The organism is Streptomyces sp. NPDC059169, from assembly GCF_042755225.1.
Lineage (GTDB): Bacteria > Actinomycetota > Actinomycetes > Streptomycetales > Streptomycetaceae > Streptomyces.
Window position 1 is genome coordinate 1 of the sequence record NZ_JBHZCF010000007.1, and the last position, 57,213, is coordinate 57,213.

Below are 57,213 nucleotides of genomic sequence, written 5' to 3' on the forward strand. Positions count from 1 at the left end.
TCCGAAGGCAAACGACACCATCAGGCCCTGATCGCTCTGGCCCGCCGCAAGATCAACGTTCTCTACGCCATCCTGCGCGACCAACGCCCCTACGAAGCCCGGCCACCTCTTCGTCTCGTAGCTTGACAACAGCATTAGGCAGCGTCCACCGGGGCGGACTCACCGCGGTGGGCTGCGTGGTGGGCGCGGATGCGCTCGGTCTTGTCCGACACCTCAGCAGGGTCGACAGGGCCGTGCTCCGCTTCAGCGGCGGCGATGTACTCGTCGATGGCCTCGCGCTGGAGCTGTCGCTGCACGGCCTCCTCGATATAGGAGGAGACGCCTTGCTTGCCGGCGCACGCGGATGGCCTCCAGGGTCTCGGCTCGGTCCTCCGCGGTGATTACCGGCGACCGGCGGCGAGTCTGCAGAGGCGGTCGCCGATGACGGAAACGCCCGGACGGGGCTCGTTCTCGTAGTACCAGGGCTTGCGTCGGCGCATCAGTGCCTCACCGTGCTCGCTCCAGGTGAATCCGGGTTTCCGCAGGAGCCTCCGGAACACCTCGTCGACGGTCTCCGGGTGGGCGGCGGCCAGGCGTCGGATCGGCAACGGCGCGATCGTCTCCTCGCGCAGATACGAGCGCAGCAGATCCTGATGACGCCTGCGCCCCGTGAGGGTGGGGTCCGCGAAGAGGTGCAGCAACGTCCCGTAGTCCGCGTAGAAGTTGAGCCCGTCGACCTGGTCGTAGATGACACCGACGGTGTCCGAGTCCGCCAGTTCCCTCGGGAATTCGAAGACGGGCAGGTCCAGGCCAGGGAGCCGCCCGCGTCGGGCACGGCCGGGCTGTTCGGCGATGGCGACCTCCTGGCGGTGGCGGTAGTAGGCGTTGAGGAGGTCCTCAGCTTCAGCAGGCGGAAGGACCAACTCATCGCCGCCGCAGAACTCGACGAAGGCGGCCCGATCCTCCCTCATCCGCTGCCACCCCTGCTCGATCTTGTCTGGGTTGCGGAAAACCAGCTCGGGATGGCCGGTGGCCAGTTCGAGCGCCGCCTGAGCAATATCGGTGGCACTGGATCTGGGGTAGTACGACATCGCCCCGGTCACCAGCCACGCCCCGTCGGCCGAGTGGACGGGTACCAGGCAGGTATGAAGGAATCCTCCCTTGGCCACTCCGCGGAACGCCGCCCGCCCGACATTCGAGTGCGTGCGGTACTCCAGGTCATCGACCAGGTTCAGCAGGACGACGGCATCGCCGTCCTTGCGCTGGATCTCGAAAATGCCCTCGACCGGGTCACGCCAGCCGAGCACCATCTCCCGGTCGGACGGGGTCAAGTCCTTCCGTCCGGCAACGAACCGGTCCACCACGGTCGAACCGTCCGGCAGGCGGTACCGCAGGATGAAGTGGTCGGTGATCCGGATGGCCTCACCCTCGTCCAACTGCCGTGCAGGCCCCGCGGCCTCCAGCAGGAGAGGCGTCAACCACCGGTCAAAGCGAGCGCTCTGAGCGAAAGTGACCAGTTGCCCTTTCAACTCGGCGCTGCGCTCAATGAGGCCGGCCAGTGGTGGTCCACCCGCGCCCTGTACGGCGTCAGCCACGTTCAGCCCTTTCTTGCAAGCCAGTTCCGCATGAAGTGAGGGGTACCCGGCCTCAACCGGCCCAATGGCGGTACGCCTCGATCCACTCCGCGCCTTCGGGCGCGGGGGCGGGCAACGGCAGGTCAAGGATGCCGATCGACTGCCGGACGCGGCCACGCGAGCACAGGGCGACGACTCTGCCGTCCGGCGCGAGGGCGACGCCGCGCACCGTCACCTCGACGCCGAGAACCACGGTGACGAAGGGCAGGCCGAGGCGCTCCTCGAGCATGGTGAACAGACCGGTCCGCTGTTCGTCCTCGCCGTAGGCGTCCACCGTCGCCTCTTCGATCATGGCCTCGATTTCGGCCCTACCCAGTGTGCCCACGACGCCACGGTAGCGACCCCCATCGCGACGCCGACGTGGCTTCCCGAATCTGCTTCGTCGGTATACCCGTGATATCCGTGGCAGCGGAAAGCCCGCGTATCGTCGGGGTCATGCGTCTGAGCACGGTGATCCTCCCCATCCACCGATGGGCCGAAGGACAGAAGATCTGGCGGCGGGCCGAAGACCTCGGGTTCCATGCCGCGTACACGTACGACCACCTCTCCTGGCGGACCTTCCGGGACGGGCCGTGGTTCGGTGCCGTGCCCACCCTCACGGCCGCGGCGACGGCAACGCAGAGTATCCGCTTGGGTACCCTCGTGACCTCGCCGAACTTCCGGCACCCTGTCACCCTCGCCAAAGAGCTGATCACCCTCGACGACGTCTCCGGCGGACGCGTCACGCTCGGCATCGGCGCGGGCGGCAACGGTTTCGACGCGACCACCCTGCTGAAGAGCGGCGAGGAGCCGTGGTCCCCGCGCGAGCGCGCGGACCGGTTCGGCGAGTTCGTCACCCTGCTGGACGCGCTGCTGACCGAGCCTGCGGAGACGACGTACGAAGGCAGCTTCTACTCGGCCGGCGAGGCGCGCAACGTCCCCGGCTGCGTCCAACGGCCCCGGCTCCCCTTCGCCGTCGCCGCAACCGGCCCCCGCGGGCTGAAGCTCGCGGCGCAGTACGGGCAGGCGTGGGTGACGACGGGCAACCCCAAGCTGTACGAGACGGGCTCCGCCGAGCAGTCACGCGAAGCCATCGCCGGGCAGGTCACCAAGCTCGACAAGGCATGCGCGGAGTTCGGGCGGGACGCGGCCGATCTCGACAAGATCCTCCTCACGGGCTTCACACCGGACTTCCACCCGGCCGCCGCGCGGGGTACCCGTCCGCTGGACTCCGTGGATGCCTTCGTCGACTTCGCCGGCCGGCACGCCGACCTGGGTTTCACCGAGATCGTCGTCCACTGGCCGATCGCCGATTCGGTCTTCGCCGCGGACCAGGAGGTCTTCGAGAGGATCGCGACCGAAGGCCCGCGGCAGTTGCGCTGAGTATCCGTCCGCCCACTCATATGTGCGCCCGGCCGCACGGTCGTGCAGGCGGTACGGGAGAATGCCCGAGTGACCTCAGCTAACGCTCCACTGCCGCTCCCCGCCAACGTCCGGCTGATCGCCACCGACCTCGACGGCACCCTGCTGCGCGACGACAAGTCCGTCTCCGAGCGGACCGTCGCCGCGCTCGCCGCCGCCGAGGAGGCCGGGATCGAGGTCTTCTTCGTCACCGGCCGCCCGGCCCGTTGGATGAACGTCGTGAGCGACCACGTGCACGGTCACGGCCTGGCGATCTGTGCCAACGGGGCGGCCGTCGTCGACCTGCACGCCGGCGGTGCGCTGCTGCAGGTCCGCCCGCTGGCCCGCGGTACCGCGCTGGACGTCGTCACCAGGCTGCGCGACGCGGCACGCGGCGCCTCCTTCGCGGTCGAGACCTCGACCGGCATCCACTACGAGCCGCACTACCCGCCGTTCCACCTCGACCCGGGCGCCACGGTGGCCTCCGCCGAGAAACTGCTGCACGAAGGGGAGCCGGGTTCGGCGGTCCCGGTGCTCAAGCTGCTCGCCCAACACCCCGAGCTGACCCCCGACGGCTTCCTCACCCTGGCCCGCACCGTGGCGAGCGACATATCGACCGTCACCCGCTCCAGTCCGACGACCCTCCTGGAGATCAGCGGCCTGGGTGTCTCCAAGGCCTCCACGCTCGCGCTGTGCTGTGCCGAGCGGGGCATCTCGGCCGACGAGGTCGTCGCGTTCGGTGACATGCCCAACGACGTGGAAATGCTGAACTGGGCGGGTGTGTCGTACGCCATGGGCAACGCGCACCCGGACGTCATCGCCGCCGCCTCCGGCCGGACCGTCGCGAACAACGAGGACGGGGTCGCGGTCGTCATCGAGCGGATCTTGGCCGCTCAGGGCGCACCCCGACGGGCCTAGCCCAGCCGCCCAACGGACGCGCCGTCGACGCACCGCGCGTCCGGCGCTCCCCTCCCCCGGCCCCACGTCGGCGCACGGCTGTGACCGGGAGGCACCACATCGATCGCGGCCCTCGTCAGCTGCCGTGGGGTCCTCGCCGGCTGCCGCCCGGAGGGCCGGTCGGCCGCCGCGCCGCGGCGGCCGACGTCGCCCGGGCAGTTCGTCGCCGCTGCCCGGGCAGTACGTCACGCCGGACACCGCGGCGAGCCACCGCGTGCCGTCCGGTCACCCGGCCCGTGCACCACCGCAACAGGGCACCGCACCCTCACCGGAGCCGGACACCGCGGTCCCGCAGCCAGGCCACGGGGTCCACCCCCGAACCCAGGTAGGGGGTGAGCCGCGCCTCGAAGTGCACGTGCGGCCCCGTCGAGTTCCCCGTCGTACCGGCCTGGGCGATCCACTGGCCGGTACGGACGCGTTCCCCCTGGTCGACCATGACAGAAGCGAGGTGCGCGTACTGCGTGTACCAGCCGTCGGCGTGCTGGATGACGATCTCCATCCCGAAACCGCCGCCGCAGGAGACGGAGACGACGCGCCCCCCACCGACAGCGCGCACGGGCGTGCCGATGCCGACGGCGAAGTCCTGGCCGGTGTGCCGGTGTGCCCAGTGCGCCCCCGCACTGTCGAAGCCGGCGGACAGCGTGTAGTTCTGCACCGGCGTCACCCAGGCGGAGCCGCTGGGCAACTGCGGCTGCGTCAGCCGTACGGCGCCCGCGCAGGTGCCCGCGGCCGCGCTGCGATTGGCCTGGGCCTGCAGTTCCCACTGGGCGGACTCCAGTTTGGCCTCGACGCCCCGCTTGATGCGCGCCAGCTCCGCACGATGCGCATCCAGCCGTTCCCACGCCGCACGGGCCTTCTCCTCGACCCCGTACGCCGCCCGTTCGGCCTTCTTCACCTGGTCCAGCAACCGGTTCACCGCGTTGTCGGCCTGCCAGGACATCTGCCAGCCCCGCAGCAGCTCGTCGGGGTCATCGGCGAGCAGCAGCCGGGCGACCACCGCCAGGCTGCCGCCGCTGCGGTACTGGGCGCGGGCCACCGCCCCGATCTCGTCGCGTACGAACGTCAGCTCGCGCCGCCGGTCGGCCAGTTGGTCCTGGAGCTCGTTGACCTCCGCCAGCTCGGCCTCCGCCGCGCGCCTGCCCCGCTCGTACGTCTCGGTGGCCGCCGCTGCCTCCTCGAACAGCTCGGCCACCTGGGCGCTCACGGTCGGCCCGTCGTTGGCGGCGGCCGGCTGCGCGGGCGGCAACCACAAGGGGACGGCGGCCAGGAAGGCGCACAGCAGCTGCCCGAGGAGCAGCCGGCGGCGGTCGCGTCGTTGAAGGCCCATTCTCGGATCGTCACACCGGATGTGTCCGATCTGTGGCACATCGACGGTGTCGTACCGCCAACCGGAGTAGCGGGGCGCGCGGGGCGGGGAGGATCAGTGCTCCCGAGGCCCGTCCCCGGAGGCTGCGGTGACCGCCGCTGCTCGTCGTGGGTGATCGCAGAGGAGGTCTGCTGCCCTCTCGCGGTCCAGCATGCCGCGCAGCGGGCCGTCGGCTTCGGCGAGTTCGGCGAAGCTACCGCGCTGCACGGTTCGGCCCCCGTCCAGCACGATCACCTCGTCCACCGCCTCCAACCCGCGGAGCCGGTGCGTGATCAGCACTGTCGTGCGCCCCTCGGTCGCCGACAGCAGATCGGCGGTGAGGGCGTCCGCCGTGGCCAGGTCGAGGTGCTCCGCGGGTTCGTCGAGAAGGGTCACGGGGAAGTCGGCGAGGAGGACTCGGGCCAGCGCGAGCCGCTGTCGCTGGCCGCCGGAAAGGCGGGCACCGTGCTCGCCCACGAGGGTGTCGAGTCCGTCGGGGAGCCCGTCGGCCCATTCCAGCAGCCGGGCGCCGGCGAGGGCCGCCCGGAGGTCGTCCTCACTGGCCCCGGGACGGGCGAGCCGGAGGTTCTCGCGGACGGAGCTGTCGAAGAGGTGGGCGTCCTGCGCGCAGAGCCCGACGAACCGCCGGACGGTCTCCCCGGGCAGCGCGGCCGCCTCCGTCCCTCCGAGCGTGTACGTACCGGCCCGTGCGTCGAGGAAGCGGAGCAGCACCTGGGCCAGGGTCGTCTTGCCGGAACCGGACGCGCCGACGACGGCGACCCGCTTGCCCGCCGTCAGCGTCAGGTCGACGTCGGTGAGCGCGTCCCGTTGCTGTCCTGCGTGGCGGGCTGCGAGCCCGCGGACCTGAAGGGGGAACGCGCCGGCCGGTGCGGTGGCCGGCGCCACCGGTTCGTGCACCGGAGCAGGAGCGTCCAGCACCTCGAAGACCCGCTCCGCGCTCCGCTTCACCCGCTGGCGGTACTGAGCGGCGAGCGGCAGCCCGAGGACGGCCTCGAACGCGGCGAGCGGCGTGAGGACGACGACGGCGAGCTCGACACCCGCCAACCTGCCCGCGTGCACGGCCAGGACGCCCGCACAGGCGGCGGATGCGACGGTCAGCCCGCAGGCCACGGCGGTCAGCCCGCCGCCGAGGGCAGTGGCACCCGCAGTGCGCGAGGCGATGCCGGTGAGCTCCCGGTCCGCTTCCCGTACCCCCGCCATCCGGCCCCGCAGGGCGCCGGCGACCGTGAGCTCCGCCGTGCCGCGAAGCAGGTCGACGACCCGGGTGGTGAGCACCCCGCGTGCCGGAGAAAGCCGCCGTTCGGCATGCCGTGCACAGATGTCGCTGAGCACGGGCACCCCCGCGCCAGCGGCGAGCAGTCCGATCGCCAGTAGCGCGCCGGCTTCCGGCAGCAGCCACGTCGTGAACCCCACCGACGCGACCCCGACGACGGCCGCCGCCCCCACGGGCAGCATCCAGCGCAGCCAGTAGTCCTGCAGCGCATCGACGTCGGTGACGACCCGGGACAGCAGATCACCCCTGCGGATGCGCCCCAGTCCTGCGGGTGCGATCCGTTCCAGCCGCCGGTACACGCCGACCCGCAGGTCGGCGAGCATCCGCAGCACCGCATCGTGCGAGACGAGCCGCTCGGCGTATCGGAAGACGGCCCGTCCGAGGCCGAACGCCCGCGTCGCCGTCACCGCGACCATGAGGTACAACACCGGCGGCTGCTGGGAGGCACGGGAGATAAGCCAGCCGGACACGGCCATGAGTCCCACGGCCGATGCGAGCGCCAGGCTCCCGAGGACCAGTGCGAGCAGGAGGCGGCCGCGCTGCTCCCCGGCCATGGCACGCACCCGCGCCAGCACTCCGGTGGGACGGGCCGACGCTCCCCCGGAGCACGGGCCGCCGGTTCCGGGTGGGCGTGGTGCCGGCGCCGGTCTGTCGGCGGCGGCCACAGCGGCGGGAAAGGTCACACCGGCGGACCCGGTCTCGGGGTACGCCGCGGACGGCGGTCGGGGGATCGCCCGGGCAGCGCTCCGCCGGGGAGCCTCGGCGGTGGATGTCGCCGCACCGGGCGGATCGAGTTCCACCACCCGGTCGGCCACCGACAGCAGCGCAGGGCGGTGGACGACGAGCAGTACGGTGCGGCCCCTGGCCAGCCGTCGCACCGCGTCCACGACGCCCGCCTCGGTTTCGCCGTCCAGAGCAGCCGTCGGCTCGTCGAGCAGCAGTAGCGGGCGGTCCGCGAGGAAGGCACGGGCCAGCGCCAGACGTTGCCGCTGGCCCGCGGACAGCCCGGCTCCGTCCTCACCCAGCACGGTGTCCGCGCCCTGCGGTAGCCCGGCCACGAAGTCGTGCGCCCCTGCGTCCCGCAGCGCTGCACCGACCTCCGCTTCCGTCGCATCCGGCCGGGCAAGCCGCACGTTCTCGGCGACCGTGCCCGCGAAGAGGTACGGCCGCTGGGGTACCCAGGCGATCCGTTCGCGCCACGCATCGAGGTCGACGGAGGCCAGGTCCGACCAGTTGCCGTCAGAGCCGCTGATCCGCACCGTCCCCTCGTCGGGGGGGACGAAGCCCAGGACCACGTCCAGCAGCGTCGACTTCCCGGCCCCGCTCGGCCCGACCAAGGCGACGGTCTCACCCGCTTCGACCGTGAACGACGCGGCGGCCGGGGTTGGCACAGGCCGTCCCTCGTACCGGACGCTCACCGATTCCACTGCCAGCCGTATGCCCTGCCCGTCCGGCAGCGCTCCCGAACCGCCCGTGCGGACCGGCGTTTCCAGGACGGCGAAGATCTCTTCCGCGGCCGACAGCCCTTCCGCCGCAGCGTGGTACTGGGCGCCGACCTGCCGGAGGGGCAGATACGCCTCCGGGGCCAGGATCAGCACGACCAACCCGCTGTAGAGGTCGAGGTCGCCGTGGACGAGTCGCATCCCGATTCCGACCGCGACCAGTGCGACCGAGAGCGTCGACAGAAGCTCCAGGGCGAAGGAAGACAGGAAGGCGATCCGCAGTGTCCGCAACGTCGCACGGCGGTATTCCGAGGTGATGGACCGGATCGACTCGGCCTGTGCCTTCGCCCGGCCGAACACCTTCAGCGTGGGCAGTCCCGCGACCACGTCCAGGAAGTGGCCGGACAGCCGCGCCAGCAGAGTCCATTGACGGTTCATCCGCGACTCGGTCGCCCAGCCGATCAGCACCATGAAGAGCGGGATCAACGGCAGGGTGACCACGATGACCGCCGCCGACACCCAGTCCTCGGTGACGATACGGGCGAGGACCGCGGCCGGAACCACCACAGCGAGACCCAATTGGGGCAGGTAGCGCGAGAAGTAGTCGTCGAGCGCGTCCACACCGCGGGTCGCCAGAGCGGCCAGGGCACCGCTGCTCTGCGGAACCGTGGCGCTCGGACTGCGGCCGGTGGCGTCCTGGGCGGGCCGCCCCGCCCCGAGCGCGGCCGCCCGCTCGAGCAACCGCATCCGCAGCTCCGACTTGACGGCCGCACTCGCCCGGTGCGCGGCCAGCTCGGTCAGCCAGGCGACCGACCCGCGCCCGACCGCTACCGCGGCGAGCAGCACCAGCGGTGTCCCGAGACCCTCGAGGTCCAGTCCCTGCTGAAAGGCCCCCACGACCACCTCGGCGATCAGCATCGCCTGGGCGACGACCAGCGCCGCCCCGGCAAGACCGAGGGCCACCACGGCCGCCATGAACAGACGGGTGGCCCTGGCATACCGGAGCAGACGCGGGTCGACGGGTTTCACGTGAAACATCCAGTCATGGGTCTCGGGACGCGGTCATCCGGACGGGATCAGTGGTTCTGGGCGATGTGCTGCGTGCCGATCCGCTTCCGGAACACCCAGTACGTCCATCCCTGGTACAGCAGCACCACCGGAGTGGCGATCCCCGCGCACCAAGTCATGATCTTCAGCGTGTAGGGGCTCGACGAGGCATTGGTCACCGTCAGGCTCCATTCCTCATTGAGCGACGACGGCATGACGTTGGGGAAGAGCGTCAGGAAGAGCATCGCCATCGTGGCGGCGATCGTGAGGCCGGAGAGCGCGAACGACCACCCCTCGCGGCCCGCCCCGATCGCCACGACCGCCCCGATGAGTGCCACCGCCGCGACGATCATGGCAGCCAGGCTCGATCCGTCGCCCTTGTCCACCTGGGTCCAGCCGAGGAAGCCCAGCGCCAGGGCGGCCGTGACCAGCCCGAGCGCGCGTGCCAGCTTCCGGGCCCGCTGCCGTATGTCCCCGACGGTCTTCAGCGCCGCGAACACCGCGCCGTGGAACGTGAAGAGGAACAGGGTCACGAGCCCGCCGAGCAGGGCGTACGGGTTCAGCAGATCACCGAAGGTCCCGACATACTCCATCTCCGCGTCGATCTTCACTCCGCGCACGATGTTCCCGAAGGCCACGCCCCACAGCACGGCGGGCACCACGGAAGTCCAGAAGATCGCCTCCTCCCAGTTGCGCTGCCAGCGCTCCTCCGGCCGCTTCGCGCGGTACTCGAAGGCGACCCCGCGCACGATCAGGCAGACCAGGATGATCAGCAACGGCAGGTAGAAGCCGGAGAACAGCGTGGCGTACCACTCGGGGAACGCGGCGAACGTCGCACCGCCCGCCGTCAGCAGCCACACCTCGTTGCCGTCCCAGACCGGACCGATGGTGTTGATCAGTACCCGCTTCTCGACCCGGTTCCGGGCGAGCACTTTGGTCAGGACCCCGACCCCGAAGTCGAACCCCTCGAGGAAGAAGTAGCCGGTCCACAGGACGGCGATGAGTACGAACCAGACGTCGTGGAGTTCCATGACTCAGCTCCCAGTCCTCTGTCTCAGTACGAGAAGGCCATCGGCCGGTCGGCGTCACGGTCGTCGCCGCCGATCTTGGTGGGCGGATTGAGGTCGGAGTCGCTGAGCTCGGGCGGTCCCGCCTTGACGTACTTCACCAGCAGCTTGACCTCGATCACGGCGAGTACCGCGTAGAGCAGGGTGAAGACGATCATCGAGGTGAGCACCTCTCCCGTGGACGTGCCCGGGGAGACGGCGTCGCGGGTGCGCAGCACGCCGTAGACGACCCACGGCTGCCGACCCATCTCGGTGAAGATCCAGCCCCAGGAGTTGGCGATGAGGGGGAAGCCGAGCGTCCACACCCCGGCCAGCCAGTAGAGACGACTGAGCTTCGGACCGAGCGGTTTCGCGAAGAGCACCAGGTGGGGGACGTCGTCCTCGCCGACCCGCAAGGCCCGGGGCAGCAAGAACTTCTTGCGGGTCAGCCAGAGTCCGGCCAGACCGATCGCGAAGGAGGCCATGCCGAAGCCGATCATCCAGCGGAATCCCCAGTAGGTGACCGGGATGTTGGGCCGGTAGTCGCCGGGACCGTACTTCTCCTGCTCGGCCCTGTTGGTGTCGTTGATCCCGGGGACGTACGAGGTGAAGTCGTCGTTGGCGAGGAAGGACAGCAGGCCGGGGATCTCTATGGCGACCTTGTTGTGGCCCTTCTCCACGTCCCCGTACGCGAAGACGGAGAACGGCGCCGGCTGCTCGCCGTCCCACAGTGCCTCGGCCGCGGCCATCTTCATGGGCTGCTGCCTGAACATGACCTTTCCGAGGAAGTCACCGCTGATCGCCGTGAGCAGACCCGCGATCACGACGGTGACCAGACCGAGCCTCAGCGAGCTCTTCATCACCGGGACGTGCTTCCGGCGTGCCAGGTGGAAACAGGCGATCCCCACCATGAACGCACCACCGGTCAGGAAGGCGGCGGAAAGGGTGTGGAAGACCTGGGTGAGCGCGGTGTTCTGGGTCAGCACCAACCAGAAGTCGGTGAGCTCGGCCCGCCCGTTCTCCTTGTTGATCCGGTAGCCCACGGGGTGCTGCATCCAGGAGTTGGCCGCGAGGATGAAGTACGCCGAGAGGATGGTGCCGATGGAGACCATCCAGATGCAGGCCAGATGGATCTTCTTCGGGAGCTTGTCCCAGCCGAAGATCCACAGACCGATGAAGGTGGATTCGAAGAAGAACGCGATCAGCGCCTCGAAGGCGAGGGGGGCGCCGAACACGTCCCCGACGAAGCGCGAGTAGTCCGACCAGTTCATCCCGAACTGGAACTCCTGCACGATGCCGGTGACCACGCCCATCGCGATGTTGATCAGGAAGAGCTTTCCCCAGAACTTGGTTGCCTTGAGGTACTTGTGCTTCCCGGTGCGCACCCAGGCTGTCTGCAGTCCGGCCGTCAGGGCGGCCAGCGAGATCGTCAGGGGGACGAAGAGGAAGTGGTAGACGGTGGTGATGCCGAACTGCCATCGCGCCAGGGTCTCTGGCGCCAGTGCTAGGTCCACGTCGTCTCTCCTCACCTCGGCGTGGTCACATCACATCGGCGCGGTCGCGGCAGCCCGTCCCGGCGAAAAGATCGTTCCAGGACATAAAGGTCGCTTGTGAACGCGTTCACATTCACAAGCATTATGGCTCATGTGAATCGTGTAAAGACAGCGGGGGTCGTTTTCCGGTCAGGAGAAAGGTCACGTGACCACCGGCGCCGTCATGGGCACACACAGCGAGCCCCCGCGAGCCAGGGGCTCGTGGGGGCTTCTGCCACCGCGCCGGGCGGTCGGCTAGATCTCCTTGCGGAACGCCTCCGCCGTCTGCAGGAACACGTCGTTCGCCTCGCTCTCACCGATGGTGACCCGCACACCCTCACCCGGGAACGGCCGCACCACCACGCCGGCCGCCTCGCACGCCGCCGCGAAGTCGACAGCACGGGCACCGAGCCGCAGCCAGACGAAGTTCGCCTCGGTGCGCGGCACGGTCCAGCCTTGCCCGACCAGGCCCTCGTACACCCGCGTCCGCTCGCCGATCAGGGCGCCGACCCGTCCGAGCAGCTCGTCCTCGGCCCGCAGCGAGGCGACCGCTGCATCCTGGGCGAGCTGGCTGACACCGAACGGCACGGCCGTCTTGCGCAACGCGGCCGCCACCGGCTCGTGGGCCACGGCGAAACCGACCCGCAGACCCGCCAGTCCGTACGCCTTCGAGAAGGTGCGCAGCACGGCGACGTTCGGTCGGTCCCGGTAGATCTCCATGCCGTCGGGGACGTCGGTGTCCCGGATGAACTCGCGGTACGCCTCGTCGAGCACCACCAGGACGTCCGACGGGACCCGGTCGAGGAACCGCTCCAGCTCCGCCCGGTGCACCACGGTGCCGGTGGGGTTGTTGGGGTTGCAAACGAAGATCAACCTGGTCCGGTCGGTGACCGCGTCCGCCATGGCGTCCAGGTCGTGCACGTCGCCCTCGGTCAGCGGCACCTGCACCGGCGTGGCCCCGCTGATCCGGGTGATGATCGGGTAGGCCTCGAAGGAACGCCAGGCGTAGATGACCTCGTCGCCCGGCCCCGACGTGGCCTGCAGCAGCTGCTGGGCAACGCCCACCGAGCCCGTGCCGGTCGCCAGGTGCGAGAGCGGCACGCCGAAGCGGTCGGCCAGCTCGTCCATCAGGCCGGTGCACGCCATGTCGGGGTACCGGTTGAAGGTCCCGGCCGCAGCGACCGCGGACTCCATCACTCCGGGCAGCGGCGGGTAGGGGTTCTCGTTCGAGGAGAGTTTGAACGCGACCGGGCCGCCGGCCGCGGCGGGCTTGCCCGGCTTGTACGTGGGGATGCCGTCCAGCTCGGCGCGCAGCTTGGGGCTCGTCTCGCTCACCGCAGGTCCTCCTCGACCGTCGTTCTGTGGCCGTACACGTCGGTACCGCTCATCAATACTGCTCACCATATGAGGATTCCCGGCCGCTGCGAATGGGTGGAGTCGAACCGGGGGGGGAAGCCCAGAGGTGGGGCACCGGGCTTCGGGGGCGCTTCGATGCTTGGCGCGCGCCGGTGGCTCACTCCGTGGCGCGCATCCCTCGTAGTGGTGAGTTGAGACCTCTTCGAGACATCGCTCATTTGGCAGGCCCGTCCCCCTCAACAACCACATGATCGGCATTTTGAGGGTCAATCGCCTTTATTTCCAAGGCAATTGACCCACTTCTACTTTGCAGAAACGTGCCTGTCAACGACTGCATATGCGACCGGCCCAACCACCCGCCGTCGCCCTACTATCGGCCTGCCATGACAGCAGCAGGGAAGCACCAGGTGAGCCGGACGGAGACATCACGCCGGGGCAGCCGGCAAGGCCGGGCGGGCATCCGGGACGTGGCCGCCGCAGCCGGTGTCTCCATCACCACTGTCTCGGACGCGCTCAACGGGAAGGGCAGGCTCCCGGACGCCACCCGCCGGCATGTGCGCGAGGTCGCGGAGCGGCTGGGCTACCGCCCATCGGCCGCCGCCCGCACACTCCGCACCGGCAAGTCGGGGCTCATCGGCCTGACGGTGACGACGTACGGGGATGAACCTTTCACCTTCACGGAGTTCGCATACTTCGCGGAGATGGCCAGGGCCGCGACCTCCGCCGCACTCGCCCGCGGCTACGCACTCGTCATCCTCCCCGCCACCTCGCGACACGACGTCTGGTCGAACGTCGCCCTCGACGGCACCGTCGTCATCGATCCCTCCGACCACGACCCCGTGGTCACCGAGCTGGCCCGCCAGGGCCTCCCCGTCGTCTCCGACGGGCGGCCCGCAGGCACCCTCCCGGTCACCGCCTGGGTCGACAACGACCACGAAGCGGCCGTCCTCAACCTGCTCGACCACCTCGCGGCCGCCGGTGCCCGCCGCATCGGTCTACTCACCGGCACCACCACGGACACCTACACCCGGCTCTCCACCACTGCGTACCTGACCTGGTGCGAACGGGTCGGCCAGACCCCGGTCTACGAGGCATACCCGGCGCACGACCCGTGTGCGGGGGCCGTCGCAGCAGACCGGCTGCTCGCCCGGCCCGACCGGCCGGACGCCGTCTACGGACTGTTCGACCCCAACGGCACCGACCTGCTCGCCGCCGCCCGGAGGTACGGACTGCGCGTCCCCGACGACCTGCTACTGGTCTGCTGCAGCGAGTCCACGGTGTACGCCAACACCGAGCCACCCATCACCACCCTGTCGCTCAAGCCTCGACGCATCGGCACCGCCGTCGTCCAACTGCTCATCGATGCCATCGAAGGCGTCGACGGCGGCCGCCAGGTCGAGCAGGTGATACCGACCGAGCTGATCGTCCGCACGTCGTCCCAGCGCCGCTCACCGCGCACGACGGTCAGTGCGCCCCGGTCACCCGCCCAAGACTAGACCGCCCCAATCCGGGCGAAACGGCTGGCGAATCGGGGGGGTACCAGGATTCATCACCCCTGGTGCGTCACAGAGCACGAGCCGCATTCCTATGATGGGCGGACGACACCGCGGACCTCCCCGACCAGGACGGTCCGTCGGTGCAGGGCGGCACGACGGTGGTGGAGGGGTCGATGACTCAGGGGGCCGGTCAAGGACCCGTGGTGCGGACGGCGACGTTGCGTGACTTCCGTGTGCCCCCGTACGCGCAGGTCCCGGTGCAGTCACAGTCCACTGCGCCCGAGGAAGCGCCACCCGCATCCGAGGAGGCGCCCGCCACCAACGAGCCGGCGCCCCCGGCCTCCGGGCAGGTGCCACAGGTGCCGGTCGCGCCTCCGGAGCAGGTGCCCGCGCCCCCCGTCCCCACGTCCCCGCCCCCACCGGCCGCACACCCCGGAAACGCCGTCCCGGACCACGAGCTGCCGGACGGCTACACCCCCACGGAACGCGACCTTCCGATCATCAACCGCGGCGACACCCTCCAGGTGGCCGTCGACCCCGCCGAGGCGCCCGCACCCGCGCACGACGGGCTGGGGCCGCTCTACGTCGTCGGCGACGTCCACGGCTACCTCGAGGAGCTCACCGCCGCACTCACCGCCCAGGGCCTCATCGACGCCGAAGGACACTGGTCGGCCGGAAACGCCCGGCTGTGGTTCCTCGGCGACTTCACCGACCGCGGCCCGGACGGCATCGGGGTCATCGACCTCGTCATGCGGCTGTCCGCCGAGGCCGCCGCGGCCGGGGGCTACTGCAAGGCCCTCATGGGCAACCACGAACTGCTGCTCATCGGAGCCAAGCGCTTCGCCGACACACCCGTCAACTCCGGTGCGGGAACCGCCACGTTCCAGGCCGCCTGGCTGCTGAACGGCGGGCAGAAGAACGACATGGACCGCCTCCAGGACGTCCACCTGCAGTGGATGTCCCGGCTGGACGCAGTGGTCGAAGAGGACGGGCACCTCCTGCTGCACTCCGACACCACCGCCTACCTCGACTACGGCACGACGATCGAGGACGTCAACGACAAGGTCCACGAGGTCCTCACCCGCAACGACGCCGACGAGTGCTGGGACCTCTTCCGCAAGTTCACCAAGCGCTTCTCGTTCCGCGACGACGACGGCCCGCAGGCCGCCCGCGAGCTGCTCGCCACCTACGGCGGCACTCGAATCGTCCACGGCCACAGCCCCATCCCGTACCTGCTGGGCGAAGTCGGCACCGACGACGGCGCGGACGGCGAGGAGGCGTCAGGCCCGACGGTCGAAGGGCCGCACGTATACGCGGACGGCCTCGCCATCGCCATGGACGGCGGGGTGACCATGGCCGGAAAGCTGCTGGTGGCCCAGCTCCCGCTGCATGACTGAGCGGATACGCGGCAGGCGATTTCCGGAAACCCCCTGTCACCCCGCGCCGTAACCGCTCTACCATCGGCTTATCCGTAGCAGGCTCTCCTCCGTTTCCGCCCAACTGCCCCACCTGCGTGGGCAAACCGGCCCTACGGAGCATCGGGGGATGCACATGAACAGCGCTCCGCACCTGCTGACCGAGGATCGCGCCGAGTACGAGCGCATCCTCGACGACGCGCTGCGCAACGCACACGACCGTCCGGACCTCAGGGCCGTCGGGGAACGGCTCAACACCGAGCAACTGCGCACGATGGCGCTCAACGCCACGGCCCTGATAACCGCCGCTGCCGCGCCGGAGTACGAACACTTCGTCCAGGTCCGCGAAGACATGCGTTCACCAGCCGACATGTTCGGGGGCGACGCGGGAGCCGACTCCGGAACTGCTGGCCCTGCCGATTCGGGCGCCGGGTTCGGCGCGGTGCTCACCGTCCTCGCACCCGTGTTGGCCGGCACCGCCGCCCTGATCTTCCTGCTCGTGGGCTACATCCTGAAACTACTCGCTCCGGAAGCATCGTTCGCCGACACCCTGCTGACCGCGGGCTGGTTCTTCGGGGCGCTCACCGCGGCGGGCATCCTCGCCGCAGCGATCGGGCTGCTCATCACCGCTCTGCGCAACGGCGCGACCCAAGTGCCCGCCGAGGACGCGGGCGGCGAACTGCCCGACGACGTGGCGCGCGCCCGGGAAGCCTGGCGGCACGCCCTGCTGGAGCGCGGCATCGTCCCGTTCCTCCAAGCGGCCCTCGCTGATCCCAGTGCGGATCCGACGTCCCCGACCCCGCCGCGGCCCGTCAAACGGATCCCCAAGATCGGCTACAGCGGGCCGGACTTCTCCAGCCCCAGCGAGGGTTCATCGACCGGGTCCCGTCCGCGTTTCACCAGTCCGGACTTCTCCAGCCCCGACTTCGGGCCCCCGGAGCACCAACCCGAGTAACCCCGGCGCGCCCCCGTCCGTCGAGGGCACCGTCCACACGGCCGTGCTCCTCGGGCGGTTACGGCGATCCGTGTTCAGCGATCAACGGCGGCTCCGACCGCCGTCGGGGCTGTCACCCGTCGCGCGAGCGGACGCGTCCCCGCCCGGCACCACATCACCGGCTCCTGCGAGGGCACCGCGCGCCTCAGGCACCCTCCCGAGCCGGCGTCTTCATGTCGGAATCGGCAAACAACGTGTCGGATCCGCCACTGGGAGAGATCCGTGCCGCACGCTTATGTTGATCAAGCCGATCGGAAACCGACCACTGACCACCCCTCACCGACGGAGATCCTCCATGACCAATGACACCGCCGCGCTCGGCCTGCTCGTCCGCATCGAGGCCAAGCCCGAGCACGCGCAGGAGATCCAGGACCTGCTGACCGGGGCCGTTGCCCTCGCCGAGCAGGAGACCGGAACCACCGCGTGGTTCGCCCTGCGCCTCGGACCCACGACCTTCGGCATCTTCGACGCCTTCGGCAGCGAGGACGACCGCCGGGCCCACCTGGAAGGACGGATCGCCGCCGCCCTCATGGAGTCGGTGGAGCTCCTGGCGGAGGCGCCGGACATCCGCCCGGTGGACGTACTCGCCGCCAAGCTCCCCGCCTGACCTGCCCTCCTCCTCGTTCCCCGTCCTCGTTCCCGGTCCAGGAGACGGGGAACGAGGACGGGGCGGGGACGGGCAACGCGGCCGGGATCTCGAGGACGGGACCCTGAGCGTGCGGTCCACCGGCGACGTCCGCGGATGCCGGTGGGCGTCCCACCGAAGGTGCTCAGTCCGCCAGCGGCAGGTAGACCCGGTTGCCCGAAGCGGCGAACTCCTTGGACTTCTCGGCCATTCCCGCCTCGATCTCCTCCCGCTCCAGATCACCGCCGTGCTCACGGCGGATGTCCTGGGAGATCTTCATCGAGCAGAATTTCGGGCCGCACATCGAACAGAAGTGGGCGGTCTTCGCCGGCTCGGCGGGCAACGTCTCGTCGTGGAACTCGCGTGCCGTGTCCGGGTCCAGGGCCAGGTTGAACTGGTCCTCCCAACGGAACTCGAAGCGCGCGTCGGACAACGCGTCGTCCCACTCCTGCGCCCCCGGATGCCCCTTCGCGAGGTCCGCCGCGTGGGCCGCGATCTTGTAGGTGATGACACCGGTCTTGACGTCGTCCCGGTTCGGCAGGCCCAGGTGCTCCTTGGGCGTGACGTAGCAGAGCATCGCCGTGCCCCACCAGGCGATCATCGCCGCACCGATACCGGAGGTGATGTGGTCGTACGCGGGCGCCACGTCCGTCGTCAGCGGCCCCAGCGTGTAGAAGGGGGCCTCCTCGCAGATCTCCTGCTGGAGGTCGATGTTCTCCTTGATCTTGTGCATCGGGACGTGGCCGGGGCCCTCGATCATCGTCTGCACGTTGTACCGCTTCGCGATCGTGTTGAGCTCCCCGAGCGTCCGCAACTCGGCGAACTGTGCCTCGTCGTTGGCGTCCGCGATGGAGCCGGGCCGCAAGCCGTCACCCAGTGAGTACGTCACGTCGTAGGCCGCGAGGATCTCGCAGAGCTCTTCGAAGTTCTCGTACAGGAAGGACTCCTTGTGGTGCGCGAGGCACCAGGCGGCCATGATCGAACCGCCGCGCGAGACGATGCCGGTCTTGCGGCGGGCCGTGAGCGGCACGTAACGCAGGAGCACACCCGCGTGGACCGTCATGTAGTCGACGCCTTGTTCGGCCTGCTCGATGACGGTGTCCTTGTAGATCTCCCAGGTCAACTCCTCGGCGCGGCCGTCGACCTTCTCCAGTGCCTGGTAGAGCGGGACGGTACCGATCGGAACGGGGGAGTTGCGCAGCACCCACTCACGGGTGGTGTGGATGTTGCGGCCCGTGGAGAGGTCCATGACCGTGTCGGCGCCCCAGCGGGTCGCCCAGGTCATCTTCTCCACTTCCTCCTCGATGGAGGAAGTGACGGCGGAGTTGCCGATGTTGGCGTTCACCTTCACCAGGAACCGCTTGCCGATGATCATCGGCTCGATCTCCGGGTGGTTGACGTTCGCCGGGAGAACGGCCCGTCCGGCGGCGATCTCCTCACGAACGACCTCGGGGGAGACGTTCTCCCGGATCGCCACGAACTCCATCTCCGGCGTGATCTCCCCACGGCGCGCGTAGGCGAGCTGGGTGACCGCCGCCCCGCCGCGACCCCGGCGAGGCTGGCGCGGACGGCCCGGGAAGACGGCGTCGAGGTTGCGGAGCCCGCCGCGCGGCGAGGTGTGCTTGATCCCGTCGTCCTCGGGGCGCAGGGGGCGTCCCGCGTATTCCTCCGTGTCGCCGCGCGCGACGATCCAGCTCTCCCGCAGTGGCGGGAGCCCTCGGCGAACGTCCGTCTCGGCGTTCGGGTCGGTGTACGGGCCGGACGTGTCGTACAGGGTGACGTCCCTGCCGTTGGTGAGGTGCACCTGTCGTACGGGCACCTGGATGTCGGGCCGTGAGCCCTCGACGTATCCCTTGTGCCAGCCGATGGACTTCCCGGCCTCCGTGGTGCTCTCCGAGCCGGAGGAAGGCGTGCGCGTGTCCGATGTGGTCATGAGACCTACTCCCTACGCCGGCATTACCCGGTAACAGGTTCGGCGGTCGGCGCAGCTCGACGTCGTCAGCGCCCTCTCAGCCCGGTGCTCCGAGCTCCCGCGTGTGCAAAGGCCCTACCAAGCTAGCGCCCCGCCGGGCGTGCTGAACAGTGGGCCCCTGATTCCGCTTCTTGCGATGATCGGGCGGTGACTCTCTCCCAGCAGACGCCCGAGCCGCACGGCGAAGCCCACGGGCGGACCGCGGGCCACAGCCACGTCCATGCCCACAGCCACGTCCATGCCCACGGTCACGGGCCGGCCGCTCCCGTCTCACGGCATTTGCGGCGGGTGATCGCCGCAGTGCTGGTCCCCTTCGCCGCCGCCGTCGTCGTGGGGTTGGTGGTGCTCTGGCCCGGTGGTGCTCCGGATCACGTGCGCACCGGTGTCGGCTTCGACCGGCAGACCGAGGACGCCCGGGTCGTCAAGGTCGAACGGGTCGACTGCAAGGACGTGAACGGTGGGCAGGTGCCGCCCACGGGGGACGACCCCACGACTCCCGAGGGTCGCGAGGCGGCCAACGCCCAGCAGGGAACGTGCAAGAAGGCCACGGTCGAGGTCACTACGGGCAAGAACAAAGGGCGTACGTTCACCGAGATCGTGCAGCCGGACGCGCCGCGGCAGTTGTCCGAGGGACAGGGCGTGGTAGCGGCGTACGCCCCCGACGCCCCGCGTGACCTGCAGTACTCGGTGACCGACGTGGACCGGGAGTTCCCCATGGCGCTGCTCGCCGGGATCTTCGCGGTCGTGGTCGTCCTGGTGGGCCGGATGCGCGGCGTCATGGCGCTGATCGCACTGGCGCTGAGCTTCGCCGTCCTGACCCTGTTCATCCTGCCGGCGATCCTGCAGGGTTCGAATCCGCTGGTCGTCGCCGTGGTGGGGGCGAGTGCGATCATGCTGCTGGCCCTCTACCTGTGCCACGGGGTGACCGCCCGGACATCGGTCGCTGTCCTCGGGACGCTCATCTCGCTGCTGCTGATCGGGCTGCTCGGCTCCGTGTTCATCGGTTGGGCCGTGTTGTCCGGCAACACCGACGACAACACCGGTCTCATCCACGGGCTGTATCCGAACATCGACATGTCCGGTCTGCTGCTGGCGGGCGTGATCATCGGTTCGCTGGGTGTGCTGGACGACGTGACGGTGACGCAGACCTCGGCGGTCTGGGAATTGCACCAGGCGGACCCTTCGATGGGGCCGCACGGTCTGTACAAGGCGGCGATCCGCATCGGCCGCGATCACATCGCCTCGGTCGTGAACACGCTCGTACTCGCCTACGCGGGCGCGTCGTTGCCGCTCCTCCTGCTGTTCACGGTCGCCCAGTCCAGCGTGGGGACGGTGGCGACCAGCGAGTTGGTGGCGGAGGAGATCGTACGGACCCTCATCGGATCGATCGGTCTGGTCGCGTCGGTGCCGGTGACCACGGTGCTGGCGGCGCTGGTCGTTTCGGCCGACCGTCCCGGCACCGCTGTTGCGGCCAGCTCCGCGGGGAGCGGCCGGGGCCGGCGGCGGCGGGCGAAGTGACGACCGCGTCCCGCCCGGTCCGCAGCGGGTGGTGCCCGTGCAGGTGGGCGGTGGGGGGCGTCAGCCGGCGTTCTCCTCGGCGAGGATGCGGCCCAACGCAGCCTCCAGGTTGTCCTCGAAGTCGCCGAGCGTGCGCTCCTGTCCCAGCGGGACCAGCTTGTCGGTCCGGTCGAGGAACGCGACCAGCGGCGCGGTGGACGCTCGGAACACCGCCCGGTCACCGCCGACTTGGAGCCGGATGTGCACGGCCGCCAGCCCGTCGGGCTCGGACGGCGCGATGTGCACATCGCCGTCCCCGCTGGGCCCGTTGATGCCGTCGAGCAGCAGCTCCCTGGCGAACGCCCAGGTGGCGGGGGCGTCGCCGGGCAGGTGGAAGGTCATCCGGACCGCGTAGGGGTCCCTCGTGTCATACAGGAGCTCCACCGGGATTCGGAAGGAGAGCTCCTCGGACACCAGGAAGCTCATCATGACCTCGGCCTGAACCGACTCGCGCATCGTGTTAACCCCGCAGTTGATGTAGCAGTCCTGGGAACGGCCGGGATCGCTCCCCTCGGCCCTCTTGACGCCATGGTGCTGTACCCACTAACGGATCACAAGGAGTGATTTTTCAGATACTGATAGAGAACGCGAACGGGTTGAGCAGACTTTCGACGCCGAGGCGCAGTTGCTCGACCGCGGGCAGCAGTCGGTCCTCCTGGTGCAGGGGCACGGAGATCGCCAGGGCCGCGGCCATCGGGCCGGCCGCGACCGGGATCGCGGCGCAGACCGTTCCGAGTGCGTACTCCTGGCGCTCGACGACCGGTTGCATCCTGCCCAGACCGCCTAGCCGCTCCAGCAGGGTCCGTCGGTCGCGCACCGTGTAGGGGGTGATCGCCTGCACCGGATAACGGTCGAGGTGGTCCTTGCGTCCCCGCTCGTCGAGCTGGCTGAGCAGGCACTGGCCGAGCGCGTGGGCGTGGCCAGTCTCGCGGATGTCGGGCCGTCCGCTCAGGGCGGGGGCGTACGGGGAGTCGGCAACCGCGACGAGCTCGATCTCACCCTCACGGTAGACGGCGAAGTAGACGGGCACGCCGAGCACGTCCCGCCACCGCTCCAGGAAGTCCTCGATGGCGCTGCAGCGGTTCTGCTGGGCCCCGCCGGCGGCGAGGCGCAGCACAGCCTCGCCGAACAGGAACATGCCATTCTCACGGCGCAGATAGCCCTCGTGCGCCAGGGTCCGCAGCAGGTGGTAGGCGGTGGGCAGGGGGAGTCCCGTTTCGCGCGCCAGCTGTTTGGCGGGGGCCCCGTCCGTGTGGGAGGCCACGGCCTCCATGAGTCTCAAGGCCCGCTGGACCGAGCCGATCAAGGTGGGCGCGGCGGCAGTCGAAGGCGTGGAGCCGGCAGCCGTGGATCCGGCGGCCGTAGCCGTGGCCATAGGTCACCCCCTGGCGTGGTGACGGGCGGTCCGCCCGCCCGCGGGGGCCGCCCCCGCGCGCCGCCGCGGTCCTTCGGGGGCCGTGGGCACTCCCCGGGATCGGTGCCGGATTCAGCCCGGGGAGTCGTACGAACCGCAGTTCATTGCGATCATCGGCCCGTAATTCCAGAGGCGGCGGTGGTTCGTCACTGTAATGGCTGCCCCCGTCCGGCCGCCCTCCCTCGCCCGCCCCATTCGCCCGCCCGGGCTAACCGGCGTACGTACCTCTCGTATGGTTACCAGCCGCCCGTTTCGCCGGTCGCGGTTGCCGGTGGCGTCTACCAGTCGCTCTTCGAGGACGACGAACCCGCCATGAACTTCCTGACGACATAGACGAGTCCACCGACGATCGCCACGAAGAGCAGGACCTTGAAGAGCAGCCAGACCACGAAACCGACCAGGCTGGCGATCATCCCGCCGAAAACCACGATGGCGATCAGAGGGATGGCAACCCACTTCACCCACCAAGGCATCCCCGTCAATATCTCCCGTACCGCCATGGTCCCAACCTCGTTTCTCGTGAGCCGTCCTGGTTTCGATGCTAGAGGCGGGAAGCGGGCTGCGGGTCCGCCGCACCCCTTGGAGTCCCCTGAAGCGTCCCCTAGGGAAACCCGGGGTCCGGGATCAGCTCTCCGGCGGAGAGAACATCACCAGGACCCGCAGGTCTTCGGTGATGTGATGGAACCTGTGCGTCTCGCCTGCCGGTACGTAAACGACGCTTCCCCTCCCCACCTGAGTCGTCTCCTGTCCGACGGTGAGCGAGGCCCGGCCGCTGACGACGACGTACACCTCGTCCTGCCGGTGGGGCGTCTGTGGATCCAGCTGTCCGGCGTCCAGCGCGTACAGTCCGACCGACATGTGCCGCTCGCGCAGGAACTGCAGATACGCGCCCTCGTTCGCGGCGCGCTCGGCGTCCAGCTCGTCCAGTCGGAATGCCTTCATCGTGCGCCCGCCCCTGCCATTGGTCCGTCCACGTCTGCCACGATCAGACACATGAAGAATTTCGTAGTCAAGACGATCGCCAACGCAGGGGCCCTGTTGGTGGCGATCTGGCTCCTCCAGGACATCACGCTCACCGGTGACAACACCGGGAAGAAAGCCGTGACGCTGCTCATAGTCGCGCTGCTATTCGGCTTGGTGAACCTCCTCGTGAAGCCCGTCGTGAAGCTGCTCGCGCTGCCGCTCTTCATCCTCACACTGGGGCTGATCACGCTGGTGATCAACGCCCTGATGCTGTTGCTGACGTCCTGGGTCGCCGGAGTCCTGCACCTGAACTTCCACGTGGAGGGCTTCTGGACGGCAGTGCTCGGCGGACTCGTCGTCTCGATCGTGTCGTGGGCGCTGAACATCATGCTCCCCGACGAGGACTGAGCGCGCCCGATGACCTTCTCCGTCTGTTTCGTCTGCACCGGCAACATCTGCCGTTCGCCGATGGCCGAGTCCGTCTTCCGCGCGCGCGTCGCGGAAGCCCGGCTGGACGGCCTGGTCTCGGTGGACAGCGCCGGCACGGGCGGCTGGCACGAGGGCGACGGTGCCGACCACCGCACCGTCGCCGTCCTGAGGGAGGCCGGCTACGAGCACAGCCATGTCGCGCGACAGTTCCGCCCCTCCTGGTTCGCCCGGCTCGATCTGGTGATCGCCCTCGACCAGGGGCACCTGCAGGCCCTGTGCAGGCTGGCGCCGACGGACGCGGACGCCGCGAAGGTGCGGCTGCTGCGCTCGTACGACCCGGTCGCCGGGGGGCTCGACGTTCCCGACCCGTACTACGGCGGCATGGACGGTTTCGAGGAATGCTTGAAGATGGTGGAGGCGGCGAGCGAGGGTCTCCTCGCCGACGTGCGGAAGGCGGTCGAGGAGCGCGCGGCATGAACGAAGGACGAACGACGGGGGACGGCACACGCGCGGTGCGAGCGGGGCTGCCCGAGGCACGGAAGTACGAACCGGCGCTCCCAGGCCCGGTCTTCGCCGCGCACTACCACCTGCCCGGCGAAGCGACCGGTCCGTACACCTACGGGCGAGACACCAACCCCACCTGGACGCTGCTGGAGCGGGCCATCGGCGAGCTGGAGTGGCCCGATGGACCGGTCGCCGCCGAGACCGTGGTCTTCGCCTCGGGAATGGCCGCGATCACGGCCGTACTGCTGTCCCAGGTACGCGCGGGCGACGTGGTCGTCCTCCCCGACGACGGCTACCAGGCCCTGGCGCTGGTGCGCGAACAGCTCCGGGCCTACGGGGTCGAGGTGCGGACGGCACCCACGGGCGGCGACGGGCAGCTGGCCGTCCTCGACGGGGCCAAGCTGCTGTGGATCGAAACACCGTCCAACCCGGGTCTCGACGTCTGCGATGTGCGGCGGCTCACGGAGGCGGCCCACGCGGGCGGCACCCTGGTCGCGGTCGACAACACGCTCGCCACCCCGCTGGGCCAGCGGCCGCTGGAGCTCGGTGCCGACTTCGCCGTGGCGAGCGGCACGAAGGGACTGACCGGCCACGGTGACCTGCTGCTCGGCTACGTGGTCTGCCGGGACCCGGACCTCGCCGCGCGGGTGCGGAGCTGGCGCAAGGTGGTCGGCGCCATCCCCGGCCCGATGGAGGCCTGGCTGGCGCACCGGTCGCTGGCGACCCTGCAGTTGCGCGGCGACCGGCAGTGCGCCAACGCCCTCGCCGTCGCGCAGGCCCTGGGCGGCCGCTCCGAGGTGACGGGGCTGCGCTACCCCGGGCTTCCCGGCGACCCGTCGAACCGGGTCGCCAGCGGGCAGATGCGCCGCTTCGGCTCGGTGGTCTCCTTCGCCCTGCCCGACCGGGCGCACGCCGAGCGCTTCCTGGCGGAGCTGCGCCTCGTCGACGACGCCACGAGCTTCGGCGGTGTCCGCTCCAGTGCCGAGCGCCGTGGCCGTTGGGGCGGCGACGACGTACCGGTGGGCTTCATCCGCTTCTCCGCGGGCGTGGAGGACCCCGACGATCTGGTGGGGGACGTGCTGCGCGCGCTGGATGCCGCTGCGGGCTGATCCCCGCGGGGCGGCCGCGGCCTTCGGCGGAAGCGGCCCCTCCTCGGCGTCGGTCCCGTACGCACGGGCGAGCCCCGGCGGCCGCCGCGTGCAAAAGGCCACGGGGTCGGCGCACGGCAGGACGGTCCGAGCCTCCCCCCTCATGGCTCGGACCGTCCACCGGTGCGGACAACCGCGCGAACAAGGCTAGTTGACTCTGCGTCAGTGTCCAATCACGCTAGCGACAGCGACCTATCGACTTATTTATGGTTGGACGATGGACTTGGCCCTGTTACGCACTTTCGTCACCGTGCACCGGGCCGGCTCGTTCACCCGCGCCGGCGCACTGCTGGGACTCTCCCAACCGGCGGTCACCAGCCAGATACGCACGCTGGAGCGGCAGCTGGGGCGTCCGCTGTTCCTCCGGCAGGCGCGCGGCGTCACCCCGACATCCGTCGGCGACGAGCTCGCCCACCGCGCGGCCCCGCACCTGGACGCCCTCGTCGAGATCGCCGCGGCCGGGCTGGAGGAGGACACGGGCATTCGCACGCTCCACCTCGCCGGTCCACCCGAGTTCGTCTCCCAGCGCGCGCTGCCCGCACTGACGTCCCTGGTCGCACAGGGGATCGCACTGCGGACGTCGTTCGTGCTGAACGCCGGGGAGACGCTCGACGGGCTGGCATCCGGGCACCACGACTTGGCCATCGTCACGGCCCGCCCGCGCGGCGGCGGGCTGCTGACCTCGACGCCGTTGTGCGACGAGGAGCACGTGCTGGTCGCGTCGCCCCGTTGGGCGTCCCGACTGGGCCACGGCACCCAGCTGCGCACGGGCTCCGTCGTCCTGGAGCAACTGCCGGTGGTGGACGTCCACGAGTCCCTGCCCTTCGTCTCCCGCTACTGGGCGAGTGTTTTCGACAGCCCCCCGGCGACCGCCGGCACGGTGGTCACCCCCGATCTGCGGGCCGTCCTCGCGTCGGCCGCTTCCGGCGCCGGGCTGGCGGTACTGCCCCGCTACCTGTGCGCAAGCGCCCTCGAAAGCGGGCACCTGGTCGCACTGATCGACCCTCCCGTCCCTCCGCTGCGCACCTACTTCCTCGCGGCCAGAACCGGGACGCTCTCAGTCCCGCACATCGCACGCGCGCACGAGACGCTGCTGCTCTCGGCGGCCGAGTGGTGACGAGGGGCAACGGCAGGGCGGGAAGGGAGTTTCAGAACGGTTGTCGTGGGCCACTCTCTTGCCATGACCGGCAGCAATTCCCTTGGGGGGACGACCCCCCTGCCCCCGAGGCCCGTGGTCAAGCGCACTGCTCGTGCCATCCTGCTCGACGGCGACGACCTCATTCTCATCAAGCGCACCAAACCCGGCGTCGACCCGTACTGGCTCACCCCGGGCGGCGGAGTCGAACCGGAGGACGCCACCGTGGTGGACGCGCTCCACCGTGAGGTGGACGAAGAGCTCGGTGCGAAGATCACCGACGTGGTGCCCTGCTTCGTGGACACCGTCGAGCACATCGTGGACGGTGGGGTGTCGGGCGTGAAGGTCCAGCACTTCTTCGTCTGCCGGCTGGTCTCGATGGACGCGTCGCGCAGACACGGCCCCGAGGTGGAAGAACCGGTCGGCGAGTACGAGATCGTCAGGGTGCCGTTCAGCCGGGTGGGGATCGCCGCCGTCCACCTCGTTCCCCTTTCCCTGCGGCACTACCTGGACGGCAACATCGAGGGCGTGCGGGCGATGCACGCTCCCGACCTGGGTTGACGGCCGCTGCCGAGGCCGGACCGGTCGCCTTGAGTGCAGGCCCGGTCGGCAGGTTGAGCCGGGCAAAGGGCCTCGCCCAACGGGGACGGACTGTCCGGGAGGCCGTGCGGCTGAGGGGAGTCGCCGGTGAGGGTCCTCGGTCAGTCCGACGCGGCCACGAGCTCGTCCAGGGAATCGTGGCGGATGCGCTCGGAGGGGACGCCGATCCCCCGGAGCGCGTCCACACCGCTGCGGATCATCCCGATGGGTCCGGAGAGGTAGGCGTCGTACTCGTTCCACGGCCCGTACTCGCGCACGGCGTCGGGGAGCTGGGTTCTGTTGTCCACGACGGGGCGTACCTGGAGCCAGGGGTGGCACTGCTGGAGCCGCAGCATCGTGTCGATGTCGTAGAGGTCGTGGTTGCTGCGCGCCCCGTAGAAGACTTCCACCGGCCGCCGCGAGCCGTGCTCGACGACGTCCTCGACGAGCGCCTTGATCGGTGCGATGCCGGTGCCGCCGCCCAGGCAGAGCAGACCGCTGTCGGAGCTGTGGTCCACGGTCATCGAGCCCGCGGGCGGGCCGAGCCGCACGACGTCACCCGGGCGTGCGTGGTGGACGAGCGCATTGGAGACCCAGCCGGCCGGCACGGCCTTGACGTGGAAGGACAAGAGCCCGTCCGGTCGGGGTGCACCGGCGAAGGAGTAGTGCCGCCAGATCCGCGGCCACCACGGCGTCTCCAACGTCGTGTACTGCCCGGCCAGGAACGGGTACGGCTGGTCCGGCCGGATGGTGATGACGGCGATGTCCGGGGTCCTGAGGTCGTGCGAGACCACTTCCGCGTGCCACCAGGCGGGCGCGTACTGCTCGTTCTCGGCAGCCGCGTCGATCATGATCTGGGAGATGGTGGTGTACGTACGGATCCACGCGGCCTCGCTCTCGGCGCCCCAGGTGGTCGTCGCAAAGCGGGCCAGCGCGCCGATGAGGGCCTCGCCGACGGCGGGGTAGTGCGCGGGCTGGGTGCCGTACTTGCGGTGCCCCCTGCCGAGGTGTTGGAGGTAGTCGACCAGTACCGGCGTGTTGTCCATGTGCTCGGCGGCGGTGAGCAGCGCCTTGAGGAGGCGGTCCCGCTGGGTGTCCATCGCCGCGGGGAAAAGGGCCCGCAGGTCGGGGTGGCGGACGAACAGCAACGCGTAGAAGTACGACGTGACCTTGTCGGCGACGGGGGCGATCTCCGCCATGGTGCGCCGGACGAGGATGGCATCGGGCGACGCGGAGGACTCGTCACCGCCGATGAGTGGGTCGCGCGCGGTGTGTGGACCACTGGAGGCCCGCGGCAGTGGGACGGCCGCCTCTGGGGGCCGGGGCCCGGGCGGGATCTGGGAGCCGGAGCGGGCGGGTCCTGCGAACGAGGAGCCCGTCGGGTCGGCCGCCGAGGCATGGGGCGCGTACCCGGTCGGGGGGACGGCGGCTTCGTGCTGCTGCGCTCGGGAGGCCCGCGCCGCACCGGTACCCACCGGGCGTATGGATGCGACAGGTCGGCTGGGGGTCTCTGTCCGCGGATCGCCTTCGGCCGCCCCACCGGTGTGCAGCGGCCCCGCACCGGGGTCGGGACGACGGGGGGCCGGCTTACGCGGGGTGAACCAGCCTCCCCCACCGTTCTCGCTGCTGTCGTCGTTCTCGCCGGAGGTGCTGTTGTCGGCCGACGTGGTGGTCGGAGCGTCCATTGTGTGCCTCGCCTCGAACATCTTTCGGTCGGTGTGCGCACTTCCGCTGATCCGGAACGTGCCTCATTTTCCCGCTGTGCCTCAAGACTCCTGCTCGCCCACATTAGCCTTCGTGTTTTTTGGGATTCGGGACGAGTGGGACCGGTTGGTGACGTTGCCCGCAGCGCTCGTCGTCGCAGCATGCCAGGCGACTGCGCCCCTACGGACAAAGAGCGGAAAGTCCGGGTATCCGCGCCCACTTTCCCGTTAGGCTGCATTGCCCCATGCCTGTTTGTACGGCCGCTACGGCCGGGCCGGCTCCCCGCAAGGTTGACACCGCCGGAACTCCGCACAGAATTGCACCCGTTCGCAGACCTCCGGAGGATCGCTCCCTGGTTGGACGGGCACTGAGCCCCGACCGATGATGGTCTGCATTCATCTCCACCGCAACGGGCACCGCTTCGAAGATCTGCGCAACGAACGCCGAATCACCATAAGCAACCGAGCCGTTCGTCTTCACCGCGACCACCGCGATCACCGCGTGCGCGTTCCCGATCTCTGCTTTCGCGGAGCCGCAGGAATCCGACCGGCGACGACCCCGGGGAAGAGCTGCCGCTACCAGGGATGTCCCCGCCTTCACCCACGGAGAGGAACGCTATCCGGCGGCGGAGAAATCATGTACGAGAGATCACTGCACTCCCGGCGACCAGCGGATCGATTTCAACCAGTCCGTACGCCGACGCTCGTACACGTGGATACTCCGCACGTCAGACGCGGAACGGAGGACTTCCCAGGCAGCGTGTTTCACGTGAAACAACTCAAGCGCCCCACACGACGGACCCTCGTTGTCCTCCATGTATGCGCGTCCGCAAGCTGGCTGGGACTCTCCCTCGGGCTGCTCGGGCTGAGCGTCACTGCGGTCGTCCACAACTCCCCGGCTGCCATCGAGGCGTCCTACCGTTCCATGTCCGTCTTCGCGAACTGGCTGATGATCCCCATCGCCCTGTTGACCCTGGCCAGCGGCCTGGCACTGTCCCTCGGCACCCCGTGGGGGCTGGCGCGCCATCGCTGGGTCTGGACCAAGTTCTGCCTCACCCTGGTCACCACTGTTCTCACGGCCTTCTCCCTGCGACCCGCCGTCAATTCCGCAGCAGAACAGGCTGCGGCCGGCGCCGCCGTGTCGGACGCGTCCGGTCTGCTCGCCGCACCGGTCGTCTCGCTCTCCGCCTATGTCTTCATGACCGCGATCTCAGTCCTCAAGCCGTGGGGCAAGACCCGGTACGGACGGCGCCTGCAGGTCTCGGCCAGTTCCGCTAAAGGACTGGACGAACGATCTCCGCGTCCGACAGCCTGACCTCCATGTCAACACCGCTGAGCGAACCCCCCATCCGACGCCTGAACACGGCTGACCTGGTCGCCTGCGCCGATCTGTCCGAAGACCGCGGCTGGCCGCGCGAGGAGCACAAATGGGGTTTGCTGCTTGCTGCGGGCACGGGCTACGGAATCGACGACCCGTCAGGGAAAGGCTTGGTCTGCGCCTGCGTGGTCACCTCGTACGGGCCCGGACTGGCTGCCATCGGCATGGTCCTCGTGGCCGAGCGGTATGCCCGGCAGGGGGTCGGGCGCCGGTTGATGAAGCACGTGCTGGCGGAGTACGACGGCATTCCGCTCACCCTGCACGCCACACCGTACGGGCAGCCCCTGTACGAGGAGTTGGGATTCATTGAGACCGGTCGAGCCGAGATGGTACGCGGGTTCTTCCGTACCACCGGAGCAGCTCCCGCGGCTACCACCCGGCCGGCGACCGCGGAGGACCTGCTCGCCGTCCTCCGCCTCGACGCGGAGGTCTTCGGCCGCGATCGCACTCATATGATCACCCGCCTGCCGGCTTTCGCCGACCAGTTGCAGGTCGCCGAGGACGGCGGCGTGCTCACCGGGTACGCAGCTGCGTGGCCGAACATGGAGACCCATGTCGTCGGACCCCTCATCGCGCGGGACAACGACACAGCCAAGGCCCTGATCGTCTCGCTCGCCGACGGCACCGACCGCCCGCTGCGCACCGACATCGACGTGCGCCACGGGGAACTGCTCGACTGGCTCAGGGCCAGCGGACTGGAGACGATCGCTTTCAACACGGTGATGACCTACGGAACGTCCGCGTTGCCCGGGGACTGGACCCGTCGCTTCGCCCCTCTGACGGTGGCGGCGGGCTGAGCCGGACCGTCACGGCGGGCTGGCCCGTACCGACCGCCCGAACCGTCTGCCGCACCGCCCGCACCCGTGCGATACACCGGCGGAGGCAGCCGTCCTCGCACCCCGGGAACCCCGGAGCAGGGACCCGACACCCATCGCCCTGCTCCGACGGCATTCCACGCGGTGAAGGGCACGGTGACGGCGGGAACGGGTCCCGCTGCCTCAGTGCCGCACCGCCTGCGCGGTAGCAGGGACAGCGCTGTCCTCGCGCGGGACCGAGCCTCGTTCCAAGGACGCTGAGAGGACGGCCAGGCCGAGGGCCGAGGTCGCGAGCAGCGCACCCACCCAGTTCGGTGCGGTGAGACCGAGGCCCGCCGTGATGACGATGCCGCCGAGCCAGGCGGAGAGTGCATTGCCCAGGTTGAAGGCGCCGATGTTCACGGCGGAGGCGAGCGTCGGGGCGCCGGACGCCTGGTCGAGGACGCGCTTCTGCAGCGGAGGCACCGTGGCGAAGCCCAGTGCACCCACGAGGCCGATGGTGACGGCGGCCGCGATCTTGTGGTGTGCGGTCATGGTGAACAGGCCCAGGACGAGGGCGAGCGCGCCGAGCGAAACGTACAGCAGTGGCATCAGGGACCGGTCGGCGAACCTTCCGCCGATCAGGTTGCCCGCGACCATGCCCAGGCCGAAGAGGACGAGCAGCCAGGTGACGGAGGAGTCCGCGAAGCCAGCGACCTCCGTCATCATCGGAGTGATGTAGGTGATCGCGGCGAACACGCCGCCGAAGCCGAGCACGGTCATCGCCATGGCCAGCAGTACCTGAACGTTGCGGAACACGGCGACTTCGTGGCGCAGCCGCACACCCACGGGCTTGGGCTGTTCCGGAACCAGCTTCACCACACCGGCGAGCCCCAGCATCCCGAGACCGGCGACGACGACGAACGTGGTCCGCCAACCGATGCTCTGACCAATGAACGTGCCCAAGGGCACACCGACGACGTTCGCGACCGTCAGACCGGTGAACATCATGGAGATCGCGCCGGCCTTCTTCCCTGGGGCGACCATGTCGGCGGCGACCACCGAGCCGATGCCGAAGAACGCACCGTGGGCGAGCGAGGCGACCACACGCCCCGCGAGCATCGCGCCGAAGACCGGGGCGGCGGCGGAGAGCACGTTGCCCGCGACGAACAGCCCCATCAGGAGCACCAGCATGCGCTTGCGGGGGACCTTGGTGCCGAGAACGGTCATCAACGGGGCTCCGAACACCACGCCGAGGGCATACCCGGTGACCAGGTAGCCGGCGGTGGGGATGGAGACCTGGAAGTCATCGGCCACTTCCGGGAGCAATCCCATGATCACGAATTCGGTGGTTCCGATACCGAATGCCCCGAGTGCCAGGGCGAGGAGCGCGAGCGGCACGGGTTTCACCTTCCCAGAATGTTGCGCCTGCACTTTACGAGCGTCCACAATAATTGCAGACGCCGATTATTTGCAAGCGCGGGCTATTGCGGCTGTCGCCTACCCTGGGGATCAACCGATTCCACCGCCCGACCGAGGCCACTCCTCGACGAAGGAGAGATCCGATGACAGCGACGGACCCGGCACTCACCGCCCTCGCCCAGAGCTGGTGCGTCCTCTCGCTGCTACACGGCAGGATCGAGGCGCACATCGAGCGGGCCCTGCAGGGCGAGCACGACCTGAGCGTGCGGGAGTACTCGCTGCTCGACGTCCTCAGCCGCCAGCACAACGGGCAGGGCGGCCACCTCCAGATGAAGCAGGTCGCCGACGCCGTCCTCCTCAGCCAAAGCGCCACCACCCGCCTCGTCACCCGGCTCGAGGACCGCGGACTCCTCAGCCGCTACCTCTGCGACACCGACCGCCGGGGCATCTACACCGACGTCACGCAGGCCGGACTCGCGCTGCTGGCCCAGGCCCGTCCGACGAATGACACCGCCCTGCGCCAGGCGCTCGACCAGGCCGCGAACGACCCCGAGCTCGCTCCCTTGGTCCACGCGATCGAGGGCCTGCGGGTCCCGGCGCCAGGCGCTGCACCCGCCTGAGGCCCCGGGCAGGCACCGCTCCAGGGCTCGACGCGGGCGCCATCACGGTCTGCCGAAGAGGTCGTCGACGCATCGCGACACCAGGGCAACGTGTTGGTCCAGCTGACCTCGGACAGCACCCGCACCGGATCCCACCGCTTCTACGAGCCGGGCTTCGCACCCTCGCACACGGGGCAAGCGCATGCTCTGACGACGTCCGTCCACAGCTCCGCCCGTCCGTCCGTTTCACGTGAAACGGACGGACCCGGGAAGAGGAATGCCTTGATCGGTGTCCGGCCCGACGGGCAGCAGGCCCTCGGCTCCATCGCCGCCACCGGCGGCCCTGCCCGACAACGGACCTACCGCCGACCCCGCCAGCCGCCCTCGTCCACCCCGCCCGGCACAGCCGACGCAGGGTCATACGGCTCCCTGGTGAAGACGAACGACCCCAGGTCCAGGTGGGCGACGGTGCCGTCGGACCGTCGCACCACCCGCAGGGTCTCGCCTGCGTGGTATCCGTCGAGTCCGGTCCACGTCCCGTCCGCTGCCGCGCGGAACCGCGAGCCGCGGGAGCCGCCCTTCAGCGGGTACAGCTCCAGGCCCCGCGCCTCCACCAACTTCAGCCCGAAGGCGTACGTGCCCCAGTACCACGGCCCCGCAAGCTCCAGCAACGCGTCGTCGGCCTGCGCCATCGGACGCCAGGGCTCGGGGAGGGCGGGCTCCGCGTCGACCACGATGCGCAGGAGGTCGGCGGCGACCGCGGCCGGGAGCAGCCCCGAGGTGGCATTGGCCAGCACCACCGTGGCGACCCCCTCGTCCGCGCTCGTCCACAGGCAGGCCAGGAACCCGGGCAGCGACCCCGTGTGCCCGACGAGGGTACGCCCGCCCTTCCGTAGGACCTGGAGGCCGAGCCCGTAGCCGTTGTCCCATTCCCCGGCTTCCTGAGGTGCGGCCGGCGTCCGCATCTGCCCCACGGACTCCGCGCTCAACACCCGGTCGTCCCCGCCGGCGAGGAACCCGGCGAACGTACAGAGGTCGGCAGCAGTCGACCAGAGCTGGCCGGCCGGCGCCATCAGCCCGAGGTCCTCCGACGGCTCGGGCACCATGACGTCCGCCCAAGGGTGCACCGCCCATCCCCGCGCATGGGGAGCCTGCGGCTGGGTGCCGGTGCGCGCCATCCCGAGCGGCTCGAGGACCTCGTGCTGGAGCACCTCCCCCCAGTGCTGCCCCCGTACCGCTTCGACCAGCGACCCGAGCAGGGTGTACCCGGGGTTGGAGTAGTGGTGGCGACGACCGACGGGGTGCCGCAGGGGCTCTTCGCCGAGCACGTCCCGCAGCGCGGGCCGGAGCGACCCCGGGGTGCGCTCCCACCACGGTGGGGGCGTCTCCGCAGCCAGTCCCGCACTGTGGCAGAGGAGTTGGGCGATGGTGACCTGGCCCACCCCCGTACCCGGGAGATGCCTCTCCAGTGGATCTGCCAGGTCCAGCAGTCCTTCGTCCCTCAGCCGCAGGACGAGGACGGCAGTGAAGACCTTGGTGATCGAGCCGATGCGGTACTGGGTGTCCGCGTCACAAATCTGCCCGTCGCCGCTGCTTCGGCCACCGCTCCAGACGAGACGCCCGCCCCTGGCCACCGCCGCCACGAGAGACGGAACACGGCCTTCTGACTGCGCGGTGGCCACACGGTGCATCAAAGCCCGTTCCGTGCCGGGGAGTAGCACTCCACAAGGTGAGGTCATGGTCCAGATCTAACCGAAAGACCCTGTTCGGGGTCGACCGCCACTTCCGCAGTACCCCATCGACAGACCCAGCCGGATCACCGCGCCGACGCCGGCACGCGCCCGGCTTGCCGCCTCATACGCCCGGACCACGCGGTCAGGGAAGCACCGCTCGGAGAACGGGTGCACGGTGGAACTCACGGCCGCGGACGGGACACGCGTCAGTACGAGGGCGCAGGGACTTGACGGCGGATTGGACTCGACGGACGGCCGTCGTTGCGCGGGACGGCAGGGCCACGGCACCCGCCCGGCCCCCCGCACGCCCCGCTCACGGTCGGACAGCGTCCTCCTGAAGTGGGCCACGTTCTCCTCGGTGGACCACCGGTCGAAGCCGGCCTACTCCAACACACGTACCGAGGCAGGGTTCGACAACTCCACATCGGCGAACACGGTGTGGACATCCGGCGCCGTGAGAGCGAAGTCCGTCATGGCCCGGACGGCTTCCGATGCGTAGCCCCGACCGCGGCGGGAGGCCACGACGCCGTAGCCGAGCTCGACGCTTCCCCCGCTGGGCGGCCAGAAGAGGCCTATCGAGCCCACCACCAACCCCGAGTCGCCCTCGATGATGAGGCGGTGGCCGTTCTCACCGAGCCAGTCGGGGCGCTGGTCGAAGAAGCCGGCGACAACGCGGTCGCCTTCAGCGGGGAAGTCGCCATCCCACCGTGCCGACCTGACATCGCCGAGGACGGCCGCGACGTCCTCTTCGTCCGCTGTCGTCGACCTGACCACCTCCCGCCTCGTTCTCTCGCGAGCCTACTGGCCAAACGGGATGCTCAGAGGCCCGCTGCTCGGTCACGTTTCCCGCGTCAGAGGCCCGGCGGGAGCTGCTGGGGAGCGAAACCGAAGCGTCATGCCGCTTCGGTCGCCGATCGGGGGGATCTCGCCAATGCGGTGAAGCGAACAGACCGGTGAGAACGACGGCTTCGGGATACGTGACCGACTCGATCCGGGCCTCGGAGGGGCGGTAGGGATCACCGAACGGGTCCTCGCCCGGTATGTCGAACCGTCGGTTCCAACGCTGCCCGTGTCCGATCCGCCCATCAGATGACATCGCGACTGAGAAAACGACACGGGATCTGAGAACCTGCACCGGACCGGTCAGGTCTGGGCCATGTCCACGAAGCGCGAGTAGTGCCCCTGGAAGGCGACGGTGATCGTGGCCGTGGGGCCGTTACGGTGCTTGGCCACGATCAGGTCCGCCTCGCCCGCACGGGGTGACTCCTTCTCGTACGCGTCCTCGCGGTGGAGCAGGATCACCATGTCCGCGTCCTGCTCGATGGAACCGGACTCACGCAGGTCGGAGACCATCGGCTTCTTGTCCGTGCGCTGCTCCGGGCCTCGGTTCAGCTGGGAGAGCGCGATGACGGGGATCTCCAACTCCTTGGCGAGCAGCTTGAGGTTACGGGACATGTCCGAGACCTCCTGCTGACGGCTCTCGGCCCGTTTCGACCCACCGGACTGCATCAGCTGGAGGTAGTCGATGACGACCAGCTTCAGATCATTGCGCTGCTTCAGGCGACGGCACTTCGCGCGGATCTCCATCATCGACAGGTTCGGCGAGTCGTCGATGTAGAGCGGCGCCTGGGAGACGTCGGGCATCCGCCGGGCCAGCCGCGTCCAGTCCTCGTCCGTCATCGTGCCGGACCGCATGTGGTGCAGGGCCACCCGGGCCTCGGCGGACAGCAGCCGCATCGCGATCTCGTTGCGGCCCATCTCGAGGGAGAAGATCACGCTGGGAAGGTTGTTCTTGATCGATGCGGCTCGCGCGAAGTCCAGCGCCAGCGTCGACTTACCCATGGCGGGGCGGGCCGCGATGACGATCATCTGGCCCGGGTGCAGCCCGTTGGTCAGTGAGTCGAAGTCGGTGAACCCGGTCGGCACACCGGTCATCTCACCACTGCGCGACCCGATGGCCTCGATCTCGTCGAGAGCGCCCTCCATGATGTCACCCAGCGGCAGGTAGTCCTCGCTGGTGCGCTGCTCGGTAACGGCGTAGATCTCGGCCTGGGCCGAGTTCACGATCTCGTCGACGTCGCCGTCCGCCGCGTACCCCATCTGCGTGATGCGGGTACCGGCCTCCACGAGGCGGCGCAGGACCGCACGCTCGTGGACGATCTCCGCGTAATAGGAGGCGTTGGCCGCGGTGGGCACCGACTGGACCAGGGTGTGCAGGTACGAAGCCCCGCCCACACGGGTGATCTCGCCGCGCTTGGTGAGCTCGGCGGCCACCGTGATGGGGTCGGCCGGCTCGCCCTTGGCGTAGAGGTCGAGGATCGCCTGGTAGACGGTCTCGTGTGCGGGCCGGTAGAAGTCGTGGCCCTTGATGATCTCGACGACATCGGCGATGGCATCCTTGGAGAGCAGCATGCCGCCGAGGACGGACTGCTCGGCATCGAGGTCCTGCGGAGGCACGCGCTCGAAGCTGGGGGCGCCGTCATCCCACGGGCGGCCGTCCCTGCCCCGCTCGTGCTGCTCCTCGCGGCCACGGCCGCGACCCTCCCCACGTCGCTGCCGGGAGACGGGCAGACGGTCACCCGGACCGGCATCGGTCCAGGGATCGTCCAGGGGCTCGGGAATGGTCACCGGCCGCCTCCTCCCGTCCGCTCCGCGGACCTTCGCCGTGGCACTCTTTTTACGACACAGCACTGACAAAACGAGAGGCCCGACTCCGCTTCCGGCGCGTCGGGCGCCGGTCCACGTTAGGGCCGTCGGCACCGTCAGCCAATCTGGTTATCCACAGGCCATGTGGACGAGGGACCAGATGCTGTGGAGAAACCCTCGGAACCTGTGCACGGATCGGGGGACAGCCCTGTGGACAAAGTCATAGACCGGGACACATCACCGGCTTGACCTGCAGCTATTCCATCCACCGGCTGTGGGGAAGAAAAACTTTCCCAACCGGACCAAGATCAGAACAAACGGCGCACAGAAGAAGCTACGTCCCACCCTGAAGTAAGGATCACAATCCCTTTACATCTCTTACCTGTGGAAGATTAGATTGAGCGCATGACACAGGCCCCCACCGCACCGCAGAGGACCCGGCGACAACACGACCGCGAGATCATCGCGCTCGCCCTTCCGGCCTTCGGGTCGCTCGTTGCCGAGCCGCTCTTCGTCATGGTCGACAGCGCCATCGTGGGCCACCTCGGGACCTCCCAACTCGCGGGGCTGGGAATCGCCGCAGCCCTCCTGATGACCGCGGTGAGTGTCTTCGTCTTCCTCGCCTACGCGACCACCGCCGCAGTGGCGCGACGCGTGGGCGCCGGCGACCTCGGAGCCGCCATCCAGCAGGGGATGGACGGGATCTGGCTCGCCCTACTGCTCGGCACCTCCGTCGCCGGGGCCGCTCTACCGCTGGCGCCGTGGCTCGTAGAGGCCTTCGGCGCCTCCGGCACCGCTGCCCCCTACGCCACCACCTATCTACGGATCTCGGCCCTCGGCATCCCCGCGATGCTCGTCGTCATGGCATCGACCGGGGTCCTCCGCGGCCTCCAGGACACCCGCACGCCCTTGTACGTCGCCGTTGGTGGCTTCGCTGCCAACGCCGCCCTCAACGTCGGGCTCGTCTATGGGGTGGGCCTCGGTATTGCGGGGTCGGCCTGGGGCACCGTCATCGCTCAGTACGCTATGGCTGCCGTCTACCTCGTCGTGGTCGTCCGCGGAGCCCGTCGACACAACGCGTCGCTGCGCCCCGATGCCGCAGGCATCCGGGCCAGCGCCCACGCCGGAGCGCCACTGCTCATTCGAACGCTCTCCCTGCGCGCCGTCCTGATGATCGCCACCGCCGTGGCGGCCCGACTGGGCGACACCGACATCGCCGCCCACCAGATCGTCCTCTCCCTCTGGAGCCTCATGGCCTTCGCGCTGGACGCGATCGCCATAGCAGGGCAGGCGATCATAGGCCGCTACCTCGGCGCGGACGATTCCCGAGGAGCACGTGAGGCATGTCGCCGCATGGTGCAGTGGGGCATCGTCTCGGGTCTGGCGCTCGGCTCCCTGATCGTTGTGGCCGGTCCTCTCTTCACCTCGCTCTTCACCTCTGACCCGGCAGTGCGGGACACCCTGTTCCCCGTGCTCCTGGTGGTCGCGCTCTCCCAGCCGGTCGCCGGTGTGGTCTTCGTGCTGGACGGCGTGTTGATGGGCGCCGGTGACGGTCGCTACCTGGCCGGTGCCATGCTGCTGACCCTCGCCGTCTTCGCACCCGTTGCCCTGCTCGTCCCCATCCTCGGTGGAGGGCTCACAGCCCTCTGGTGGGCGATGACGTTGATGATGGTCGTACGACTGCTGACCCTGTGGCTGCGCACCCGATCCGGCCGCTGGATCGTCACGGGAGCCACGCGCTGAGCGTGACGGGGCTCGACCGCGGACGCTTCGTTTCACGTGAAACGGCGAGAGGGCCGCACCCGGGGGTGCGGCCCTCTCTCATGCTCTGCGAGCGATCGCTCAGGCAGCGACGACCTCGACACCGAGCTTCGCAGCAACCTCGGGGTGCAGACGCACGGACACCTGGTGCGAGCCCAGGGTCTTGATCGGCGAACCGAGCTCGACACGGCGCTTGTCGACCTCCGGGCCACCCGCGGACTTGATCGCCGTGGCGATGTCGGCCGGGGTGACGGAGCCGAAGAGGCGGCCGGCGTCGCCGGAGCGAACGGCCAGACGCACCTTCACGGCCTCGAGCTGGGTCTTGATCTCGTTGGCCTGCTCGATCGTCGCGATCTCGTGGATCTTGCGAGCGCGACGGATCTGCTCGACGTCCTTCTCGCCACCCTTGGTCCAGCGGATCGCGAAACCGCGCGGGACCAGGTAGTTGCGAGCGTAGCCGTCCTTGACGTCGACGACGTCGCCGGCGGCACCGAGGCCAGAGACCTCGTGGGTGAGGATGATCTTCATGTTTCGGTCACCCTTCCCTTAGCGCGCGGTGGACGTGTAGGGCAGCAGCGCCATCTCACGGCTGTTCTTGACGGCCGTGGCGACGTCACGCTGGTGCTGCGTGCAGTTGCCGGTCACGCGACGGGCACGGATCTTGCCACGGTCGGAAATGAACTTCCGCAGCATGTTCGTGTCCTTGTAGTCCACGTACGCGGTCTTGTCCTTGCAGAATGCGCAGACCTTCTTCTTCGGCTTGCGCACAGGCGGCTTCGCCATGGTGTATCTCCTGTGTGATCAAGAAGTGGGGGTACGAGCGCCCCGAGGGAAGTGCTCCCTAGAAGGGGGGCTCGTCCGAGTAGCCGCCGCCGGAGCCGCCGCCCCAGCCGCCACCGCCGCCCTGCTGCTGCCCGCCGGCCGGCGCGCTGGTGGCCCAAGGGTCGTCGGCGGGAGCACCGCCGCCACCCTGCTGCTGACCACCGCCGGGGCCTCCGCCCCAGCCGCCACCGCCGCCCTGCTGGCCGCCGCCGTAGCCGCCCTGGCCGCCGCGACCGGTGGTCTTGGTGACCTTGGCCGTGGCGTTCTTGAGGCTGGGGCCGACTTCCTCGACGTCCAGCTCGAAGACCGTGCGCTTGACGCCCTCGCGGTCCTCGTAGGACCGCTGCTTCAGCCGACCCTGCACGACGACGCGCATGCCGCGCTGGAGCGACTCGGCGACGTTCTCCGCCGCCTGGCGCCAGACCGAGCAGGTCAGGAAGAGGCTCTCGCCGTCCTTCCACTCATTGGTCTGACGGTCGAAGGTACGGGGAGTGGACGCGACACGGAACTTCGCGACCGCCGCACCGGAGGGGGTGAAGCGCAGCTCGGGGTCGTCGACGAGATTGCCGACGACCGTGATGACGGTCTCGCCTGCCATGGGTGAACCTCTCGGCGGGGATTGCTTGGCTGCTTGTTGCTACTCGAACCCGATGACCTCTGAGCTAGGTGCTCAGTGGGTCTCGGGACGGAGGACCTTGGTCCGGAGGACCGACTCGTTCAGGTTCATCTGGCGGTCGAGCTCCTTGACGACCGCAGGCTCGGCCTGCAGGTCGATGACCGAGTAGATGCCCTCGGGCTTCTTCTTGATCTCGTAAGCGAGACGACGACGGCCCCAGGTGTCGACCTTCTCCACCTTTCCGTTGCCCTCGCGGACGACGGAGAGGAAGTTCTCGATCAGCGGGGAGACAGCACGCTCCTCGAGATCGGGGTCGAGGATGACCATCACCTCGTAGTGACGCATGTGGAACCCACCTCCTTTGGACTCAGCGGCCACGGTCGTTCCGTGGCAGGAGGGTCGTGATGCGTGAGCATCGATGTCTACGAGTAAATCAGGCGCCACTGACAATCGGCCCCGGGATCGGGGGATCGAGTACTGGCCTGGGCAGACACCGGTGCAGACGGTACACAGTACCCGCACACCCGCTTCCGGTTGAAATCCGGCGGTCGGGACCCGCACCCTGTACCCAGCGGTGTGTGCGGCGTCACAATGCGCCGCCTTCCGGAACGCCAGGAGGTGCTTCATGGCCCAGCCAGTGCGATCGAACCCGACAGGCTCATTGCTCGCCACGGACGGCAAGCCCCATCCCCTCCAGGACGCCCTGATGACGGCGACCCTGGTACTGGGGGCCCTCTCCTTCGTGACCGCCCAGTTCTACAACCTCCACCTGCTCGCCTCGTGGTCCGGCCTGATCGGGATCTTCACGGGGGCGTACGGCCAGTTCATCTCTGCCACGACCCGCGAACGCTTCCTCCTGGTGATCGGACTCGGTGCGTCCGCCGTCGGGTTCTTCCTCGGAATGGCGCGCGGCGGCCTGTTCGGCGGTCTGATCGGCTACTAGCCCGGCCACCCGCGGCCACGCGGGGCGCTTCCCCGGCCCAGTAGGCTTCGCGCGAGAGCCGGAGCCCCTGACACGAGGGGACACACCTGCCGAGGAGCGCCCCGCATGAGCCTGACCCTGAGGACCATCAGCCGAGAGCAGCATCTGGCGTACATCCAGAGCCTGCCGTCGGCGAGTCACTGCCAGGTGCCTGCGTGGGCGGACGTCAAGACCGAGTGGCGCTCGGAGAACCTGGGCTGGTTCGACAAGGACGGCCAGCTGGTGGGCGTCGGCCTCGTCCTCTACCGGCAGCTCCCCAAGATCAAGCGGTACCTCGCGTACCTACCCGAGGGCCCGGTGATCAACTGGTACGCCCCGAACCTGGACGACTGGCTACAGCCGATGCTGGCCCATCTGAAGAACCAGGGCGCCTTCTCGGTGAAGATGGGTCCGCCGGTCGTCATCCGCCGCTGGGAAGCTCCTGCGATCAAGGCCGGTATCCAGGACCCGGACGTCAAGCGGCTGCGCGACGTCGAGGCGACCCACATCGAGGCACGCGCCTTCGAGGTGGCGGACCGACTGCGCAAGATGGGCTGGCAACAGGGCGAGGACGGGGGCGCCGGCTTCGGCGACGTCCAGCCCCGCTACGTCTACCAGGTGCCACTGGCCAACCGCTCGCTCGACGACGTCCTCAAGGGCTTCAACCAGCTGTGGCGGCGGAACATCAAGAAGGCCGAGAAGGCCGGCGTCGAGGTCGTCCAAGGCGGCTACGACGACCTCGCCGAGTGGCAGCGGCTGTACGAGATCACCGCCGAGCGTGACCGGTTCCGGCCGCGTCCGCTGTCGTACTTCCAGCGGATGTGGACGGTCCTGAACAACGAGGACCCCAACCGCATGCGCCTCTACTTCGCGCGGCACAACGGGGTGAACCTCTCCGCGGCGACGATGCTCGTCGTCGGCGGCCACGTCTGGTACTCCTACGGCGCCTCGGACAACATCGGCCGCGAGGTCCGGCCCTCGAACGCGATGCAGTGGCGCATGCTGCGCGACGCCTACGCCATGGGCGCAACGGTCTACGACCTGCGCGGCATCAGCGACTCGCTCGACGAGACCGACCACCTCTTCGGCCTGATCCAGTTCAAGGTGGGCACGGGCGGCGAGGCCGTCGAGTACATCGGCGAGTGGGACTTCCCGCTCAACAAGCTGCTGCACAAGGCGCTCGACATCTACATGTCGCGCCGCTGATCAGCCCCGCCCCATCCCTCACTCCCTCACACCGCTGCAACCAGGAAGGTTCCGGTCCGGCTATGGCGCTCTCCCTCTATGTCGATACCGCTCGCTGGCGGGCGCACCAGAAGTCCGTGATCGACCAGTTCCCAGGCCTCGTCCCGGTCTGCAAGGGCAACGGCTATGGATTCGGGCACGAGCGCCTCGCCGAGGAGGTGAGCCGCTTCGGCGCCGACATGCTCGCCGTGGGGACCACGTACGAAGCCGCACGGATCAAGGACTGGTTCAGCGGCGACCTCCTCGTGCTCACGCCGTTTCGAAGGGGTGAGGAACCGGTTCCGCTGCCCGACCGGGTCATCCGTTCGGTCTCGTCGGTCGACGGTGTGCACGCCCTCGTCGGCGCGCGGGTCGTCATCGAGTGCATGAGCTCCATGAAGCGGCACGGCGTCGCCGAGGAGGACCTCGGCCGGCTGCACGCCGCGATCGAGGACGTACGGCTGGAGGGCTTTGCCCTGCACCTGCCCCTGGACCGCGCGGACGGCTCCGACGCGGTCGAGGAGGTCATCGCCTGGATGGACCGGCTGCGCACCGCCCGGTTGCCGCTGCACACCATGTTCGTCAGCCATCTGCGCGCCGACGAACTGGCGCGGCTGCAGCAGCAGTTCCCCCAGACCCGGTTCCGCGCCAGGATCGGCACCCGGCTGTGGCTCGGCGACCACGAGGCGACCGAGTACCGCGGTGCCGTGCTCGACGTGACCCGGGTCTTCAAGGGCGACCGCTTCGGCTACCGCCAGCAGAAGGCCGCCTCGGACGGTTGGCTGGTCGTCGTGGCCGGCGGCACGTCCCACGGGGTGGGTCTGGAGGCGCCGAAGGCCATGCACGGCGTCATGCCACGCGCCAAGGGCGTCGCACGGGCCGGCCTTGCCACGGTCAACCGCAACCTCTCACCGTTCGTGTGGGCGGGCAAGCAGCGTTGGTTCGCCGAGCCGCCGCACATGCAGGTGTCGATCCTCTTCATCCCCGCCGATGCCCAGGAGCCAGAGGTCGGGGACGAGTTGGTCGCTCACCTTCGGCACACGACCACGCAGTTCGACCGCCTGGTCGACCGCTAGGGGGCTCACTGGGCCGGGCCTCCCGGCTGCCGTGGGCGACCGCTTACGTCCGGCTGCCCGCGGCCCCCCACTCCACCCTCGACCCTTCCACCGCGTGCGCGGCGTGCCGTGCCGGGCCGGCTGCCCGGCCGATCACGAAGACGTCCGCCGCTCGATCGAGCACCCCGCCGGACGGGTCGTCCTCCCCGTCCCTCCGCACCACGTCCCGCTCCGGCATCAGGACGTCCCGCACGACCACCGCGCACAGGTACAGCGTCCCGAGCAGGTGTAGCGCGATCGCCAGCTGGTACCCCTCCGCGGGCAGGCCCTGGTGCTTGTCGCCGCTTGACGTGTACGCGAGGTACATCCAGATCCCCAAGAAGTACGTGACCTCGCATGCCTGCCAGATGAGGAAGTCGTGCCAACGGGGCCGTGCCAATGCGGCGAGGGGGATCAGCCACAGCACGTACTGCGGTGAATAGACCTTGTTGGTGAGGATGAACGCCGCCACGACGAGGAATGCGAGCTGAGCGAACCGCGGACGTCGCGGAGCCGTGAGGGTCAGCGCGGCGATGCCGGCGCATGCCAGGAGCATCAGCAGAGTAGCTGACGTGTTGACCGTGTGGACGTCGAATTGCTCCCCCGTGCGCTGCGTGATGATCAACCAGAAGGAGCCGAAGTCGACCTGCCGCTCCTGGCTGAAGGTGTAGAACTTCTTCCACCCCTCCGGGGCGAGCAGCATCACCGGCAGGTTCACGATGAGCCACGAGGCCGCAGCGCCGAGGAGGGCCGCGCCGTACTCCCGGTACTTGCCGGCCCGCCAGCACAGCACCAGCAAGGGTCCGAGCAGTAGCACGGGGTAGAGCTTGGCCGCCGTGGCCAGCCCGATGAGGACGCCGAAGAACAGCGGCCTTCCCCTGGACCACATGAGCATCGCTGCCGCGGTGAGGGCGACGGCGAACAGGTCCCAGTTGATCGTGGCGGTGAGGGCGAACGCGGGCGCCAGGGCGACCAGCAGCCCGTCCCAGGGCCTGCGGCGGTGCGTGCGGGCCACGCAGACGGCGATGACGGCGGTGCAGATCAGCAGCATGGCCGCGTTGACCATCCAGTACATCTGCTCGCGGTGCTGCAGGGAACCGCCCGACGGCGTCAGCCAGGCGGCGACCTTCATGAACACGCCCGTCAGAACGGGGTACTCGAGGTACTCCATGTCGCCGCTCAGCCGGTCGAAGTACGGCATCAGGCCGTCCGCGAAACCTCGGCCGAGGAACAGGTGCGGGATATCGGAGTAGCAGGCGTGCGTGTACTGGGAGCTGGCCCCACGGAACCACGCCCACTCGTAGCACGGGATTTTCTGGACCATGCCGAGCGCGAACATGCCGATCGCCACCAGGGCGACCACCCGCACCGGTGTGGCCCGGCTGATGCCGGTCCGCGCCCAGCGGCCCAGCGGACCACCGATCACCTCACTGCCGGCGGCAGCGACCTCGTCCCGCTGCGTGGGACTCACCGGTGGCCGGTCCTGCTGCACGATCGTCTTCTGTGGGCTCGGCATGGAGCACATCCTGCCGTACGGGACCCGCGAACACCTGCGGCCTGTGGACAACCGGCGAGGGCCGCCGCGCCGGACCCGTAGATCCGGTGCGGCGGCCCTCGTGGCGGACCGGGGCCGTCAGCCCCCTTGTCCTGCGATGAACCCGCCGTTGCCGTTGCCCTGGCCGCCGTTGCCCCCCACCGTCGGCGAGGGACTGGTCGTGACACCGCCGTCCGTGGTTCCGCCGTCAGTCGTACCGGCGTCGGTGCCCGCGTTGGCACCCCCGTTGTCCTGGCCGGCCGTCTGGTTGCAGTTCCAGTCGAAGCGGCCGCAGGACTTGCTGGGGGAGGGCGTCTCGGACGGGGTCTCGGACGGCGTCTCGGACGGCGTCTCCGACGGGCTCTCCTCGGGCGTCTCCGACGGGGACGGCTCGGGACTGGTCAGTCCGCCACCGTAGACGGCCTCCGCGTCCAGGGACTCCGGCTCGCTGAAGCGCTCGACCCGCGTGCCCTTCAGTGCCTCCTCCATGTAGTCGTGCCAGATCGCGGACGGGAAGGACGAACCGTGGATCTTCGTCTGTCCGCCCGTTCCGTACATCTCCAGGAACTTGCGGTTCTTGCTCTCGGCATTGTCGTCGAGCCGGTACATGTCGATGGCGGTGGACAGCTGCGGCGTGTACCCGACGAACCACGCCGACTTGTTGCCGTCGGTCGTACCGGTCTTGCCCGCGACGTCCCGTCCCGGGAGCGCGGCGTTGCGGCCGGTGCCCTCCGGGTCCTCGACGACGTCCTTCAGCACGTCGGTCACGTTGGTGGCGACGGCGGACGAGAAGCGGCGGTTCGCGTCGTCGTCGTGCTTGTAGACCTCGCGGCCCTGACGGAGGACCTTGGTGACGGAGTACGGCTCGCGGTGCTCGCCGTCGGCTGCGAAGGTCGCGTACGCCCCGGCCATGCGGATGGCGCTGGGGTCGGAGATGCCGATCGAGAACGACGGTACGTTCGCCTTGACCAGTGAGTCCTCCCGCAGGCCGGCGTCGACCGCAGCCCTGCGGACGGTCTCGATGCCGATGTCCATGCCCAGTTGCACGAACGGCGAGTTGGCGGAATGGATCATGGCTTCACGCAGGCTGATGTCCTTGTACGACTCGTGACCGTCGTTGGTCTGCAGCCACTCCTGGCCCTTCTCGTTCCTCCAGACGCTGCCGTCGTACTTCCTGATCTTGAGCTTGTCCATCCCGTTGTACCTGCTGCTGTCGGGATCGACGAGCGTCCGCTGGTCCGGACCCTGGTCCGCGGGGCCCTGCGGGTTGCGCACGCCGTCCCGCATCGCCGCGGCGAGCACGAAGGGCTTGAAGGTCGAGCCGACCTGGGCACCGGTCTTGTCCGCGTTGTTGGTGAAGTGCTTGGTCGCGTCCTCACCGCCGTAGATGGCGACGATCTTGCCGGTCTTCGGGTCCACCGAGGCACCGCCGAACTGGACGTGGGTGTCCGTATCGGGGCGCTTCTTCGGGTTGATGTTCTTCTTGCGGACGTTGTCCACGGCCTTCTTCAGCTTGTCGACCTTGTCCTTGTCGAACGTCGTGTGGATCTCGTAGCCGCCCTTGGAGAGGTCCTCGGCCGTGATGCCCAGCTCGTTGTTGTTGATGAAGTAGGCCTTCGCCAGGTCGACGAGGTAACCGGTCTGACCGCTGAGCTGGGCGTTCTTCTTCGGTTTGACGGGCATCGGGAAGCTTTGGACCGCCTTGGCGTGGGCCTCGGCGGTCAGGTGCTGGTCCTTCAGCATCTCGTCGAGGATCCACCGCCAGCGCTTCTTGGCCCGCTCGGTGTTCGCCTCGGGGGTGGCTGCCGGGTCGATCTCCGTCTGGCCCGCCGGGTCGTAGTACGTCGCGCCCTTCAGCAGCGACGCCAGGAAGGCGGACTGGCTGGGGGTGAGCTCCTTGGCGTCCTTGTCGTAGTAGGTGCGCGCCGCGGCCTGGATGCCGTAGGCGCCGCGTCCGTAGTACGACGTGTTCAGGTAGCCGGCCATGATCTCGGACTTGTCGAGGTCCGCACCGACCTTGATGGAGATGAACAGCTCCTTGAACTTCCTGGTCAGCGTCTGGGACTGGTCGCCGAGCCGGGCGTTCTTGACGTACTGCTGGGTGATCGTCGAACCACCCTGGGTCTGGCCGCCCCTGGCCATGTTGAACAGGGCGCGGGCAATGCCCATCGGGTCGACGCCGGCGTCGTCCCTGAAGGTCTTGTTCTCCGCCGAGATCACCGCGTCCTGCATCTCCTTGGGGATGCTCGCGTACGGGATGATCTGCCGGTTGATCTCACCACCGGTGGCCGCCATCTGGGATCCGTCGGCCCAGTAGTAGACGTTGTTCTGCGCCTTGGAGGCGAGGCTGGGGTTGGGGACCTCCACCATCGCGTAGGCGACCGTCCCGGCGGCCATCAGGCTCCCGAGGAAGCCGATGAACAGCCCGGTCACGAGCTTCCACGAGGGAACCCAGCGGCGCCAGCCGTACGCGTCGCGGCGCGGGTAGTCGATGAGCCGTCGCTGCCCGGTGCCACCGCCTCTGCCACGGCCTCCGGCGCCCGCGGCGCCCTCCGCGCCCCTTCTCCGGCCACCTGTGCCCCGCTGGGCGGCACGCCGGGCCTCCGCCCGTCCGCCGTAACCGGCGGACGGGGACTCGGTGCTCGCGCCCCGGGACGGGACGGCACGGCGGCCCGCTGGAGGCTGCTGCGCGGCGCGTCTGGCCGCGGCACGTCCGCCACCCTGCGGCTCCGGCGGTTTGCGACGGTGCTCGCTCATCGAACGACTACTCCTCGGGCAGGCGCGAACGCCTGGAAGCGGCAGTTGGAATCCTGTCCCCCCGAAATGAATACGAACGAGCCCACTAAAGAACTCATCCGATATGCATCCGGGACGAGGACGCGCGCCGGCGTCACACGGTTCCCGGTGGTCTGCATGCCGCACAGACTACGCACGCCCGAAAACCTCTAATTCGGACAATTACTCCCATATCGTGCAACTCGATTACTGCGAATTGACGATGTGACGCCGGTCACCACCCCTCCCCTTGTCGCAACAGGACTGCCGTTCTATCGTCTGGATGTATCGAGTCGATACATCAGCACGGCATAGCAGCAGCGAGACAAGGCGGAGGAGGCGATCGATGAGTAGACGCTCCGGCATCCTCGAGTTCGCCGTCCTCGGCCTGCTCCGCGAAGCACCGATGCACGGGTACGAGCTGCGCAAGCGGCTCAACACGTCATTGGGGATCTTCCGCGCCTTCAGCTACGGGACCCTCTACCCCTGCCTCAAGACGCTGGTCGCCCATGGCTGGCTGATCGAGGAACCGGGCAACGCTCCCGAGGACGCCCTCGCCGCCTCCCTCGCGGGGCGCCGGGCCAAGATCGTCTACCGACTGACGGCCGAGGGGAAGGAGCACTTCGAAGAGCTCCTCTCCCACACCGGCCCTGACACCTGGGAAGACGAACACTTCGCAGCAAGGTTCGCTTTCTTCGGGCAGACGGAGCGCGAGGTCCGGATGCGAGTGCTGGAGGGGCGTCGCAGCCGGCTCGAAGAACGTCTGGAGAAGATGCGTGCTTCGTTGGCCCGCACACGCGAACGCCTCGACGACTACACACTTGAGCTGCAGCGACACGGCATGGAGTCGGTGGAGCGCGAGGTGCGCTGGCTGAACGAGCTCATCGAGAGCGAGCGGGCGGGGCGGGACCAGCGACGGTCCGCGGCACCCGACGAAGCCGGCGCACCGCAGCACGACACATCCGGAGAGACGGGCGGCCTGCCCCGGCACAGGGGCGCAGTGACCCCCGAGGGAAGAGCCTCCGGGCACTACCCGCCGGATCCGTCCGAAGACACCACCAAGTGAGGGCCTGCACCACGCAGGGCCTCGTACGAGAACACACAGGGAGCAACCGGAATGGGTTCGGTTCGCGTAGCCATCGTCGGCGTAGGCAACTGCGCCGCCTCGCTGGTGCAGGGCGTCGAGTACTACAAGGACGCCGACCCGGCGTCCAAGGTGCCGGGCCTGATGCACGTCCAGTTCGGCGAGTACCACGTGCGTGACGTCGAGTTCGTGGCTGCCTTCGATGTCGACGCGAAGAAGGTCGGCCTCGACCTCGCGGACGCCATCGGTGCCAGCGAGAACAACACCATCAAGATTTGCGACGTGCCGTCTACCGGTGTGACGGTCCAGCGCGGCCACACCCTCGACGGCCTGGGCAAGTACTACCGCCAGACGATCGAGGAGTCCGACGAGGCCCCCGTTGACGTCGTGCAGATCCTCAAGGACAAGCAGGTCGACGTTCTCGTCTGCTACCTGCCGGTGGGGTCCGAGGACGCTGCGAAGTACTACGCGCAGTGCGCCATCGACGCCAAGGTGGCCTTCGTGAACGCCCTCCCCGTGTTCATCGCGGGCACCAAGGAGTGGGCGGACAAGTTCACCGAGGCCGGTGTGCCGATCGTCGGCGACGACATCAAGTCGCAGGTCGGCGCGACCATCACGCACCGTGTGATGGCGAAGCTGTTCGAGGACCGGGGCGTCATCCTCGACCGCACGATGCAGCTGAACGTCGGCGGCAACATGGACTTCAAGAACATGCTGGAGCGCGAGCGCCTGGAGTCCAAGAAGATCTCCAAGACGCAGGCCGTCACCTCCCAGATCCCGGACCGCGACCTCGGGGAGAACAACGTCCACATCGGCCCGTCCGACTACGTGGCATGGCTCGACGACCGCAAGTGGGCGTACGTCCGCCTGGAGGGCCGTGCCTTCGGTGACGTCCCGCTGAACCTGGAGTACAAGCTCGAGGTCTGGGACTCCCCGAACTCGGCCGGTGTCATCATCGACGCTCTGCGTGCCGCGAAGATCGCCAAGGACCGCGGCATCGGCGGCCCGATCCTCTCCGCGTCCTCGTACTTCATGAAGTCCCCGCCGGTGCAGTACTTCGACGACGAGGCCCGTGAGAACGTCGAGAAGTTCATCAAGGGCGAGGTCGAGCGCTGAGCAGGGAGCGCTAGTCGACCGTCCCGCAGGACAGTTGAGGGTCCCCGTGGCATCTGCCCGGGGACCCGCTTCTTGTGTGACCCTTGCCCACATGCCCGTCGTACGTGATCTGCGCGTACTCCTACGCCTGACGAACTTCCGCCGACTGCTCGCCGTACGACTGCTGTCCCAGTCGGCCGACGGCGTCTATCAGGTCGCACTCGCCACGTACGTCGTCTTCTCCCCCGAAAACCAGACCTCCCCCGGTGCGATCGCCTCCGCCATGGCGGTGCTGCTCCTGCCGTACTCGGTGATCGGTCCGTTCGCAGGAGTCCTCCTGGATCGCTGGCAGCGCCGCCAGGTCTTCCTCCACGGAAACCTGCTGCGTGCCGTACTCGCCTGTTGCACCGCCCTGCTGGTCCTCGGCTCGGCCCCCGACTGGCTCTTCTACGCTTCCGCCCTGTCCGTCACGGCAGTCAACCGGTTCATCCTCTCGGGACTCTCCGCGGCACTGCCGCACGTCGTCGACGACAAGCGACTCGTGATGGCCAACTCCGTGTCGCCGACGGCAGGAACCCTCGCCGCGACGGCAGGAGGCGGCCTTGCGCTCGCCATACGACTGGTGGCCTCCGGCTCGGACGCCGCCGGCATACTCCTGGGAGCGGCTCTCTACCTCTGTGCAGCACTCGCGTCGCTACGCCTCGACCGGGGCCTGCTCGGCCCCGCTCCAGAGGTGCTGCAGCCACGGCTCGCGGCTGCCGTGGCATCCACCGCGCGCGGCCTCGTCAGCGGGCTGAGCCATCTGAGGGAGCGACGGACGGCTGCCAGGAGTCTCGCCGTGATGACCCTGCTCCGTTTCTGCTACGGCGCGCTGACCGTGATGGTCCTGATGCTCTGCCGGTACGCGTGGTCGGACACGGAGTCGGAGGGGCTGGCGCTCCTGGGCCTGGCCGTGGCGGTCGCCGGGGCGGGATTCTTCGCCGCCGCCGCAGTCACCCCCTGGGCGGTGGGCCGGCTCGGCCCGTTCGGCTGGATGGCCATGGGGTCCGGTGCGGCGATGGTCCTCGAACCTGCCCTGGGGTTGCCCTTCGCCCCGGCGCCGATACTCGTCGCTGCGTTCGCACTCGGGCTCATCACACAGGGAGCGAAGATCACCACGGACACGATTGTTCAGACGTCCGTCGACGACGCGTTCCGAGGCCGGGTCTTCTCGCTCTACGACATGCTGTTCAACGCATCCTTCGTCGGCGCCGCAGGAGTGGCGGCACTCATGCTGCCACCGGACGGCCGGTCCGTTCCTCTGGTTCTGCTGATCGCTGCCGTGTACGCGGCGGCCACTTCGTTGCTCCTGCGCTGGCGGAGGACGAGCGAAGCAGGCTAGAGGGGGTGGTGTTTCACGTGAAACACCACCCCCTGTCGAGCTGCCCCAGCTGCCGTGTTTCACGTGAAACACGGCCGCCGGTGGATCAGGCCTGAGCCGCCCACCATTCCTTGAGGGCAGCAACCGCGTCATCGTGCCCCATCGGGCCGTTCTCCAGCCGAAGCTCCATCAGGAACGCATAGGCCTTGCCCACCTGAGGACCGGGAGCCACGCCGAGGATGTCCATGATCTGGTTGCCGTCCAGATCCGGGCGGATCGCGTCCAGCTCCTCCTGCTCCTTGAGCTGCGCGATGCGCTCCTCAAGTCCGTCGTAGGCCCGCGAGAGTGCGCTCGCCTTCCGCTTGTTCCGGGTCGTGCAGTCAGAACGGGTCAGCTTGTGCAGTCGCTCCAGCAGGGGCCCGGCATCCCGCACGTAGCGCCGCACCGCCGAGTCGGTCCACTCTCCGGTGCCATATCCGTGGAAGCGCAGATGCAGCTCCACCAACCGCGCAATGTCCTTGACCATCTCATTGGAGTACTTCAGCGCCGTCAGCCGCTTCTTGACCATCTTGGCACCCACCACCTCGTGGTGGTGGAAGGAAACCCGGCCGTCCGACTCGAAGCGCCGGGTCTTCGGCTTCCCGATGTCGTGCAGGAGGGCGGACAGCCGCAGCACCAGGTCTGGTCCGGCCTCTTCGAGGTCGATGGCCTGGTCCAACACGGTGAGTGAGTGTTCGTACACGTCCTTGTGACGGTGGTGCTCATCACGTTCCAGCCGTAGCGCGGGAATCTCCGGCAGGAAGTACCCGGCCAGACCGGTATCGACCAGGAGCCCCAGTCCCTTCCGGGGGTGCGCGGCAAGGATGAGCTTGTTGAACTCATCACGGATCCGTTCCGCGGAAACGATCTCGATGCGGTCCGCCATGTCCGCCATCGCGGCGACCACTTCCGGAGCCACCGTGAAGTCCAGCTGGGCTGCGAACCTCGCGGCCCGCAGCATGCGCAGCGGGTCGTCGGAGAACGATTCCTCGGGCGTCCCCGGCGTGCGCAGCACCCGGGAAGCCAGGTCCTCCAGGCCGCCGTGCGGGTCGATGAACTCCTTCTCCGGAAGCGCCACCGCCATGGCGTTCACGGTGAAGTCACGTCGGACGAGGTCTTCCTCGATGGAGTCGCCGTAGGAGACCTCCGGCTTGCGCGAGGTCCGGTCGTACGCCTCGGAACGGTACGTCGTGATCTCGATCTGGAAGCGCTGCCTGGCCTCGCCGACACGGGAGTCCTTCTGGCAGCCCACCGTGCCGAACGCGATCCCGACGTCCCACACCGAGTCGGCCCAGGGCCGGACGATCTTCAGGACCTCCTCGGGACGGGCATCGGTGGTGAAGTCGAGATCATTGCCGAGCCGACCGAGCAGCGCGTCCCGCACCGAGCCTCCGACCAGCGCGAGGCTGAAACCTGCCTGCTGGAATCGGCGGGCGAGGTCATCGGCTACGGGGGACACGCGCAGCAGCTCGCTCACGGCGCGGCGCTGCACCTGGCTCAGTTCGCTGAGATTGTCTTCGTTGGCGTTCGGCACAACAGAAGAGGGTACGTGGCCCCGCTGCCGGGAGCTGCCCCGTTTACCGCTGCCCACGAGTCCTGCTTCTCGATCTTGTGGAGTGGTCGCAGCACGTCGGCACAGCGCTGCTCGTTACCATGCGTGGACGCACCTAGCGACACCCACCAACGGCATGAGACGACGAGGGACGGACGAGCGAGTGGCCGAGGCGGCAGAATTCCAGGGGATGGCTCCCTCTCCTGCCCGCCGTTTTCTGCGGCGTACGGCCGCCCTGCTGGCGGGGACCCCACTGCTGGCCGGGCTCCTGTACCTACCGGCGGCACCAGCCGCTCATGCCGCTACGGACGCCACCGGATCCCGCACCGTCGATGTGTCGCTGGACACGCTGGCGCCCAGCGTCCCTGTGAAAGACGACACCCTCACCATCACAGGCACCGTGACGAACAAGGGCAAGGACCCCGTCACGGAGGCCGAAGTCGACCTGCGTGTGGGCCCCCGGATGTCGGGACGCGCCGATATCGACGAGGCGTCCGAGCGCACCGGGTACTCACCGGGAAGCGACGCCAGGGCGCTCGGGGGACCCTATGCCGTCAAGATCCCCCGGCTGGCGTCGGGCATCAGCGAGGACTTCACGCTGACCGTGCCGGTCAGCAAACTCAATCTCGACGAGGCCGGCGTCTACCAACTCGGGGTCTCGCTCTCCGGCCGTACGGCACGCGAACCGTACGACCAGGTACTCGGCATCGAGCGGACTTTCCTTCCCTGGCAACCGTCCGCCATGAACAAGAAAACCCACATCACGTACATGTGGCCGCTGATCTCCACGACGCACCTGTCGGCGGAGACGGGTCCCGGCGAACAGCAGACACCGGTCTTCGACGACGAGGCGCTCGCCGCGGAGCTCGCGCCGGGAGGCCGGCTGGAGCAATTGGTCTCCCTCGGCGCTGACCTTCCTGTGACATGGGTCATCGACCCGGACTTGCTGGCTTCGGTCGACGCCATGACCCGGAACTACAAGGTCAGGAACGAGCAAGGCGGGACGACGCCGGGCCGTAACCAGGCCATCGCCAAGAAGTGGCTGAGCTCTCTGGAGAACGCCGTCCGGGGGAGCAAGATCGTCGCGCTCCCCTTCGCCGACCCCGATCTGGCCTCCCTCGCTCACCGCGGGAAGGACGTCCCCGGGTCCCTCAGCCATCTGCAGCCCGCCACGGCGGTCGCGCAGAGCACCGTCGAGACCATTCTCCACGTGAGCCCGTCCGTCGACTTCGCGTGGCCGGTCGACGGCGCGATCGACCCCTCGATCGTCGACGTCGCCACCTCTGCCGGCGCCCACAAGGTCATCGCCCGTAGCGACAGCCTCCGGGAGACCGGTCCGATCTCGCACACACCGTCCGCGGCCCGCCCGATCGGCGGCGGAACGACGGCAGTGGTCGCTGACGAGCGGCTCTCCACGGCCTTCTACGGGGACATGAGCGCGGCGGGGACCTCGACCCTCGCGGTCCAGAAGTTCCTCGCCCAGACACTCGCCCTGACACTCGAGACCCCGAACGCCCAACGCAGCATCGTCGTCGCTCCGCAGCGTATGCCGACGGCCGTCCAGGCGCAGTCGATGGCTCGGGGGCTGAGCGGCCTCTCCGGCCAGCGTTGGACCCAGCCGCTGGACCTCACCGCGGCCGCGGCGGCCAAGCCCGACCCCGACGCCACCACCCGCGTCCCGGCCTCCTCTCGGTACCCGAAGCAGCTCCGTGCAGGGGAGCTGCCGATGGAGACGTTCCAGGACGTGAAAGGCACCCAGGAGACCCTCGACAACTTCAAGGTCATCCTCACCGCTCCGGACCGTGTGGTGACCCCGTTCGGCAACGCGATCAACCGGGAGATGTCCACGTCCTGGCGAGGGAGGGCGGTCGAGGCAGCCTCGTACCGTCACGGGGTGCAGAGCTACCTGGAGAACCTCACCACCGAGGTGAAGCTGATCCCGAAGTCGTCCCTGACGCTGTCGGGCCGCAGTGCCACGGTTCCCGTGACCGTGCAGAACAAGCTGGTCCAGGGGGTCGACCACCTCGTCCTGCGCCTCACGTCCGCGAATCCCACGCGACTGAAGCTCGACGACTCCACCGTGATCGCCGAGGAGCCCGTCAAGGTCGAAGGAGGCCACAGCCAGTCGGTGAAGTTCACGGCTTCGGCCAACGCCAACGGCCCGGTCCAGGTGACGGCTCAGCTCTACACCGAGGACGGCAAGCTCTACGGCGACCCCATGACCTTCACCGTGAAGGTGTCCGAGATCACCCCGACCGTGATGCTCGTCATCGCCGGTGGTGTACTGCTCCTCGTCCTGGCGGGCGTCAGGATGTACACCCAGCGCAAGCGCGCAGCGGCCCGCGAAGCCGCCGCGGGCACCGAACCGGCCGATGACGACCGGGACGACACCCCGGAGCAGCCGAGTGACCCGACGCCGGACACCGGACCGGAAAGCGCCGACGCATCGGGTGCTGGTGAGAAAGTGGACCGTTGAGCGATGTCGTGGCCGGTCGGCCGGGGACGATGAGGTGGGGTAACCATGAACGCGCCGTACGAGGGTGACGGCGGGCAGGGCGGCACCGCGCCCACCCCGGAAGATCCGTACCCCCTGCCCGGTCATCGCCGGCCCGAGCGGGCTGCAGAGCAGCCTCCGTCGCCCGATCCCGCCGCGGACCCCTACCTGCAGGACGCTTACGGACACGACCCGTACCACTCCCAGGACCTCTCCGCCCAGGATCCCGTGTCGGAGGCGCTCTACGACCGCGCCTCCCACCCTCCGCCCCCGCCCGGCAGCTACCAGCAGCCACAGCCTCTGTACCAGCAGCCCCCGGTGCAACAGCACGCCCCCGACCCCCAGCTCTGGGCGCGGACCCCGGCTCCCGAGCCGGACGGTCCGTCGAGGAGTCTGCCGTACGGGGACGACCCCCGCACGGTGCAGTTCACGGGCATCGACGACCTGGTGACGCAGGCGGGCGAGGAGAAGTCCGAGCCGGATGCGTTCGCCCACCTCTACCGGGACCAGCAGACGCCCGGACAGCCCGCCGCCGCCCCGGAAGCCGAGCAGGAACCGGAGCAGGAGCAGCCAGCCGCCGCTGCCGTCCCCGCTCCGCGCAAGGGCGGCAGGGCAGCAGGACTGCTCAAGTCCAGCGCCGTGATGGCCGCCGGCACGCTGGTGTCCCGGCTCACCGGCTTCGTCCGCAGCCTGGTGATCACCGCTGCCCTCGGTGCCGCCCTGCTCGGTGACACCTACACCGTCGCCGTCACGCTGCCCACGATGATCTACATCCTCACGGTGGGCGGTGGCCTCAACTCGGTCTTCGTGCCACAGCTCGTCCGCTCCATGAAGAGCGACGAGGACGGGGGCGAGGCCTACGCCAACCGGCTGCTGACCCTCGTCATGGTCGCCCTCGGGCTCATCGTCGCGCTCGTCGTGCTGGGGGCGCCATGGCTGATCGCGGCCATGTCGAACGAGATCGCCCACGACGCGGCGGCGAACAGCGTCGCCGTCACGTTCGCCCGCTTCTGCCTCCCCACCATCTTCTTCATGGGCGTGCACGTGGTCATGGGCCAGATCCTCAACGCCCGCGGGAAGTTCGGGGCGATGATGTGGACGCCGGTCCTCAACAACATCGTCATCATCTTCACCTTCGGACTCTTCATCTGGGTCTACGGCACGTCCGCGGACTCCCGCATGACCGTGCAGACGATCCCGCCCGAGGGTGTACGGCTGCTGGGCATCGGCACCCTGCTGGGACTGGTCGTCCAGGCCTTGGCGATGATCCCCTACCTCCGCGAG

Annotated in this window: 49 protein-coding genes, 2 pseudogenes and 1 riboswitch (1 of these 52 only partly in view); of the genes and pseudogenes, 26 read left to right on the top strand and 25 right to left on the bottom strand. The window is 69.0% G+C overall.

The features are described from left to right. Positions 1 to 126, top strand: a pseudogene (locus ACFXOM_RS14760) (IS110 family transposase); the annotation flags it as partial. Between the two features lie 8 nt (positions 127 to 134). Here ACFXOM_RS14760 and ACFXOM_RS14765 read toward each other — a convergent pair. The 3 genes from ACFXOM_RS14765 to ACFXOM_RS14775 form a co-directional block, all read right to left on the bottom strand. Continuing rightward, positions 135 to 296: a hypothetical protein gene (locus ACFXOM_RS14765; protein ID WP_384941096.1), complete on the bottom strand. Its 162-nt coding sequence runs from the start codon at positions 294 to 296 to the stop codon at positions 135 to 137. An 84-nt stretch (positions 297 to 380) separates the two neighbouring features. Further along, a complete protein-coding gene (locus tag ACFXOM_RS14770; RefSeq protein WP_384943958.1) occupies positions 381 to 1,574 on the bottom strand; it encodes a hypothetical protein in 1,194 nt (397 codons plus the stop codon). Positions 1,575 to 1,626: 52 nt separating this feature from the next. Continuing rightward, positions 1,627 to 1,938 (bottom strand): hypothetical protein, encoded by a 312-nt coding sequence (locus ACFXOM_RS14775; RefSeq protein WP_384943960.1) that lies wholly within the window; start codon positions 1,936 to 1,938, stop codon positions 1,627 to 1,629. Between the two features lie 110 nt (positions 1,939 to 2,048). On the opposite strand from ACFXOM_RS14775, the gene ACFXOM_RS14780 reads away from it, so the two are divergent. Together ACFXOM_RS14780 and ACFXOM_RS14785 are read left to right on the top strand one after the other, a co-directional pair. Then, on the top strand, positions 2,049 to 2,975 hold the full coding sequence (locus tag ACFXOM_RS14780; protein ID WP_384941090.1) for an LLM class flavin-dependent oxidoreductase: 927 nt from the start codon (positions 2,049 to 2,051) through the stop codon (positions 2,973 to 2,975). A gap of 69 nt (positions 2,976 to 3,044) precedes the next feature. Continuing rightward, on the top strand, positions 3,045 to 3,911 hold the full coding sequence (locus tag ACFXOM_RS14785; protein ID WP_384941088.1) for a Cof-type HAD-IIB family hydrolase: 867 nt from the start codon (positions 3,045 to 3,047) through the stop codon (positions 3,909 to 3,911). A gap of 304 nt (positions 3,912 to 4,215) precedes the next feature. On the opposite strand, the gene ACFXOM_RS14790 is transcribed toward ACFXOM_RS14785, so the two are convergent. From ACFXOM_RS14790 to hisC, 5 genes are all read right to left on the bottom strand, one after another. After that, entirely contained in the window at positions 4,216 to 5,277 is a 1,062-nt protein-coding gene (locus ACFXOM_RS14790; RefSeq protein WP_384941086.1) for a peptidoglycan DD-metalloendopeptidase family protein, read from the bottom strand. A 93-nt stretch (positions 5,278 to 5,370) separates the two neighbouring features. Beyond that, positions 5,371 to 9,060 (bottom strand): thiol reductant ABC exporter subunit CydD, encoded by a 3,690-nt coding sequence (gene cydD, locus ACFXOM_RS14795; RefSeq protein WP_385038249.1) that lies wholly within the window; start codon positions 9,058 to 9,060, stop codon positions 5,371 to 5,373. A gap of 47 nt (positions 9,061 to 9,107) precedes the next feature. After that, entirely contained in the window at positions 9,108 to 10,109 is a 1,002-nt protein-coding gene (cydB, locus tag ACFXOM_RS14800; protein ID WP_384941084.1) for a cytochrome d ubiquinol oxidase subunit II, read from the bottom strand. Positions 10,110 to 10,132: 23 nt separating this feature from the next. Continuing rightward, the gene (locus ACFXOM_RS14805; RefSeq protein WP_384943962.1) at positions 10,133 to 11,638 is read right to left on the bottom strand and encodes a cytochrome ubiquinol oxidase subunit I; all 1,506 of its coding nucleotides are present in this window, start codon (positions 11,636 to 11,638) and stop codon (positions 10,133 to 10,135) included. Positions 11,639 to 11,911: 273 nt separating this feature from the next. Further along, the gene (gene hisC / locus ACFXOM_RS14810) at positions 11,912 to 12,991 is read right to left on the bottom strand and encodes a histidinol-phosphate transaminase (protein WP_384941080.1); all 1,080 of its coding nucleotides are present in this window, start codon (positions 12,989 to 12,991) and stop codon (positions 11,912 to 11,914) included. A gap of 404 nt (positions 12,992 to 13,395) precedes the next feature. Here hisC and ACFXOM_RS14815 point away from each other — a divergent pair, with 404 nt between their 5' ends. The 4 genes from ACFXOM_RS14815 to ACFXOM_RS14830 all read left to right on the top strand — a co-directional run bounded on the left by ACFXOM_RS14815 (position 13,396) and on the right by ACFXOM_RS14830 (position 17,524). Beyond that, the gene (locus ACFXOM_RS14815; RefSeq protein ID WP_385038070.1) at positions 13,396 to 14,508 is read left to right on the top strand and encodes a LacI family DNA-binding transcriptional regulator; all 1,113 of its coding nucleotides are present in this window, start codon (positions 13,396 to 13,398) and stop codon (positions 14,506 to 14,508) included. A gap of 173 nt (positions 14,509 to 14,681) precedes the next feature. After that, entirely contained in the window at positions 14,682 to 15,905 is a 1,224-nt protein-coding gene (locus tag ACFXOM_RS14820; RefSeq protein WP_384941076.1) for a metallophosphoesterase, read from the top strand. A 148-nt stretch (positions 15,906 to 16,053) separates the two neighbouring features. Then, positions 16,054 to 16,878, top strand: a complete 825-nt coding sequence (locus tag ACFXOM_RS14825) for a hypothetical protein (RefSeq protein WP_384941074.1) — start codon at positions 16,054 to 16,056, stop codon at positions 16,876 to 16,878. A gap of 334 nt (positions 16,879 to 17,212) precedes the next feature. Continuing rightward, entirely contained in the window at positions 17,213 to 17,524 is a 312-nt protein-coding gene (locus ACFXOM_RS14830) for a putative quinol monooxygenase (protein ID WP_384941072.1), read from the top strand. Positions 17,525 to 17,687: 163 nt separating this feature from the next. Here the strand turns inward: ACFXOM_RS14830 and thiC are convergent, their stop codons facing one another. Then, on the bottom strand, positions 17,688 to 19,475 hold the full coding sequence (gene thiC / locus ACFXOM_RS14835; protein WP_385038072.1) for a phosphomethylpyrimidine synthase ThiC: 1,788 nt from the start codon (positions 19,473 to 19,475) through the stop codon (positions 17,688 to 17,690). Next, positions 19,468 to 19,586, bottom strand: a riboswitch (TPP riboswitch). (Overlaps the previous gene by 8 nt.) Positions 19,587 to 19,661: 75 nt before the next feature. Between thiC and ACFXOM_RS14840 the strand changes: the two genes are divergently transcribed. Continuing rightward, positions 19,662 to 21,032 carry a YibE/F family protein gene (locus ACFXOM_RS14840; RefSeq protein ID WP_385038075.1) on the top strand — a complete coding sequence of 457 codons (1,371 nt, stop codon included), beginning with the start codon at positions 19,662 to 19,664 and terminating at the stop codon, positions 21,030 to 21,032. A 60-nt stretch (positions 21,033 to 21,092) separates the two neighbouring features. On the opposite strand, the gene ACFXOM_RS14845 is transcribed toward ACFXOM_RS14840, so the two are convergent. Together ACFXOM_RS14845 and ACFXOM_RS14850 are read right to left on the bottom strand one after the other, a co-directional pair. After that, positions 21,093 to 21,527, bottom strand: a complete 435-nt coding sequence (locus ACFXOM_RS14845) for an SsgA family sporulation/cell division regulator (RefSeq protein ID WP_384941066.1) — start codon at positions 21,525 to 21,527, stop codon at positions 21,093 to 21,095. Between the two features lie 112 nt (positions 21,528 to 21,639). Further along, complete coding sequence (locus ACFXOM_RS14850; RefSeq protein WP_384941106.1) at positions 21,640 to 22,344, bottom strand: IclR family transcriptional regulator; 705 nt, start codon at positions 22,342 to 22,344, stop codon at positions 21,640 to 21,642. Here ACFXOM_RS14850 and ACFXOM_RS14855 point away from each other — a divergent pair. Continuing rightward, entirely contained in the window at positions 22,343 to 22,468 is a 126-nt protein-coding gene (locus ACFXOM_RS14855) for a hypothetical protein (protein WP_384941111.1), read from the top strand. The two genes, ACFXOM_RS14850 and ACFXOM_RS14855, sit on opposite strands and share 2 nt — an antisense overlap. A 295-nt stretch (positions 22,469 to 22,763) precedes the next feature. Here the strand turns inward: ACFXOM_RS14855 and ACFXOM_RS14860 are convergent, their stop codons facing one another. Then, on the bottom strand, positions 22,764 to 22,985 hold the full coding sequence (locus ACFXOM_RS14860; RefSeq protein WP_384941064.1) for a DUF5326 family protein: 222 nt from the start codon (positions 22,983 to 22,985) through the stop codon (positions 22,764 to 22,766). Between the two features lie 124 nt (positions 22,986 to 23,109). Further along, positions 23,110 to 23,427, bottom strand: coding sequence for a cupin domain-containing protein (locus ACFXOM_RS14865; RefSeq protein WP_384941062.1), 318 nt, complete (start codon positions 23,425 to 23,427; stop codon positions 23,110 to 23,112). A 51-nt stretch (positions 23,428 to 23,478) separates the two neighbouring features. Between ACFXOM_RS14865 and ACFXOM_RS14870 the strand changes: the two genes are divergently transcribed. From ACFXOM_RS14870 to ACFXOM_RS14890, 5 genes are all read left to right on the top strand, one after another. After that, positions 23,479 to 23,856, top strand: coding sequence for a phage holin family protein (locus ACFXOM_RS14870; RefSeq protein ID WP_384941060.1), 378 nt, complete (start codon positions 23,479 to 23,481; stop codon positions 23,854 to 23,856). A gap of 9 nt (positions 23,857 to 23,865) precedes the next feature. Next, on the top strand, positions 23,866 to 24,354 hold the full coding sequence (locus ACFXOM_RS14875; protein ID WP_384941058.1) for a low molecular weight protein-tyrosine-phosphatase: 489 nt from the start codon (positions 23,866 to 23,868) through the stop codon (positions 24,352 to 24,354). Next, positions 24,351 to 25,490 (top strand): cystathionine gamma-lyase, encoded by a 1,140-nt coding sequence (locus tag ACFXOM_RS14880; RefSeq protein ID WP_384941056.1) that lies wholly within the window; start codon positions 24,351 to 24,353, stop codon positions 25,488 to 25,490. The genes ACFXOM_RS14875 and ACFXOM_RS14880 overlap by 4 nt, the downstream gene beginning before the upstream one ends. 256 nt (positions 25,491 to 25,746) lie before the next feature. After that, positions 25,747 to 26,646 carry a LysR family transcriptional regulator gene (locus ACFXOM_RS14885; protein WP_384941054.1) on the top strand — a complete coding sequence of 300 codons (900 nt, stop codon included), beginning with the start codon at positions 25,747 to 25,749 and terminating at the stop codon, positions 26,644 to 26,646. A 99-nt stretch (positions 26,647 to 26,745) separates the two neighbouring features. Then, positions 26,746 to 27,225 carry an NUDIX domain-containing protein gene (locus ACFXOM_RS14890; protein ID WP_384941104.1) on the top strand — a complete coding sequence of 160 codons (480 nt, stop codon included), beginning with the start codon at positions 26,746 to 26,748 and terminating at the stop codon, positions 27,223 to 27,225. Positions 27,226 to 27,365: 140 nt separating this feature from the next. Here ACFXOM_RS14890 and ACFXOM_RS14895 read toward each other — a convergent pair whose 3' ends face one another. Then, on the bottom strand, positions 27,366 to 28,928 hold the full coding sequence (locus ACFXOM_RS14895; RefSeq protein WP_384941053.1) for a globin domain-containing protein: 1,563 nt from the start codon (positions 28,926 to 28,928) through the stop codon (positions 27,366 to 27,368). 787 nt (positions 28,929 to 29,715) lie between these two features. Between ACFXOM_RS14895 and ACFXOM_RS14900 the strand changes: the two genes are divergently transcribed. Together ACFXOM_RS14900 and ACFXOM_RS14905 are read left to right on the top strand one after the other, a co-directional pair. Further along, a complete protein-coding gene (locus ACFXOM_RS14900; RefSeq protein WP_384941051.1) occupies positions 29,716 to 30,261 on the top strand; it encodes a DUF2269 domain-containing protein in 546 nt (181 codons plus the stop codon). Between the two features lie 5 nt (positions 30,262 to 30,266). Further along, entirely contained in the window at positions 30,267 to 31,121 is an 855-nt protein-coding gene (locus tag ACFXOM_RS14905; RefSeq protein WP_384941049.1) for a GNAT family N-acetyltransferase, read from the top strand. 201 nt (positions 31,122 to 31,322) lie between these two features. On the opposite strand, the gene ACFXOM_RS14910 is transcribed toward ACFXOM_RS14905, so the two are convergent. After that, positions 31,323 to 32,519: an MFS transporter gene (locus ACFXOM_RS14910; protein WP_384941047.1), complete on the bottom strand. Its 1,197-nt coding sequence runs from the start codon at positions 32,517 to 32,519 to the stop codon at positions 31,323 to 31,325. 164 nt (positions 32,520 to 32,683) lie between these two features. Between ACFXOM_RS14910 and ACFXOM_RS14915 the strand changes: the two genes are divergently transcribed. Further along, positions 32,684 to 33,160: a MarR family winged helix-turn-helix transcriptional regulator gene (locus ACFXOM_RS14915; RefSeq protein ID WP_384941046.1), complete on the top strand. Its 477-nt coding sequence runs from the start codon at positions 32,684 to 32,686 to the stop codon at positions 33,158 to 33,160. Between the two features lie 338 nt (positions 33,161 to 33,498). Here the strand turns inward: ACFXOM_RS14915 and ACFXOM_RS14920 are convergent, their stop codons facing one another. From ACFXOM_RS14920 to dnaB, 3 genes and pseudogenes are all read right to left on the bottom strand, one after another. Further along, positions 33,499 to 34,878, bottom strand: coding sequence for a serine hydrolase domain-containing protein (locus tag ACFXOM_RS14920; RefSeq protein ID WP_384941044.1), 1,380 nt, complete (start codon positions 34,876 to 34,878; stop codon positions 33,499 to 33,501). A 378-nt stretch (positions 34,879 to 35,256) separates the two neighbouring features. After that, positions 35,257 to 35,646 (bottom strand): annotated as a pseudogene (locus ACFXOM_RS14925) (GNAT family N-acetyltransferase); the annotation flags it as partial. A gap of 369 nt (positions 35,647 to 36,015) precedes the next feature. Next, positions 36,016 to 37,500: a replicative DNA helicase gene (dnaB, locus tag ACFXOM_RS14930; RefSeq protein WP_384941025.1), complete on the bottom strand. Its 1,485-nt coding sequence runs from the start codon at positions 37,498 to 37,500 to the stop codon at positions 36,016 to 36,018. A 423-nt stretch (positions 37,501 to 37,923) separates the two neighbouring features. Here dnaB and ACFXOM_RS14935 point away from each other — a divergent pair, with 423 nt between their 5' ends. After that, positions 37,924 to 39,261, top strand: a complete 1,338-nt coding sequence (locus ACFXOM_RS14935) for an MATE family efflux transporter (RefSeq protein ID WP_385038077.1) — start codon at positions 37,924 to 37,926, stop codon at positions 39,259 to 39,261. A gap of 99 nt (positions 39,262 to 39,360) precedes the next feature. On the opposite strand, the gene rplI is transcribed toward ACFXOM_RS14935, so the two are convergent. From rplI to rpsF, 4 genes are all read right to left on the bottom strand, one after another. Beyond that, positions 39,361 to 39,807 (bottom strand): 50S ribosomal protein L9, encoded by a 447-nt coding sequence (gene rplI, locus ACFXOM_RS14940; RefSeq protein ID WP_384941022.1) that lies wholly within the window; start codon positions 39,805 to 39,807, stop codon positions 39,361 to 39,363. Positions 39,808 to 39,825: 18 nt separating this feature from the next. Beyond that, on the bottom strand, positions 39,826 to 40,062 hold the full coding sequence (gene rpsR / locus ACFXOM_RS14945; RefSeq protein ID WP_005315025.1) for a 30S ribosomal protein S18: 237 nt from the start codon (positions 40,060 to 40,062) through the stop codon (positions 39,826 to 39,828). A 58-nt stretch (positions 40,063 to 40,120) separates the two neighbouring features. Further along, entirely contained in the window at positions 40,121 to 40,699 is a 579-nt protein-coding gene (locus ACFXOM_RS14950) for a single-stranded DNA-binding protein (protein WP_384941020.1), read from the bottom strand. A 72-nt stretch (positions 40,700 to 40,771) separates the two neighbouring features. Then, a complete protein-coding gene (gene rpsF / locus ACFXOM_RS14955; RefSeq protein ID WP_004950685.1) occupies positions 40,772 to 41,062 on the bottom strand; it encodes a 30S ribosomal protein S6 in 291 nt (96 codons plus the stop codon). Between the two features lie 280 nt (positions 41,063 to 41,342). Here rpsF and ACFXOM_RS14960 point away from each other — a divergent pair, with 280 nt between their 5' ends. The 3 genes from ACFXOM_RS14960 to ACFXOM_RS14970 all read left to right on the top strand — a co-directional run bounded on the left by ACFXOM_RS14960 (position 41,343) and on the right by ACFXOM_RS14970 (position 43,978). Continuing rightward, entirely contained in the window at positions 41,343 to 41,660 is a 318-nt protein-coding gene (locus ACFXOM_RS14960; protein ID WP_384941018.1) for a hypothetical protein, read from the top strand. Between the two features lie 105 nt (positions 41,661 to 41,765). Next, a complete protein-coding gene (locus ACFXOM_RS14965; RefSeq protein WP_384941016.1) occupies positions 41,766 to 42,884 on the top strand; it encodes a lipid II:glycine glycyltransferase FemX in 1,119 nt (372 codons plus the stop codon). A gap of 62 nt (positions 42,885 to 42,946) precedes the next feature. Further along, positions 42,947 to 43,978 (top strand): alanine racemase, encoded by a 1,032-nt coding sequence (locus tag ACFXOM_RS14970; RefSeq protein ID WP_384941014.1) that lies wholly within the window; start codon positions 42,947 to 42,949, stop codon positions 43,976 to 43,978. A 43-nt stretch (positions 43,979 to 44,021) separates the two neighbouring features. Here ACFXOM_RS14970 and ACFXOM_RS14975 read toward each other — a convergent pair whose 3' ends face one another. Continuing rightward, positions 44,022 to 45,512 carry a glycosyltransferase family 87 protein gene (locus ACFXOM_RS14975; protein WP_385038080.1) on the bottom strand — a complete coding sequence of 497 codons (1,491 nt, stop codon included), beginning with the start codon at positions 45,510 to 45,512 and terminating at the stop codon, positions 44,022 to 44,024. Positions 45,513 to 45,629: 117 nt separating this feature from the next. Next, positions 45,630 to 48,287 (bottom strand): transglycosylase domain-containing protein, encoded by a 2,658-nt coding sequence (locus tag ACFXOM_RS14980; protein ID WP_384941011.1) that lies wholly within the window; start codon positions 48,285 to 48,287, stop codon positions 45,630 to 45,632. Between the two features lie 364 nt (positions 48,288 to 48,651). On the opposite strand from ACFXOM_RS14980, the gene ACFXOM_RS14985 reads away from it, so the two are divergent. From ACFXOM_RS14985 to ACFXOM_RS14995, 3 genes are all read left to right on the top strand, one after another. Further along, positions 48,652 to 49,371, top strand: coding sequence for a helix-turn-helix transcriptional regulator (locus ACFXOM_RS14985; RefSeq protein ID WP_384941009.1), 720 nt, complete (start codon positions 48,652 to 48,654; stop codon positions 49,369 to 49,371). A 51-nt stretch (positions 49,372 to 49,422) separates the two neighbouring features. Continuing rightward, the gene (locus tag ACFXOM_RS14990; protein ID WP_384941007.1) at positions 49,423 to 50,505 is read left to right on the top strand and encodes an inositol-3-phosphate synthase; all 1,083 of its coding nucleotides are present in this window, start codon (positions 49,423 to 49,425) and stop codon (positions 50,503 to 50,505) included. 91 nt (positions 50,506 to 50,596) lie between these two features. Next, positions 50,597 to 51,865 carry an MFS transporter gene (locus ACFXOM_RS14995; RefSeq protein WP_384941006.1) on the top strand — a complete coding sequence of 423 codons (1,269 nt, stop codon included), beginning with the start codon at positions 50,597 to 50,599 and terminating at the stop codon, positions 51,863 to 51,865. Between the two features lie 85 nt (positions 51,866 to 51,950). Here ACFXOM_RS14995 and ACFXOM_RS15000 read toward each other — a convergent pair whose 3' ends face one another. Then, positions 51,951 to 53,417 carry a CCA tRNA nucleotidyltransferase gene (locus ACFXOM_RS15000; protein ID WP_385038083.1) on the bottom strand — a complete coding sequence of 489 codons (1,467 nt, stop codon included), beginning with the start codon at positions 53,415 to 53,417 and terminating at the stop codon, positions 51,951 to 51,953. A gap of 181 nt (positions 53,418 to 53,598) precedes the next feature. On the opposite strand from ACFXOM_RS15000, the gene ACFXOM_RS15005 reads away from it, so the two are divergent. Then, positions 53,599 to 55,911: a DUF6049 family protein gene (locus tag ACFXOM_RS15005; RefSeq protein ID WP_385038252.1), complete on the top strand. Its 2,313-nt coding sequence runs from the start codon at positions 53,599 to 53,601 to the stop codon at positions 55,909 to 55,911. Positions 55,912 to 55,956: 45 nt separating this feature from the next. After that, positions 55,957 to 57,213, top strand: partial view of a murein biosynthesis integral membrane protein MurJ gene (gene murJ, locus ACFXOM_RS15010; RefSeq protein WP_385038086.1) — the 5' portion only. It continues 951 nt past the right edge of the window; only the first 1,257 of its 2,208 coding nucleotides appear in the window; its start codon is at positions 55,957 to 55,959; the stop codon falls past the right edge of the window.

Bases quoted from the DNA above. Each gene is read 5' to 3' on its own strand.
- ACFXOM_RS14780 (WP_384941090.1), top strand. From the start codon at position 2,049: ATGCGTCTGAGCACGGTGATCCTCCCCATCCACCGATGGGCCGAAGGA.
- ACFXOM_RS14790 (WP_384941086.1), bottom strand. From the start codon at position 5,277: ATGGGCCTTCAACGACGCGACCGCCGCCGGCTGCTCCTCGGGCAGCTG.
- cydB (WP_384941084.1), bottom strand. From the start codon at position 10,109: ATGGAACTCCACGACGTCTGGTTCGTACTCATCGCCGTCCTGTGGACC.
- ACFXOM_RS14815 (WP_385038070.1), top strand. From the start codon at position 13,396: ATGACAGCAGCAGGGAAGCACCAGGTGAGCCGGACGGAGACATCACGC.
- ACFXOM_RS14820 (WP_384941076.1), top strand. From the start codon at position 14,682: ATGACTCAGGGGGCCGGTCAAGGACCCGTGGTGCGGACGGCGACGTTG.
- ACFXOM_RS14825 (WP_384941074.1), top strand. From the start codon at position 16,054: ATGCACATGAACAGCGCTCCGCACCTGCTGACCGAGGATCGCGCCGAG.
- ACFXOM_RS14830 (WP_384941072.1), top strand. From the start codon at position 17,213: ATGACCAATGACACCGCCGCGCTCGGCCTGCTCGTCCGCATCGAGGCC.
- thiC (WP_385038072.1), bottom strand. From the start codon at position 19,475: ATGACCACATCGGACACGCGCACGCCTTCCTCCGGCTCGGAGAGCACC.
- ACFXOM_RS14845 (WP_384941066.1), bottom strand. From the start codon at position 21,527: ATGCGCGAGTCGGTTCAGGCCGAGGTCATGATGAGCTTCCTGGTGTCC.
- ACFXOM_RS14855 (WP_384941111.1), top strand. From the start codon at position 22,343: ATGAGTCTCAAGGCCCGCTGGACCGAGCCGATCAAGGTGGGCGCGGCG.
- ACFXOM_RS14850 (WP_384941106.1), bottom strand. From the start codon at position 22,344: ATGGAGGCCGTGGCCTCCCACACGGACGGGGCCCCCGCCAAACAGCTG.
- ACFXOM_RS14860 (WP_384941064.1), bottom strand. From the start codon at position 22,985: ATGGCGGTACGGGAGATATTGACGGGGATGCCTTGGTGGGTGAAGTGG.
- ACFXOM_RS14865 (WP_384941062.1), bottom strand. From the start codon at position 23,427: ATGAAGGCATTCCGACTGGACGAGCTGGACGCCGAGCGCGCCGCGAAC.
- ACFXOM_RS14870 (WP_384941060.1), top strand. From the start codon at position 23,479: ATGAAGAATTTCGTAGTCAAGACGATCGCCAACGCAGGGGCCCTGTTG.
- ACFXOM_RS14875 (WP_384941058.1), top strand. From the start codon at position 23,866: ATGACCTTCTCCGTCTGTTTCGTCTGCACCGGCAACATCTGCCGTTCG.
- ACFXOM_RS14880 (WP_384941056.1), top strand. From the start codon at position 24,351: ATGAACGAAGGACGAACGACGGGGGACGGCACACGCGCGGTGCGAGCG.
- ACFXOM_RS14885 (WP_384941054.1), top strand. From the start codon at position 25,747: ATGGACTTGGCCCTGTTACGCACTTTCGTCACCGTGCACCGGGCCGGC.
- ACFXOM_RS14895 (WP_384941053.1), bottom strand. From the start codon at position 28,928: ATGGACGCTCCGACCACCACGTCGGCCGACAACAGCACCTCCGGCGAG.
- ACFXOM_RS14905 (WP_384941049.1), top strand. From the start codon at position 30,267: ATGTCAACACCGCTGAGCGAACCCCCCATCCGACGCCTGAACACGGCT.
- ACFXOM_RS14915 (WP_384941046.1), top strand. From the start codon at position 32,684: ATGACAGCGACGGACCCGGCACTCACCGCCCTCGCCCAGAGCTGGTGC.
- ACFXOM_RS14920 (WP_384941044.1), bottom strand. From the start codon at position 34,878: ATGACCTCACCTTGTGGAGTGCTACTCCCCGGCACGGAACGGGCTTTG.
- ACFXOM_RS14935 (WP_385038077.1), top strand. From the start codon at position 37,924: ATGACACAGGCCCCCACCGCACCGCAGAGGACCCGGCGACAACACGAC.
- rplI (WP_384941022.1), bottom strand. From the start codon at position 39,807: ATGAAGATCATCCTCACCCACGAGGTCTCTGGCCTCGGTGCCGCCGGC.
- rpsR (WP_005315025.1), bottom strand. From the start codon at position 40,062: ATGGCGAAGCCGCCTGTGCGCAAGCCGAAGAAGAAGGTCTGCGCATTC.
- ACFXOM_RS14950 (WP_384941020.1), bottom strand. From the start codon at position 40,699: ATGGCAGGCGAGACCGTCATCACGGTCGTCGGCAATCTCGTCGACGAC.
- rpsF (WP_004950685.1), bottom strand. From the start codon at position 41,062: ATGCGTCACTACGAGGTGATGGTCATCCTCGACCCCGATCTCGAGGAG.
- ACFXOM_RS14960 (WP_384941018.1), top strand. From the start codon at position 41,343: ATGGCCCAGCCAGTGCGATCGAACCCGACAGGCTCATTGCTCGCCACG.
- ACFXOM_RS14965 (WP_384941016.1), top strand. From the start codon at position 41,766: ATGAGCCTGACCCTGAGGACCATCAGCCGAGAGCAGCATCTGGCGTAC.
- ACFXOM_RS14970 (WP_384941014.1), top strand. From the start codon at position 42,947: ATGGCGCTCTCCCTCTATGTCGATACCGCTCGCTGGCGGGCGCACCAG.
- ACFXOM_RS14975 (WP_385038080.1), bottom strand. From the start codon at position 45,512: ATGCCGAGCCCACAGAAGACGATCGTGCAGCAGGACCGGCCACCGGTG.
- ACFXOM_RS14980 (WP_384941011.1), bottom strand. From the start codon at position 48,287: ATGAGCGAGCACCGTCGCAAACCGCCGGAGCCGCAGGGTGGCGGACGT.
- ACFXOM_RS14985 (WP_384941009.1), top strand. From the start codon at position 48,652: ATGAGTAGACGCTCCGGCATCCTCGAGTTCGCCGTCCTCGGCCTGCTC.
- ACFXOM_RS14990 (WP_384941007.1), top strand. From the start codon at position 49,423: ATGGGTTCGGTTCGCGTAGCCATCGTCGGCGTAGGCAACTGCGCCGCC.
- ACFXOM_RS14995 (WP_384941006.1), top strand. From the start codon at position 50,597: ATGCCCGTCGTACGTGATCTGCGCGTACTCCTACGCCTGACGAACTTC.